The organism is Marinococcus sp. LNHM5E3-2.1 (assembly GCF_056034365.1).
This window is the reverse complement of record NZ_JBQLIB010000007.1, coordinates 57,672-114,703: the sequence shown is the minus strand read 5'-3', so window position 1 is coordinate 114,703 and position 57,032 is coordinate 57,672. Positions and strand designations below refer to the sequence as shown.

General features: G+C 48.0%; 59 protein-coding genes, 1 other RNA gene and 2 other annotated features (2 of these 62 cut by a window edge). Of the genes, 42 read left to right on the top strand and 18 right to left on the bottom strand.

What is annotated here, in order from left to right; translation table 11 throughout:
• Positions 1-22, bottom strand: partial view of a M20 family metallopeptidase gene (locus ACTRXH_RS09945; RefSeq protein ID WP_474261871.1) — the start only. 1,115 nt of this gene lie to the left of the window's left edge; 22 of the gene's 1,137 nt are visible here — the first part of the coding sequence; its start codon is at positions 20-22; the stop codon falls past the left edge of the window.
• Positions 23-274: 252 nt separating this feature from the next.
• Between ACTRXH_RS09945 and liaF the strand changes: the two genes are divergently transcribed.
• The 4 genes from liaF (at position 275) to hemH (ending at position 5,449) form a co-directional block, all read left to right on the top strand.
• Positions 275-1,066, top strand: coding sequence for a cell wall-active antibiotics response protein LiaF (gene liaF, locus ACTRXH_RS09940; RefSeq protein ID WP_474261709.1), 792 nt, complete (start codon positions 275-277; stop codon positions 1,064-1,066).
• A gap of 68 nt (positions 1,067-1,134) precedes the next feature.
• Positions 1,135-3,291 carry a transglycosylase domain-containing protein gene (locus tag ACTRXH_RS09935; RefSeq protein ID WP_474261710.1) on the top strand — a complete coding sequence of 719 codons (2,157 nt, stop codon included), beginning with the start codon at positions 1,135-1,137 and terminating at the stop codon, positions 3,289-3,291.
• 176 nt (positions 3,292-3,467) lie between these two features.
• Positions 3,468-4,520, top strand: coding sequence for a uroporphyrinogen decarboxylase (hemE, locus tag ACTRXH_RS09930; RefSeq protein WP_474261711.1), 1,053 nt, complete (start codon positions 3,468-3,470; stop codon positions 4,518-4,520).
• The gene (gene hemH / locus ACTRXH_RS09925) at positions 4,517-5,449 is read left to right on the top strand and encodes a ferrochelatase (protein ID WP_474261712.1); all 933 of its coding nucleotides are present in this window, start codon (positions 4,517-4,519) and stop codon (positions 5,447-5,449) included. Before hemE ends, hemH begins: the two co-directional genes overlap by 4 nt.
• A gap of 46 nt (positions 5,450-5,495) precedes the next feature.
• On the opposite strand, the gene ACTRXH_RS09920 is transcribed toward hemH, so the two are convergent.
• Complete coding sequence (locus ACTRXH_RS09920) at positions 5,496-6,449, bottom strand: agmatinase family protein (protein ID WP_474261713.1); 954 nt, start codon at positions 6,447-6,449, stop codon at positions 5,496-5,498.
• Positions 6,450-6,634: 185 nt separating this feature from the next.
• On the opposite strand from ACTRXH_RS09920, the gene ACTRXH_RS09915 reads away from it, so the two are divergent.
• From ACTRXH_RS09915 to pheA, 4 genes are all read left to right on the top strand, one after another.
• Positions 6,635-7,177, top strand: a complete 543-nt coding sequence (locus ACTRXH_RS09915) for a Spo0B C-terminal domain-containing protein (RefSeq protein ID WP_474261714.1) — start codon at positions 6,635-6,637, stop codon at positions 7,175-7,177.
• A 22-nt stretch (positions 7,178-7,199) separates the two neighbouring features.
• A complete protein-coding gene (gene obgE, locus ACTRXH_RS09910; RefSeq protein ID WP_474261715.1) occupies positions 7,200-8,489 on the top strand; it encodes a GTPase ObgE in 1,290 nt (429 codons plus the stop codon).
• A 100-nt stretch (positions 8,490-8,589) separates the two neighbouring features.
• Positions 8,590-8,985, top strand: a complete 396-nt coding sequence (locus ACTRXH_RS09905; protein ID WP_474261872.1) for an ACT domain-containing protein — start codon at positions 8,590-8,592, stop codon at positions 8,983-8,985.
• A 28-nt stretch (positions 8,986-9,013) separates the two neighbouring features.
• The gene (pheA, locus tag ACTRXH_RS09900; RefSeq protein ID WP_474261716.1) at positions 9,014-9,904 is read left to right on the top strand and encodes a prephenate dehydratase; all 891 of its coding nucleotides are present in this window, start codon (positions 9,014-9,016) and stop codon (positions 9,902-9,904) included.
• Here the strand turns inward: pheA and ACTRXH_RS09895 are convergent.
• Positions 9,901-10,458 carry a 3H domain-containing protein gene (locus tag ACTRXH_RS09895; RefSeq protein ID WP_474261717.1) on the bottom strand — a complete coding sequence of 186 codons (558 nt, stop codon included), beginning with the start codon at positions 10,456-10,458 and terminating at the stop codon, positions 9,901-9,903. The two genes, pheA and ACTRXH_RS09895, sit on opposite strands and share 4 nt — an antisense overlap.
• A gap of 122 nt (positions 10,459-10,580) precedes the next feature.
• Here ACTRXH_RS09895 and ACTRXH_RS09890 point away from each other — a divergent pair, with 122 nt between their 5' ends.
• The 16 genes from ACTRXH_RS09890 (at position 10,581) to aspS (ending at position 28,259) form a co-directional block, all read left to right on the top strand.
• Positions 10,581-11,339: a YebC/PmpR family DNA-binding transcriptional regulator gene (locus ACTRXH_RS09890; RefSeq protein ID WP_474261718.1), complete on the top strand. Its 759-nt coding sequence runs from the start codon at positions 10,581-10,583 to the stop codon at positions 11,337-11,339.
• 141 nt (positions 11,340-11,480) lie between these two features.
• Positions 11,481-12,089, top strand: a complete 609-nt coding sequence (gene ruvA / locus ACTRXH_RS09885) for a Holliday junction branch migration protein RuvA (RefSeq protein ID WP_474261719.1) — start codon at positions 11,481-11,483, stop codon at positions 12,087-12,089.
• 24 nt (positions 12,090-12,113) lie between these two features.
• Positions 12,114-13,121 carry a Holliday junction branch migration DNA helicase RuvB gene (gene ruvB / locus ACTRXH_RS09880; RefSeq protein ID WP_298788075.1) on the top strand — a complete coding sequence of 336 codons (1,008 nt, stop codon included), beginning with the start codon at positions 12,114-12,116 and terminating at the stop codon, positions 13,119-13,121.
• 115 nt (positions 13,122-13,236) lie between these two features.
• Positions 13,237-14,280 carry a tRNA preQ1(34) S-adenosylmethionine ribosyltransferase-isomerase QueA gene (queA, locus tag ACTRXH_RS09875; RefSeq protein WP_474261720.1) on the top strand — a complete coding sequence of 348 codons (1,044 nt, stop codon included), beginning with the start codon at positions 13,237-13,239 and terminating at the stop codon, positions 14,278-14,280.
• A complete protein-coding gene (gene tgt, locus ACTRXH_RS09870) occupies positions 14,277-15,416 on the top strand; it encodes a tRNA guanosine(34) transglycosylase Tgt (RefSeq protein WP_022793795.1) in 1,140 nt (379 codons plus the stop codon). The genes queA and tgt overlap by 4 nt, the downstream gene beginning before the upstream one ends.
• 33 nt (positions 15,417-15,449) lie before the next feature.
• Positions 15,450-15,701 carry a preprotein translocase subunit YajC gene (yajC, locus tag ACTRXH_RS09865; protein ID WP_022793796.1) on the top strand — a complete coding sequence of 84 codons (252 nt, stop codon included), beginning with the start codon at positions 15,450-15,452 and terminating at the stop codon, positions 15,699-15,701.
• A gap of 110 nt (positions 15,702-15,811) precedes the next feature.
• Positions 15,812-16,132, top strand: a complete 321-nt coding sequence (locus ACTRXH_RS09860; protein ID WP_474281954.1) for a post-transcriptional regulator — start codon at positions 15,812-15,814, stop codon at positions 16,130-16,132.
• Positions 16,133-16,292: 160 nt separating this feature from the next.
• Positions 16,293-17,594: a protein translocase subunit SecD gene (secD, locus tag ACTRXH_RS09855; RefSeq protein WP_474281952.1), complete on the top strand. Its 1,302-nt coding sequence runs from the start codon at positions 16,293-16,295 to the stop codon at positions 17,592-17,594.
• Complete coding sequence (secF, locus tag ACTRXH_RS09850; RefSeq protein WP_474279273.1) at positions 17,584-18,534, top strand: protein translocase subunit SecF; 951 nt, start codon at positions 17,584-17,586, stop codon at positions 18,532-18,534. Before secD ends, secF begins: the two co-directional genes overlap by 11 nt.
• 99 nt (positions 18,535-18,633) lie before the next feature.
• The gene (locus ACTRXH_RS09845) at positions 18,634-18,954 is read left to right on the top strand and encodes a LapA family protein (protein WP_474261725.1); all 321 of its coding nucleotides are present in this window, start codon (positions 18,634-18,636) and stop codon (positions 18,952-18,954) included.
• A 163-nt stretch (positions 18,955-19,117) separates the two neighbouring features.
• Positions 19,118-21,481: a single-stranded-DNA-specific exonuclease RecJ gene (gene recJ / locus ACTRXH_RS09840; RefSeq protein ID WP_474281950.1), complete on the top strand. Its 2,364-nt coding sequence runs from the start codon at positions 19,118-19,120 to the stop codon at positions 21,479-21,481.
• Positions 21,471-21,992 carry an adenine phosphoribosyltransferase gene (locus ACTRXH_RS09835; RefSeq protein WP_474261727.1) on the top strand — a complete coding sequence of 174 codons (522 nt, stop codon included), beginning with the start codon at positions 21,471-21,473 and terminating at the stop codon, positions 21,990-21,992. The genes recJ and ACTRXH_RS09835 overlap by 11 nt, the downstream gene beginning before the upstream one ends.
• 200 nt (positions 21,993-22,192) lie before the next feature.
• On the top strand, positions 22,193-24,373 hold the full coding sequence (locus ACTRXH_RS09830) for a RelA/SpoT family protein (RefSeq protein WP_322525709.1): 2,181 nt from the start codon (positions 22,193-22,195) through the stop codon (positions 24,371-24,373).
• 30 nt (positions 24,374-24,403) lie between these two features.
• Positions 24,404-24,862: a D-aminoacyl-tRNA deacylase gene (gene dtd, locus ACTRXH_RS09825; RefSeq protein ID WP_474279271.1), complete on the top strand. Its 459-nt coding sequence runs from the start codon at positions 24,404-24,406 to the stop codon at positions 24,860-24,862.
• Positions 24,863-24,905: 43 nt separating this feature from the next.
• Positions 24,906-25,131, top strand: a binding site (T-box leader).
• Positions 25,132-25,191: 60 nt separating this feature from the next.
• On the top strand, positions 25,192-26,475 hold the full coding sequence (hisS, locus tag ACTRXH_RS09820; protein WP_474261730.1) for a histidine--tRNA ligase: 1,284 nt from the start codon (positions 25,192-25,194) through the stop codon (positions 26,473-26,475).
• On the top strand, positions 26,472-28,259 hold the full coding sequence (gene aspS, locus ACTRXH_RS09815) for an aspartate--tRNA ligase (protein WP_474281947.1): 1,788 nt from the start codon (positions 26,472-26,474) through the stop codon (positions 28,257-28,259). The genes hisS and aspS overlap by 4 nt, the downstream gene beginning before the upstream one ends.
• A 4-nt stretch (positions 28,260-28,263) precedes the next feature.
• Here the strand turns inward: aspS and ACTRXH_RS09810 are convergent, their stop codons facing one another.
• Positions 28,264-28,560 (bottom strand): hypothetical protein, encoded by a 297-nt coding sequence (locus ACTRXH_RS09810; RefSeq protein WP_474261732.1) that lies wholly within the window; start codon positions 28,558-28,560, stop codon positions 28,264-28,266.
• Positions 28,561-28,657: 97 nt separating this feature from the next.
• Here ACTRXH_RS09810 and ssrS point away from each other — a divergent pair.
• Positions 28,658-28,840: non-coding RNA, 6S RNA (gene ssrS, locus ACTRXH_RS09805), on the top strand.
• 123 nt (positions 28,841-28,963) lie between these two features.
• Positions 28,964-31,147, top strand: a complete 2,184-nt coding sequence (locus ACTRXH_RS09800) for an ATP-binding protein (RefSeq protein WP_474281945.1) — start codon at positions 28,964-28,966, stop codon at positions 31,145-31,147.
• A gap of 66 nt (positions 31,148-31,213) precedes the next feature.
• Here the strand turns inward: ACTRXH_RS09800 and ACTRXH_RS09795 are convergent, their stop codons facing one another.
• A complete protein-coding gene (locus ACTRXH_RS09795; protein ID WP_474281943.1) occupies positions 31,214-32,497 on the bottom strand; it encodes a replication-associated recombination protein A in 1,284 nt (427 codons plus the stop codon).
• Between the two features lie 221 nt (positions 32,498-32,718).
• Here ACTRXH_RS09795 and cymR point away from each other — a divergent pair, with 221 nt between their 5' ends.
• Together cymR and ACTRXH_RS09785 are read left to right on the top strand one after the other, a co-directional pair.
• On the top strand, positions 32,719-33,138 hold the full coding sequence (gene cymR, locus ACTRXH_RS09790) for a cysteine metabolism transcriptional regulator CymR (protein ID WP_027847299.1): 420 nt from the start codon (positions 32,719-32,721) through the stop codon (positions 33,136-33,138).
• A 92-nt stretch (positions 33,139-33,230) separates the two neighbouring features.
• Positions 33,231-33,953, top strand: coding sequence for a hypothetical protein (locus ACTRXH_RS09785; protein WP_474261735.1), 723 nt, complete (start codon positions 33,231-33,233; stop codon positions 33,951-33,953).
• A gap of 34 nt (positions 33,954-33,987) precedes the next feature.
• Here ACTRXH_RS09785 and ACTRXH_RS09780 read toward each other — a convergent pair whose 3' ends face one another.
• On the bottom strand, positions 33,988-34,587 hold the full coding sequence (locus ACTRXH_RS09780; protein ID WP_474261736.1) for a hypothetical protein: 600 nt from the start codon (positions 34,585-34,587) through the stop codon (positions 33,988-33,990).
• Positions 34,588-34,749: 162 nt separating this feature from the next.
• On the opposite strand from ACTRXH_RS09780, the gene ACTRXH_RS09775 reads away from it, so the two are divergent.
• The 12 genes from ACTRXH_RS09775 (at position 34,750) to ACTRXH_RS09720 (ending at position 47,597) form a co-directional block, all read left to right on the top strand.
• Positions 34,750-35,904, top strand: a complete 1,155-nt coding sequence (locus ACTRXH_RS09775; RefSeq protein ID WP_474281941.1) for a cysteine desulfurase family protein — start codon at positions 34,750-34,752, stop codon at positions 35,902-35,904.
• The gene (mnmA, locus tag ACTRXH_RS09770; RefSeq protein WP_474281939.1) at positions 35,901-36,998 is read left to right on the top strand and encodes a tRNA 2-thiouridine(34) synthase MnmA; all 1,098 of its coding nucleotides are present in this window, start codon (positions 35,901-35,903) and stop codon (positions 36,996-36,998) included. Before ACTRXH_RS09775 ends, mnmA begins: the two co-directional genes overlap by 4 nt.
• A gap of 100 nt (positions 36,999-37,098) precedes the next feature.
• A complete protein-coding gene (locus ACTRXH_RS09765) occupies positions 37,099-37,761 on the top strand; it encodes a tetratricopeptide repeat protein (RefSeq protein WP_474281938.1) in 663 nt (220 codons plus the stop codon).
• 9 nt (positions 37,762-37,770) lie between these two features.
• A complete protein-coding gene (gene recD2, locus ACTRXH_RS09760) occupies positions 37,771-40,065 on the top strand; it encodes an SF1B family DNA helicase RecD2 (RefSeq protein WP_474281936.1) in 2,295 nt (764 codons plus the stop codon).
• Between the two features lie 37 nt (positions 40,066-40,102).
• Positions 40,103-40,307, top strand: a binding site (T-box leader).
• A 66-nt stretch (positions 40,308-40,373) separates the two neighbouring features.
• Complete coding sequence (gene alaS, locus ACTRXH_RS09755) at positions 40,374-43,016, top strand: alanine--tRNA ligase (RefSeq protein ID WP_474281934.1); 2,643 nt, start codon at positions 40,374-40,376, stop codon at positions 43,014-43,016.
• A gap of 138 nt (positions 43,017-43,154) precedes the next feature.
• Positions 43,155-43,424: an IreB family regulatory phosphoprotein gene (locus tag ACTRXH_RS09750; RefSeq protein ID WP_474281932.1), complete on the top strand. Its 270-nt coding sequence runs from the start codon at positions 43,155-43,157 to the stop codon at positions 43,422-43,424.
• Positions 43,421-43,846: a Holliday junction resolvase RuvX gene (gene ruvX / locus ACTRXH_RS09745; RefSeq protein WP_474281930.1), complete on the top strand. Its 426-nt coding sequence runs from the start codon at positions 43,421-43,423 to the stop codon at positions 43,844-43,846. Before ACTRXH_RS09750 ends, ruvX begins: the two co-directional genes overlap by 4 nt.
• 17 nt (positions 43,847-43,863) lie before the next feature.
• Positions 43,864-44,154 (top strand): DUF1292 domain-containing protein, encoded by a 291-nt coding sequence (locus tag ACTRXH_RS09740; RefSeq protein WP_091611995.1) that lies wholly within the window; start codon positions 43,864-43,866, stop codon positions 44,152-44,154.
• A 110-nt stretch (positions 44,155-44,264) separates the two neighbouring features.
• Positions 44,265-45,365 carry an endolytic transglycosylase MltG gene (mltG, locus tag ACTRXH_RS09735; RefSeq protein ID WP_474281928.1) on the top strand — a complete coding sequence of 367 codons (1,101 nt, stop codon included), beginning with the start codon at positions 44,265-44,267 and terminating at the stop codon, positions 45,363-45,365.
• 20 nt (positions 45,366-45,385) lie between these two features.
• Positions 45,386-46,057, top strand: coding sequence for an O-methyltransferase (locus ACTRXH_RS09730; protein WP_474281925.1), 672 nt, complete (start codon positions 45,386-45,388; stop codon positions 46,055-46,057).
• Positions 46,058-46,117: 60 nt separating this feature from the next.
• Complete coding sequence (gene greA, locus ACTRXH_RS09725; protein WP_474261746.1) at positions 46,118-46,594, top strand: transcription elongation factor GreA; 477 nt, start codon at positions 46,118-46,120, stop codon at positions 46,592-46,594.
• Between the two features lie 184 nt (positions 46,595-46,778).
• A complete protein-coding gene (locus ACTRXH_RS09720; RefSeq protein ID WP_474281923.1) occupies positions 46,779-47,597 on the top strand; it encodes a YrrS family protein in 819 nt (272 codons plus the stop codon).
• Positions 47,598-47,653: 56 nt separating this feature from the next.
• On the opposite strand, the gene ACTRXH_RS09715 is transcribed toward ACTRXH_RS09720, so the two are convergent.
• Entirely contained in the window at positions 47,654-47,869 is a 216-nt protein-coding gene (locus ACTRXH_RS09715) for a DUF2536 family protein (protein ID WP_322525725.1), read from the bottom strand.
• Positions 47,870-47,949: 80 nt separating this feature from the next.
• Here ACTRXH_RS09715 and mtnN point away from each other — a divergent pair, with 80 nt between their 5' ends.
• Positions 47,950-48,639 carry a 5'-methylthioadenosine/S-adenosylhomocysteine nucleosidase gene (gene mtnN / locus ACTRXH_RS09710; RefSeq protein ID WP_474261748.1) on the top strand — a complete coding sequence of 230 codons (690 nt, stop codon included), beginning with the start codon at positions 47,950-47,952 and terminating at the stop codon, positions 48,637-48,639.
• Between the two features lie 17 nt (positions 48,640-48,656).
• Here mtnN and ACTRXH_RS09705 read toward each other — a convergent pair whose 3' ends face one another.
• Entirely contained in the window at positions 48,657-49,274 is a 618-nt protein-coding gene (locus ACTRXH_RS09705) for an NUDIX hydrolase (protein ID WP_474281921.1), read from the bottom strand.
• An 88-nt stretch (positions 49,275-49,362) separates the two neighbouring features.
• On the opposite strand from ACTRXH_RS09705, the gene ACTRXH_RS09700 reads away from it, so the two are divergent.
• A complete protein-coding gene (locus ACTRXH_RS09700; protein ID WP_462869288.1) occupies positions 49,363-49,560 on the top strand; it encodes a hypothetical protein in 198 nt (65 codons plus the stop codon).
• An 80-nt stretch (positions 49,561-49,640) separates the two neighbouring features.
• Here the strand turns inward: ACTRXH_RS09700 and ACTRXH_RS09695 are convergent, their stop codons facing one another.
• The 10 genes from ACTRXH_RS09695 to ACTRXH_RS09650 form a co-directional block, all read right to left on the bottom strand.
• Positions 49,641-51,623: a S9 family peptidase gene (locus ACTRXH_RS09695; RefSeq protein WP_474261873.1), complete on the bottom strand. Its 1,983-nt coding sequence runs from the start codon at positions 51,621-51,623 to the stop codon at positions 49,641-49,643.
• Between the two features lie 448 nt (positions 51,624-52,071).
• Positions 52,072-52,377: a HesB/YadR/YfhF family protein gene (locus ACTRXH_RS09690; protein ID WP_474261750.1), complete on the bottom strand. Its 306-nt coding sequence runs from the start codon at positions 52,375-52,377 to the stop codon at positions 52,072-52,074.
• A gap of 121 nt (positions 52,378-52,498) precedes the next feature.
• The gene (locus ACTRXH_RS09685; RefSeq protein ID WP_022793829.1) at positions 52,499-52,771 is read right to left on the bottom strand and encodes an HU family DNA-binding protein; all 273 of its coding nucleotides are present in this window, start codon (positions 52,769-52,771) and stop codon (positions 52,499-52,501) included.
• 268 nt (positions 52,772-53,039) lie between these two features.
• Entirely contained in the window at positions 53,040-53,423 is a 384-nt protein-coding gene (gene mnhG, locus ACTRXH_RS09680) for a monovalent cation/H(+) antiporter subunit G (RefSeq protein WP_474261751.1), read from the bottom strand.
• Positions 53,407-53,631, bottom strand: coding sequence for a Na(+)/H(+) antiporter subunit F1 (locus tag ACTRXH_RS09675; protein WP_474261874.1), 225 nt, complete (start codon positions 53,629-53,631; stop codon positions 53,407-53,409). The genes mnhG and ACTRXH_RS09675 overlap by 17 nt, the downstream gene beginning before the upstream one ends.
• Before the next feature lie 62 nt (positions 53,632-53,693).
• A complete protein-coding gene (locus ACTRXH_RS09670; RefSeq protein ID WP_474261752.1) occupies positions 53,694-54,170 on the bottom strand; it encodes a Na+/H+ antiporter subunit E in 477 nt (158 codons plus the stop codon).
• Positions 54,170-55,657, bottom strand: coding sequence for a Na+/H+ antiporter subunit D (locus ACTRXH_RS09665; RefSeq protein WP_474261753.1), 1,488 nt, complete (start codon positions 55,655-55,657; stop codon positions 54,170-54,172). Before ACTRXH_RS09665 ends, ACTRXH_RS09670 begins: the two co-directional genes overlap by 1 nt.
• Positions 55,650-55,991: a Na(+)/H(+) antiporter subunit C gene (locus tag ACTRXH_RS09660; protein WP_022793834.1), complete on the bottom strand. Its 342-nt coding sequence runs from the start codon at positions 55,989-55,991 to the stop codon at positions 55,650-55,652. Before ACTRXH_RS09660 ends, ACTRXH_RS09665 begins: the two co-directional genes overlap by 8 nt.
• The gene (locus tag ACTRXH_RS09655; RefSeq protein WP_474261754.1) at positions 55,991-56,413 is read right to left on the bottom strand and encodes a Na(+)/H(+) antiporter subunit B; all 423 of its coding nucleotides are present in this window, start codon (positions 56,411-56,413) and stop codon (positions 55,991-55,993) included. The genes ACTRXH_RS09660 and ACTRXH_RS09655 overlap by 1 nt, the downstream gene beginning before the upstream one ends.
• On the bottom strand, positions 56,410-57,032 hold the final stretch of the coding sequence (locus ACTRXH_RS09650; RefSeq protein ID WP_474281919.1) for a Na+/H+ antiporter subunit A. Its footprint extends 1,783 nt past the window's final position; only the last 623 of its 2,406 coding nucleotides appear in the window; its start codon lies beyond the right edge, outside the window — the gene reads right to left on this strand; the stop codon is at positions 56,410-56,412. The genes ACTRXH_RS09655 and ACTRXH_RS09650 overlap by 4 nt, the downstream gene beginning before the upstream one ends.

The following is a 57,032-nucleotide window of genomic DNA, read 5'->3' as shown; positions in this document are numbered from 1 at the left end:
GATACCTGCGAATCTCGACCATTTCCGGGTAAAGCTCTTCTAATCTGCTGAATAAATTATCCACAAAGGTTCACATCCTTTATTGAAACGTAATGAACAGAATGAAAATAGGTGTGTCTCCATTCAGGAGTAGCGTATAATGGAAATATAAGCTGTATAGTATTTTCTTATCATACATGATCCTTTCCGGAAAATAAAATAAGGAAATCTGGAACGGGCAGACGGCCTGCTGCGTATATTTATAAAATAAACAGAAGAAGGGCGGAAAGAAAGCATGAGTCAAAGAACCGGTTTTATAGGACTGGGTATTATTATTGCCGGCGTAAGTATCGTATCCTCCCAGCTCGGTTTTGACGCGAGTTTATTCATATGGCCTATCATAGCATTAAGCCTTGCCTGCTTTTTTGTCTACCAGCGTAATTACTGGCTCAGTGCCATGTTTGTCGGTCTCGCCCTGCTGCACGTATCCAACCGGGTGGATGTGCCTTTTATATTTACAGCGGTCATCACTGTGCTCTTCCTTGCGGGTATTATTCTGTTTTATTTCTGGTGGAGCAGCTCCCGCAGAGAAATAGATATCGATAAAGACCTAAATACGTCTGAGGGAGAAAGCCGGAACAAAAGAAGCACCTCCTACGCACATGAGGTGCGCCGGGCCGGGCAGGAACGGGAGCTTCCGACACAGCACCGCTTTTTGGCAGGGCAGTGTGTATATATAAAGAAGCCTTTCAGACTCCGCGAAGCCGCCGTCCAGTACGGAGCAGGCGAAGTGATTATAGATTTTTCGAAAGCTAAAACTGAGGAAGAGACAGTACCTGTACGAATCAGAGGCATGGCCGGGAGCATTAAGCTTTTTGTCCCGGAGAACTGGGACGTTAACGTCGACGCAAAAACACTTGTTGGCGAAACGAAGGTGCTTGGCTATAAGGAAGAGGGCCTGAAGGCAGCGATGAAGGTCGAGCATAAGGCGAAAGAGCAGACACAGGTAACATTAAATATCGAGGCAGAGCTTGTCGTCGGCAGCATTCAGGTGAAGTATGCAAAACATCCCGCTGTTTCCGTGTAACTTAACGAAATGTCTGCCGACTAAAGCAGGATAGAATATTTGTGTAAAAAGCGAGGGTGGCAGAGCTCATGAATAAACGGAAATGGGGAAAACGGCTGCTGATAGCTGCGGCGGCTTTTCTTCTGATTTTTGGCATATATTTATCCTCCGTTGTTATCGGCGCTGCTGCGATCAGTGAAAAGCAGCTGACGATGAATGAAACAACGACAATAGTTGATGACAGCGGGGAACAGCTAGCGGAGCTGTATTCAGAGGATAGGGAAGTTATCGAGGAAGAACAGATACCGGATCATGTAAAAGAAGCATTTATTTCCATTGAGGATATTAGGTTTTATGACCACCGCGGCATTGATCCGAGAGCGATTGCGCGTGCGCTGTACCGTGATATTTTAGCCGGTGGAATTGTGGAGGGCGGAAGTACGATCACCCAGCAGCTGGCGAAAAATGCTTTTCTCTCGAGCGACCAGACCTTCTTACGTAAAACGAAGGAAGTGCTGATCGCTATGGGGCTTGAAAAGAAATTCTCTAAGGATGAAGTAATGGGATACTATTTAAACCAGATTTACTTCGGTCACGGAGCTTACGGAATCCAGTCTGCCTCTCAGCAGTATTTCGGGAAAGACGCTTCCGAATTGAACGTTGAAGAAGGCGCTATGCTTGCGGCTATGGTAAAGGGGCCGAGCAACTATTCACCGGTGGATGAGCCGGAGGAGGCCAAAGAACGAAGAGATACTGTCATTGCTATTATGGAACGTGAAGGGTACATATCAGAAGAAGAAAAAGCGGCAGCAACTTCTTCGTCTCTTCCTTCCGGTCTTCAGGAGCAGCAGACCCATCCGGAATACTACACGTATGTGGATATGCTCATGAAGGAAGCCCAGGAAAAATACAACATTGAACCTGAAGAAATTTACAAAGGCGGCTATACGATCCAGGTGCCGATGAATGAAGATATGCAAAAAGCTTCCTATAGCCTGATGCAGGAAGAGACGTATTATCCGGACGGATCGGAGGATGCGGAAAGTGCCTTCTTTATGATGGATCATAGCAGCGGCGGAGTTGTCGCGGTGCAGGGCGGCAGGGATTACGAACGTCAGGGGATGAACCGGGCGGAAGTGCAGCGGCAGCCGGGGTCTGCGTTTAAGCCGCTTGCTGTATATGCACCAGCACTCGAATCCGGAGATTATGAGCCTTATTCGACGCTCCAGGATGAACAATTGGACTACGACGGCTATTCTCCGAAAAATAACAGCGGGGAATATCAGGGGGAAGTGACGATGAGCGAAGCGCTGGAGCAGTCCATCAATACATCAGCAGTTTGGCTCTATGACAAGCTTGACCGCAGCGCCACGAATGATTTCTTAAAGAAAACAGGTATAGAGCCCCAGGGGAACGGGCTGGCGACGGCTCTTGGCGGTCTCGAAAACGGGGTTACCCCGGCACAGTTAACAGAAGCATATACGACGTTTTCAAATAATGGAACAAAAACAGAGCCGTACTTTATTACAAACATTAAAGATCGTAACGGAAATATTATTGTGGAAAATGAAAAAAAAGAGCAGGAGGTGATGGACCCGCAGAATGCATGGTACATGACCCGCATGCTTGAAAATGTAGTGGAAAACGGAACAGCATCAGCCGGGAGCACCTCCTACGATTTAGCCGGCAAAACAGGAACCACTTCATTTGAAGCGGTCGAAGACGGGGCGAGAGACGCGTGGTTCGCAGGCTATACACCGCAGTGGACGGGCACGCTTTGGATGGGGTATGACCAGACAACCGAAGACAATTATTTGACCGGCGGCAGCTCCCATGCGGTGGAGCTGTTTAAATCCATTTTGAACGAGACCCCTGCTGGAGGCAGTGCGGTAGAATTTGAAAAACCGGAAGGAGTACGTGATTTGGAAGAGCCTGTGGAGCTTCCGGAAATTGATTCGCTTGAAGGAGATCTTACATTTGCCGGTGATGGTTTCTTAAACGTGGAGCTTACGTGGGAAGCATCTGAAGACGACCGCGTTAATTACACAATTTACGAAGTGACAGACGGAGAACGCGAAGAAATCGATCAGGTCCGCGGCCAGGGGAGCTACACGATCCAAAATGCAAATCCATTTAATTTAAGAGAGTATATTGTTGTCCCTTCCTATGAACCGACAAACCAGGAGGGTGAGGAGTCGAACACAGCAGAGGTACAGGCCCGTTCTATTTTTGGAATAGGAGGGTGAGAGAGGATTGGAGGCAGCCTTGGCGGGCTGCCTTTTTTGTGCTGAACTTTCATGAATTTTTTATGAATGTTGTCGAAATGCACTATACATGACAGGATCGGGCAGGTTATGGTAAAAACAGAAAAGGTGATTGTGCGAACTTGAGTGGTGAGCAGGCAGAGAGGAAGTGCCCAAAAATGAAAGAAACCTTATACAATAATACTTTTTTAGAAGCAGCAGGAGGAAACTATACCGGACATGTGCCGGTGTGGTACATGCGTCAGGCAGGCAGGTCACAGCCTGAATACCGTAAATTGAAAGAGAAGTATTCGCTGGTGGAAATTACTCATGACCCTGAACTGTGTGCATATGTAACCCGGCTTCCAGTGGAGCAGTATCAAAACGACGCGGCTATTTTATATAAAGACATTATGACACCACTGCCGTCTATCGGCGTAGATGTAGAAATAAAACCAGGCATCGGGCCGGTGATTGACCGCCCGATTGAAACGCTGGCCGATGTAAAACAGCTTGGAACGCTTGAACCAGAAAAGGATATCGACTACGTGCTTGAAACAATCAAGCTTCTGCGTCAGCAGCTGAATGTACCTTTAATCAGCTTTAGCGGAGCCCCGTTTACCCTGGCGAGCTACATGATTGAAGGGGGCCCGTCGAAAAACTATCACCGGACGAAAAGCTTTATGTACTCGCAGCCGGACGCCTGGTTTGCATTGATGGAGACGCTTGGTGATATGGTGATTCGGTACGCCGGCGCCCAGATAGAGGCCGGTGCCCAGGCTATTCAAATCTTTGACTCCTGGGTTGGTGCTTTAAACGCCACCGATTACCGGCAGTACGTGAAGCCGGTCATGAGCAGAATTTTTGCAGCTTTAGAAGAAAAGAATGTGCCGGTGTCAATGTTTGGAGTCGGTGCCGGTCATCTGCTTGAAGACTGGAACGATCTGCCGCTTTCCATCATTGGACTGGACTGGCGGACCTCTATTCTTGAAGCAAGAAACCGTGGCGTCACTAAAACGCTTCAGGGCAACCTGGATCCGAGTTTACTTCTCGCTCCGTGGCCGGAAATAGAGAAAAGAGCTGCCGCTATTATTGATGAAGGCATTCAGCATCCCGGGTTTATTTTTAATTTGGGGCACGGGGTATTCCCGGATGTGGAGCCTGATACGTTGAAACGTTTAACAGCTTTCGTTCACGAATATTCGAAAGAACAGTTGGAGGGAAGACGATGAAAAAGAAAACCGGCCTTTTGGTGATGGCTTACGGGACTCCGAGAAGCCTCGACGAAGTAGAAAGCTACTACACCCATATCCGGCGAGGGAACAAACCGTCCGAAGAAGCTTTGGAGGATCTTGTCTCCCGCTATAAAGCAATCGGCGGGGTATCCCCGCTTGCAAAAATTACGGAGGATCAGGCCTGTGGCCTGGGCGAGGTGATGAATGAACGTCATCCGGAACGGGAATTTCATGTTTATATCGGTTTAAAGCATATCGACCCGTTTATCGAGGATGCTGTTGCTGAAATGAAAGAGGACGGCATCGAAGAGGCGTACAGTATCGTCCTCGCGCCGCATTTTTCGACATTCAGCGTAAAGTCTTATAATGGACGGGCCCAGGAAGAATCCTCCCGCATTAATGGCCCGGCGATTCACAGTGTAGAAAGCTGGTACGACCAGCCGAAGTTTCTGCACTACTGGGCTGAACGGGTGCGTACTATGCTTGACGGGCTTGATGAAGAGAAAACGTGTGTTATTTTTTCTGCTCACAGCCTGCCGGAAAAAATCATCGCCAAAGGAGACCCGTATCCGGAACAGCTGAAAGAAACCGCCCAATGGATCGCAGAGCGTGCCAATGTTCAGCACTATGATATTGGCTGGCAAAGTGAAGGGAACACCCCGGACCCATGGCTCGGACCGGATGTGCAGGACTTAACAAAAAATTTGCACCATCAGTACGGCTATGAGTCATTCGTCTACTGTCCGGTAGGATTTGTAGCCGATCATCTTGAAGTATTGTTTGATAATGATGTTGAATGTAAAGATGCCTGCGACAGTGTAGGAGCGGCATATTACCGGCCGGAAATGCCAAATAGCCAGCGTGAATTTTTAGAGGCGCTTGGTGATGCGATTGATTCTTTAGTGGAACAGAGGGTTTCCTCGTAATATAAAAAGGCGTCCTTTCAAAGGTGAAAGGACGTCTTTTGTATGGCTATGCTTTTCCTTCCTGCTTTAATCTGCCGGCAAGTACATAGAGTACAGCCAGTGTGACAAAGTGGGAGGAAAAATCATTATGGTCCTGCTGTGGATAGACTTCAACAAAATCCATACCGCAGACTCCATGTATACCGAATTCATGAATGAGAGTCAGCAGCTGCTCGGGGCGGAGACCGTTGGCATCCGCCGGGCCGCCCGGATTGTAGGCGTAATCTAAAATATCGCTGCAGATACTTAAATATACTTCGTCGGTACCCTCAGAAGCGGTATCGTAGACTTCTCTGGCAAATGCCTTTAAATCCGGGGCATTGCGGATTTTATCGATGGTAATCGTAACAGCGCCCGCTTCTTTGGCGGATCTGCCATTGACGGCTTTATTGCGCGGACCATGAATGCCGAGGTGTACGAGGCTTTCATTTCTCACCTGTTCATATTCATACAGGCGTGCAAACGGGGAACCGCGTCCGAACTCATCGCCCATCGATTCGTCGTTATTATCAAAGTGGGCATCAATATGAATGATTCCTACTTTTTTTCCGGTAGTTTCACCAAGCGCCCGAACAATCGGGTAGGTGATGCCGTGATCGCCCCCGAGACCGACAGGGAAAGTGCCGGAAGCCCATAAAGAAGAAGCGAAGGACTCGATTGTTTCCATTGTGGCCGGAACGTCGGCCGGGGTGGTGGAAATATCACCGGCGTCTGCGAGGCTGTAGTGACTGAGTACATCGATGTCGCCGAGCTCGGGCAGGTAGCCGCTGTAGCGCTCGGAGCACTGGCGGATCACCTTCGGTCCAAGCTCACAGCCTGTGTACGCTCCCCAGGTTACCGCTCCTTCCCATGGCACACCGTAAATAGTTGCCTGATAGTTTGCTGCTTTCGATAAATCCTTTGCCACTGAAGAAGCGTGAAGGAAGGTCGGTGTATTTCCGTAAATGAGTGGTCGATTCATATGTCAGCACCCTCTCTGTGTATGATTTTCAATGTATAGGGAGTGAAGAAGTGTCCATGCCCGGATACGTTTACCACGTGACATGTGATACAATAAAGTGTACCATATGTGAGTAGTTTTGCGTTCGAAGCAGTGGAACAAACTGTACGGCAGCGGCGCAGTGAAGTGGAAAGGCGGTAATTCCTATGAACGCTGAAGAGAAATTGGACGTATTGAAGCATTCCCGTCATGACTGGATGAATGTCCTGCAGCTTCTAAAAACACACGCTGCGCTTGGTAAAGTGGAAGAGCTTCAGAAAGTGATCGAAAAAACGACCTTTAAAGCTTCCCATGAAGCCAAGCTGTCAAATGTCCAGGCTCCGGCGTTCGCTGTCGAACTGATAACGTTCCACTGGAAGGAACACTGGTTTTCCATTGATTTTGAGGTGGAGGATACGTTCAGTGCCAAACCGGACGATCAAAAATGGACTGGTTTTTTTCAAGAACTGGCAGCGCGCATTGATGAACAGGCCAATCGAACGAGAGATAACCATCTCGAGATTTCCATCAACGAGAACGATGGCGGGCTTCCGTGTCTGGAACTCGATTTTGAAGGTGAATTAAAGAGTCCCGAGAGGCTTGAACAGTGGATACGAAAAGAGTCCGTAATGATAGATATGATTGAGTATATAGAAGTAAGCACAGAACACCTATATTGCGTCATTGTCGATCAAGCAGGCGGTCAGTAAGAATACTAATGAGGTGAAAGAGTTGTTTGTAGATCACGTAAATTTATATGTAAAAGGCGGCGATGGCGGAGATGGCATGGTCGCCTTTCGTCGGGAAAAGTATGTCCCGGACGGCGGACCGGCCGGAGGCGACGGAGGCAGAGGCGCAGATGTAGTTTTTGAAGTGGATGAAGGGCTTAGAACATTGATGGATTTCCGGTATCAGCGCCATTTTAAGGCAAAGCGCGGAGACAATGGAAGATCCAAAAACCAGCACGGCAGAGGCGGCGAAGATTTAATTGTCCGGGTACCGCCGGGTACTATTATTCGTGACCGCAGCTCCGAGGTTATGATTGCGGATTTAACAGAGCATAAACAACGCGTGGTAGTGGCAAAAGGCGGCCGTGGCGGCCGTGGTAACACACGGTTTGCTTCGCCTTCTAACCCGGCCCCGGAAATCAGCGAAAAAGGCGAGCCTGCGGAGGAAAAAGACATTCAGCTTGAACTGAAGGTGCTGGCAGATGTTGGTCTCGTCGGTTTCCCGAGCGTTGGTAAATCCACGCTGCTTTCTATTGTATCAGCGGCACGGCCGAAAATTGCCGATTATCCATTTACTACACTAAAGCCGAACCTCGGCGTTGTGGATGTAGGAGAAGGAAAAAGCTTTGTCATGGCGGATCTCCCGGGACTTATTGCCGGAGCCCATGAAGGCGTTGGGCTCGGAGCCCAATTCTTACGGCATATTGAACGGACACGGGTGCTTGTGCATATCGTGGATATGGCCGGCGAGCTTGAAGGCCGGGACCCGTTTGAGGATTTCCAGCAGATCAATGCGGAGCTGCGGGAGCACAACCTTCGTCTGCTCGAACGTCCAATGATAGTAATGGCTAACAAGATGGATATGCCGGGCACAGAGGAACAGCTTGAGGAGTTTAAAAAGAAGCTCCCGGAAGGTATTGAAGTGTTTCCTGTATCGACACTTAGAAAGCAGGGCATTCAGCCGCTTTTGCAACGAGTAGCGGACCTTGTGGAAACGACCCCTGCCTTTCATTTATATGATGAAGAGGACCAGGAAGAAAAAGTGGTGTACACGCTCGATGAAAAAGAAGCTCCGTTTTACATCGGCCGTGCCGACGACGGTGCTTATGTACTGTACGGGCCGGATATCGAAAAACACTATAGAATGGCGGATCTCTCCCACGAAGATTCGATGCAGCGCTTTTCAAAAAAATTACGCAACATGGGTGTGGATGAAGCACTGCGCGAGCGCGGAGCTAAGCACGGCGATACAGTAAGGCTGCTGGACTTTGAGTTCGAATTTGTTGATGGGTAATCAGTCAGTATAAATCAGAGTATAAAAGAGTGTGGTGAAAGCAGTGGCAGACAGAATTGATCATTTCTATCTTGTACGGGAAGATCTGTTGACAGATGCAATGCAGAAAACGTTAGAAGCAAAAGCACTGCTCGAAAGCGGGAAGGTGCACAAAGTGGCAGAGGCGGTACAGCATGTGGATCTGAGCCGCAGCGCTTTTTATAAATACCGGGATGCTATATTCCCGTTCCATACGATGATACAGGAGCAGATTATTACATTATCGATCCAGCTTGCCGATCGTTCAGGCTCCCTTTCGGAGCTGCTGCGTATTGTAGCGGAAGCGAATTCAAATGTGCTGACTATTAATCAGACGATCCCGCTGCAGGGACGGGCAAATATCACGTTAACTGTTGATACATCGGTGCTCAGTCTGGAAATCCGTGACTTTGTGCGCAAAATTCAGGGAATGGAATTTGTGGAAAAAGCTGAAATAGTTGGCTCCGGATCGCTGTAAAGAGTAGGAAGGTAAAGGAGTGGAGAGAGTGAAGCGAGTAGGATATCTTGGCCCGAGGGGGACTTTCACAGAAATGGCAGCCCGGGTGCTGTTTCATGAGCAGGTGCTCGAGCCCTTTGATACGATTGCAGAAGGGATGAAGCTGACGGAGCAGCAGGAGATAGATATTGCTGTCGTACCGCTTGAAAATGCGATTGAAGGCTCGGTGAACGTGACCCTGGACTATTTGATTCATAAGCATGAACTGCCGATTATTGGGGAAGTGACCGTGCCGATTGAGCAGCACCTGCTGGCTCTTCCCGAGGAAAAGGAACAATGGCAGCAGGCGGAATTTGTACATTCGCACCCGCATGCCATCGCCCAGTGCCATGAATTTTTAAGCAGGTGGATGCCGGAGACAAAAGCACAATTCACGAATTCCACGAGCGCCGCTGCAAAAAAACTGAGTGAAGGTACTGCTGAAGGCGTGGTTATTGCGACGAGGCTTGCTGCGGAGCAGTATGGTCTCGAGATCGTAAAGGAAAACATTCATGACTATACGAATAACCATACCCGATTTGTGGTTCTTGCAGGCAGTGAAGAGCGAGCGGAAAGCCTTTCGGAAGAAAAAAAAATAACCGAAAGGACGACGATGGTCATTACGCTGCCGTCCGATTACCCGGGCGCTCTGCATCAAGTGCTCGCAGCCTTTTCATGGCGGAAATTAAATTTAACAAAAATTGAATCCCGTCCAATGAAGACCGGGATTGGAAACTACTTTTTTGTCATGGACGTGGAGCAGCCGGAAGACGATATTTTGATTCCAGGCGTTATTGCGGAGCTTGAAGCGCTCGGGTTCGGCGTCCGGGTTCTCGGGCATTATCCGTGCTTTGAACTTTCTACAGCCGAGGCGAAAGTAGACAGCCGGACATCAGGCTAATTGTCTTCGTTAATCAGGTAGGCATGATTTTTCAAAGCTTCAAGCAGAACATCAAACTGGGTATGCGAAGGAATTTCAATGGTATGAAGATGCACGCCGGCAGTCAGCTCTGAGAGCATGGAAGCATTTGTGTTTTTCATATTCTCAATAAAGCGGTCCGCATCAATCCGGCTTTCAATCATTAAGGATGCGGTGATGTCGCCATAGACGGGATGCTCGACGGAAACATCAATAATTTTCCCCCCGTGATCTACGATCAGGTACAGCTCCTCGAGGGTACTGTCCGGATCGGAAGGGTGGGAGACGGCTACGCGCTTTCGTACTGTCTGTCCCGTATCCTTATTTTTGATAATGATGTAGCCCTGGGACGTAGCGAGAATAGGGTGCCCCTGGGCTTTCAGTAAAGACATGTCCTGGACGATGACCTGGCGGCTGACGCTCGCCCTTGAAGCAAGAGAGCTCCCGGTCAGCGGCCGGGTGGAGATTTCAAGCCATTCGAGCAGCTGCTTGCGCCGGTCGGCTCCAAGCATTTTTTTAGAAGGATGATTAGGCATAACAATACCTCACTTTGTTGGTTGCTACTCTATATCATAGCGGTAAAGTGTTTTTATTGTAAATTAAAAACTGCCGCCGTTTTATTCTATATCGGGCGGTGAAGACAGGAAGGGGAAACGTAATGGCAGGACATTCGAAATGGAATAATATTAAACGCCGCAAGGAAGCTCAGGATTCCAAGCGGGCAAAAATATTCACGAAATTGTCGAAGGAGATTTTCGCCGCTGTGCGGGAGGCAGGAGATGATCCCGACCAGAATCTTCGTTTGCGTATGGCGATTACAAAAGCACGGGCAGCGAATATTCCAAATGAAAATATTACGCGGACCATCAAAAAAGCAAAAGGACAGGGCGCGGAACTGCAGTATGAAGAAATGACGTACGAAGGCTACGGCCCTGGCGGAGCTGCTGTAATGGTAAAAACGTTAACGGACAATAAAAACCGGACTGTGGCGGATATCCGTGCCGCCTTTAACAAAAATGGAGGAAACCTCGGGGAGAATGGCTGCGTTTCTTTTCTTTTCAATAAAGAAGGCTTTCTGGCCGTGGACCGTGAAAATGTTGAAGCCGATGAAGACACGTTCATGCTTGAAGCGGTAGAAGCCGGAGCGAATGATGTGGAATACGATGACCACGGCTTTTACATTTACACGGAGCCCGATGATTTTGAAGCTGTAAAAGGGGCTATGGAGCATACGTATCATTTTTCTACAGCGGAGGTTACCATGATTCCGGAAACGAAAGCCCATTTAGAGGATGAGCATGCCCGGAAAATGCTCAAATTGATCGATACGCTTGAAGATAACGATGATGTGCAGAGCGTGTACCATAACTTTGAAGCAGAAGAAGAGCAGATGGAACGTCTGGAAGTTTCCTCGTAAACCTTTCACCCCGCCGGTGGAAGGTTTTTAATGCCCGGGCGTTTGGAAGACTGGGCGAATAGTCATTTTTCAACAGGGACGATCTTTGCTATGATATAGGAAAGCATGTTCGCATTTCAATAAGGCAAGGAGAGGACCACAGTGATCGAATTCGTAAAGGGACGCGTGGATCATATAAAGGGAGATACCGTCACGATTGAAAACAACGGCATCGGCTATTTAATCTATTGCTCCAATCCTTTTGTGTTTAACGGCCAGCAGCCGGATGAAGAAACAGTAGTATATACATATCAGTATGTAAAAGAGGACGTGAATCGTCTGTACGGCTTCCGCTCAAGAAAAGAGCGCGAGCTGTTTGAACAGCTGCTGCAGGTGTCGGGGATAGGGCCAAAAGGTGCCCAGGCGATTCTTGCCTCCGGAGATCCGGGGCAGGTGGTAGGAGCTATTGAAAACGAAGACGAAACGTTTTTAACGAAATTTCCGGGAGTCGGTAAAAAAACGGCAAAGCAGATGATTATCGATTTGAAAGGAAAATTGACCGGTGTTTACGATGCGGTAACAGTAGCAGGAGCGCCGGTGTCTCTGCTTGACGAGCAGCAGCCGGGGGGAGACCTTGAGGAAGCACTTGAAGCACTGACGGCTCTCGGTTACGGGGAAAAAGAAATCAAAAAAGTACGCCCTCATCTGGAAAAAGAACAGCTGAGTGCGGATGAGTATGTAAGAAAAGCCCTGCAGTGGATGCTCACATAGCAGAAAATGGAGGAGGAAAAATTCTTGGAGGATAGAATTGTTTCTCAGGAAGCAGAATCAGGAGAAGATTTGGTGGAACAAAGTATTCGCCCGGATCGCCTCCGGGAATATATCGGCCAGCGGAAAGTAAAGGAAAACCTCGAAGTGTTTATTGAAGCGGCGAAGCTTCGGGAAGAGCCGCTTGATCATACGCTGCTTTACGGGCCCCCTGGGCTTGGGAAAACGACGCTCGCCATGATTATCGCCCGTGAGATGGATGTGAACATCCGGACGACGAGCGGCCCTGCTATTGAAAGGCCCGGAGATCTGGCCGCGGTCATGACAGCTCTTGAGCCCGGTGACGTACTTTTTATCGATGAGATACACCGGCTCCCACGGGCGGTGGAGGAAGTCCTCTACCCGGCGATGGAGGATTTTTGTATCGATATCGTAATTGGCAAGGACAGCTCTGCTCGTTCTGTCCGCCTTGATCTTCCCCCGTTCACGCTGATTGGCGCCACTACGAGGGCGGGCCTGCTCTCCGCTCCGCTCAGAGACCGTTTCGGGGTGCACGCGCGCCTGGAGTACTACGTGGAGGAGGACCTGGCTGAAATCGTCCGGCGTTCGGGGGATTTGTTCCAGCTCAATATTGATAAAGGAGCAGCCTACGAGCTCGCCAGAAGATCCCGTGGAACTCCCCGGGTGGTGAACCGGCTGCTGCGCCGGGTACGTGATTTTGCGCAGGTGCAGGGAGACGGAAGCATCACGATGGAGCTGGCGAATCATGCACTCGAACGGCTGCAGGTGGATAAGCTCGGCCTTGACCACATTGACCATAAATACCTGCTCGGCTTGATTGAAACCTTCCGGGGCGGTCCGGCCGGCGTAGAGGCAATAGCGGCGAAGATCGGGGAGGAGGCCCATACGCTTGAAGACGTGTATGAGCCGTATTTAATGCAGATCGGATTTTTACAGCGGACCCCGCGAGGAAGAAAAGCAGCTCCGCTTGCGTACGAGCATTTCGGTTATCCGTATCAGGAAGAAAATACATGAGATTTTTTAAGGAGCCAGTACTCTGCGGTGCTGGATTTCTTTCGTGCATAAAACAGTAAACTCCTATATAATAGCTTTTGGTTTTACGTGATTGAACGAATAGGAAGGGTTAGTCATGAATATAAATGAATTTGATTTTGAACTGCCGGAAGAGCTGATTGCACAGCAGCCGCTGAAAGAACGGGATCAGTCGCGGCTGCTTGTGATGAATACGAAGGAAGAGACAATTGCGCATGAACGCTTTCATCAAATTGAAGATCACCTTGAGGCCGGGGACTGTTTAGTGCTCAATAATACAAAAGTATGGCCCGCAAGACTAATCGGGGAAAAGAAAGAGACCGGTGCCGGGATTGAAGTGCTGCTGCTGCAGCAGGAGGGTGACACGTGGGAGACGCTTGTGAAGCCGGCGAAACGAGTGAAGCCTGGAACCGTAGTCACCTTCGGGGACGGACGTTTGACTGCAGAATGCACGAAGGTGCTTGAGCACGGGGGCCGGGAGATGGTGTTTACCTATGAAGGTATTTTTCTTGAGATTCTTCAGGAGCTTGGTGAAATGCCGCTGCCTCCGTATATCAAAGAAAGGCTCGAAGACCAGGATCGGTACCAGACTGTGTATGCCGAGCATTACGGATCCGCTGCAGCCCCTACGGCAGGCCTTCACTTTACGTCGGAGCTGCTTGAACGGCTGAAAGCAAGAGGTATTCGTACGGCGCATCTAACACTGCATGTCGGACTAGGGACGTTTCGCCCGGTATCCGCCGAAACGGTGGAGGAGCATGATATGCATGCGGAATTTTATCATCTGCCGCAGGAAACAGCCGAAATTTTAAATGAAACGAAATCAGCGGGCAAACGTATAGTTGCAGTGGGGACGACGTCAGCGCGTACGCTCGAAACCGTGGCAGGCAAACAGGAAAATAAATTTATGGAAGCGAGAGGCTGGACGGATATTTTCATTTATCCAGGCTACACGTTCCGGGGAATTGACGCGCTTTTGACGAATTTCCATCTGCCAAAATCTACACTGGTGATGCTTGTGAGCGCTCTTGCCGGGAAGGAATTTCTTTTCCGGGCCTACGGGGAAGCCATACGCGAAAGGTACCGCTTTTTCAGTTTTGGGGATGCAATGCTTATACACTCGGGAGGAAATAACGAATGACCGCAGTAACATACGAACATATTAAGACGTGCCGGCAGTCAGGAGCGCGGCTCGGCAAAGTGCACACACCGCACGGGTCGTTTGACACTCCTGCCTTTATGCCGGTGGGGACGCTTGCCACCGTAAAAACATTAAGCCCGGAGGAACTGGAGTCGATGGGTGCAGGGATGATTTTAAGCAACACGTATCATTTATGGATACGGCCCGGCGAAGATATTGTGGAAGAAGCCGGCGGCCTGCATAAATTCATGAACTGGAATAAGCCAATTCTCACCGATTCCGGAGGGTTTCAGGTCTTCAGTCTAAGCAAGCTGCGGGATATTAAAGAAGAAGGCGTTCATTTCCGGAACCATATTTCCGGAGCCAAATTATTTCTCTCCCCGGAAAAAGCGATGCAGATCCAAAATTCTCTTGGTGCCGACGTGATGATGGCATTTGACGAGTGCCCGCCTTATCCGGCCGAGGAAGAATACATGAAAGCATCTGTTGAGCGGACGACCAGATGGGCTGAACGGTGTCTTGAGGCACATGCCCGTCCAGAGGATCAGGCGTTATTTGGAATCGTGCAGGGCGGGGATTACCGGCATTTGCGTGAAAAATCTGCAAAAGAGTTGATTTCAATGGACTTTCCGGGTTACGCTATAGGCGGATTATCTGTTGGAGAGCCTAAGGAAACGATGAACCGAGTGCTGGAATATACGGCCCCGCTTCTCCCTCAAAACAAACCACGTTATTTGATGGGAGTCGGGTCGGCAGATGCGTTAATTGACGGATCTATCCGTGGGATAGACATGTTTGATTGCGTTCTTCCAACAAGAATCGGCCGAAACGGAACGTGTATGACAAGCAAAGGCAGACTGGTCGTAAGAAACGCTTCAAATGCCAGAGACTTCCGCCCGATCGATGAAGCGTGCGGGTGCTATACCTGCCGCAATTACTCGAGGGCTTACATCCGGCATCTGATCAAAAGTGAAGAAACGTTCGGCGTCCGGCTTACTTCGTACCATAACCTGTATTTCCTACTGTCTTTAATGCAGCAAGTACGCGAGGCTATCCAGCAAGATCGTCTGCTCGATTTTCGGGAAACTTTTTTTGAACAATACGGCTTTAACCGTCCGGATGCTAAAAATTTCTAGATCGGGGAAGCTAAAGGGACAAGGGGTGAAACAGTGAGTACAATTATCGTATTGGTTTTGATGTTTCTCATATTCTATTTCCTTTTGATTCGTCCGCAGCAAAAGCAGCAGAAGCGGATTAAGGAAATGCATGCGAATCTGCAGAAGGGTGACCGTATCGTTACTATCGGCGGTATACACGGCACGATCGATGCTATTGATGAAAACAAACTTATCGTGGACGTAGACGGCAACATGAAATTGACGTTTGACCGTAACGCGGTCCGCGAAACAGTAAATGAATAGTTTGTACAGAATTCCCGTTTATGAATAAACGGGGATTTTTTCATCCTGTGAAAAAAGTATGTTTGCCACATCTTCATGGTTAAGTATAATGAAAAGCAGGAGGTGCTCTAATGGAAAAAGCCTGGGAAGAATGGAAGCTTGTTGTTTATCCGGTACTTGAGAGCAAAGTGAAGGAGTTTGAAACTCTGGGATACAAAAACATACATATAGACGAAATCTGGGAAATGAGCATAAACCAAATGAAAAAGCGTCAGGCAGAGCCGGCATTACATACAATTGTGCAAACAATACTGCATATAAAAATGCACGATTACATGCAGCAGAAAACGATCGAATCGTATAAAAAGATTGAACAAAAGAAAAACTATGATGAAGCACTGGAGGAAATACTGGCCCAGGTCAGCGGTAATATAGCAGAAAAGGTCGATTGACATTTAATTCTGCGCATACGTATAATTGCTTTTGTTTGAGAAACACTGAACGGCACGGATACAAAAGAGATGGACCAGGCGGCACGCTCCGCTCTGGTTTATTTATGGGAGCGGAAGTATCATATAACGGCGGATCGAAGCACGGAAGGATGAACCTGTAATGGTAAAGAAATCAAGGATTGTTTATTTCTTTTTAATTATTTTTGCGCTGGCGGCATTAATGATCCCAACGTCGGAGAAAATTTTGAACGGTATCGACCTCGGGCTTGATCTTCAGGGCGGATTTGAAGTGCTCTATGAAGTGGAGCCTCAGGAAGAAGGACAGGAAATTACAGATGAAACTTTGCAGAACACGGTAGCTGCGCTGACGCAGCGGGTGGACATTTTAGGTGTCTCCGAGCCGAATATTACCATTGAAGGTGACAACCGTATACGGGTGCAGCTCGCTGGTGTTGAAGATCAGCAGTCCGCACGGGAGCTGCTTTCTACAGAAGCGAACCTGAGCATCAGGGACGTGGACGATAATGAACGGCTCTCCGGAAGTGACATCCAGGAAGAAAGTGCTTCGGTAAACTTTGACGATTCAAACAACCCAATCGTCACAGTTTCCTTAAGAGACGGGGACCAGTTTGGACAAGTAACGGAAAATATTATTAATGAATACCAGCCTCCAAACAACCGGCTGGTCATCTGGCTGGATTACGAAGAAGGGGATTCCTACGAAGAGGAAGCCATGAAGGATGATCCAAAATTCATCTCTGCTCCGGCAGTGAGCGAGCCACTGTATACACAGGACATCCAGATTGAAGGCGACTTTAGTGTCGAAGAAGCGGAAAATCTTGCGGATATTTTGAATTCGGGGTCGCTTCCTGTAGATCTCGAGGAAGTATATTCGAACTCGGTTGGTGCTTCGCTGGGTGAACAGGCCATGGATAAAACCATTTTTGCCACGTTTATTGGCGTTGGGCTGATTTTCTTATTCATGCTCGTGTTCTATCGTTTTACTGGGTTTATCGCTGTTTTAACGCTCAGTACATACATTTATTTTGTACTTGCGATGTTTAACTTTATCCAGGGAGTGCTCACACTCCCTGGCATAGCGGCACTTGTCCTTGGGGTCGGCATGGCTGTTGATGCGAATATTATTACGTATGAACGGATTAAAGAAGAGATCAAATACGGCAGATCCATTTTATCGGCGTACCGTTCAGGAGCAAGAAGGTCTCTTGGTACAATTATCGACGCGAACGTCACAACTCTGATTGCTGCCGGGGTGCTTTTCTACTTCGGAACAAGCTCGGTTCAGGGCTTTGCCTTGATGCTGATCGTGAGCATACTGGTAAGCTTCATTACGGCAGTGCTTGGTACAAGGCTGCTTCTCGGTCTATGGGTGAACAGCCGGATCTTTAATAAAAAACCAAAGGTGTTTGGCGTAAAGGAGCGTGACATCCATGAACCTTAATAACAGCAGGAAGATCTTAAAACGGGTGATTCCTTTCGTCAAATTCCGGAATGTTTTTTTTCTGATTACTCTCGCCTATGTTCTTGCCGGAGCCATCCTTTTGTCAACGATCGGCTTGAACCTGGGCATCGACTTTCAAAGCGGATCAAGAGTAGAGGTCTCTGCAGATGAGCCATTAACTGAAGAACAGGTTCGCGCTGATTTTGAAGAGGTGGAAGGGAATTTGGAGCCGGACGATATTACACTTGGCGGAGATAATAATACAATTGCTTCCGCACGGTTTATCGGAGAGCTTTCCCAGGAGGAAATAGCTGCGGTGCAGACGTATTTTGAAGAAGAATACGGAAGCGTTCCAAATACGGGCACCGTTTCTCCTCAGGTCGGCCAGGAGCTGGCGCAGAATGCATTTATATCTGTGCTGATTGCTTCGCTCGGACTGATAATTTATATCACGATCCGCTTTCAGTTTTTATACGGAGTTGCTTCGATTATTGCCCTTCTTCACGATGCCTTCTTTATTATTGGCTTTTTCAGCCTGCTGCAGGTGGAAGTGAATGTGCCGTTTATTGCAGCGGTTCTCACGATTGTAGGTTATTCCATTAACGATACGATTGTGACGTTTGACCGGATCCGGGAAAACATGCCCCCGGCAGAGGAAATTGAATCATTTGAAGATCTTGCAGAAGTAGTGGATGTCAGCCTGAACCAGACGCTCACCCGCTCCATCAATACTGTGCTGACAGTAGTATTTGCGGCAGCGGCACTGTTTATGTTCGGAGGCGAAGGCATACGGTCCTTTTCTCTGGCCCTGCTTGTCGGCCTGGTAGCTGGAACGTATTCCTCCATTTTCCTGGCTGCCCAGGTGTGGGTGATCTGGAACTGGAAAAAAATTAAACGGGCCCGTGAAAAGGCGCCGGCAGAGGAAGAGCCGGAGTCCTGAACAGAAAGCTTCCCTTTTTGAAGGGAGGCTTTTTATGGTTATTTTTGCAATTATACGGGTATAATAAAGGAGAACACAGATTGTGAAGGGAGTGAAAAAATGAAAGCACAAACAGGTTTAATCATGGGACTTATTTTAGCACTTATTATCGCTGTTTTTGCCGTGATTAATGTAAATAGTGTAGAAGTGAATTTATTGTTTGGCACAGGAGAATGGCCGCTGATTATTGTCATTTTGGTTTCTGTATTGCTTGGAGCGATGGTGGCAGGGTTTCTCAGCATGTTCCGTATCTATAAGCTGAAAGCAGAAGTGCGCCGGCTCCGAAAAGCTACGAATGATCACAGCGCTGCTGTCGGATCAAGAACAGCCGGCACCACGCATGAAGATAATGATAAAGACAAATCGAGCCGTTCATCATAAATGCAGTAAATTTCGCTTCTTTTCCCTTTCCCGGGAAAAGAAGCTTTTTTTATGGAAGGTGGTGCAGATAAAATAGCTTTTATCCCATGAATATTTTCGATACAATAGTGAATGCAGATTAGGATCGTTTGAAACGCTAAAGCAAGAAAAGAGGAAGAGATATATGCTGCAGTCACGAACAAGATGGCATCAGCCCGATGTGGACGAACGTCTTGCAGAACAGCTTAAAAAAGAGCTGAATGTAAGTGTAATATCTGCGCGGCTTCTTGCTGCAAGAGGATTTGAATCAGCTGAGAAAGTCCGGCAGATGATTCATAATGACTGGTCTATTGTACATAACCCGTATTTGCTTGATGGAATGGAAGAAGCTGTCCGCCGTATTCAGCAGGCGGTTGAAAATAAAGAACGTATTCTCGTTTTCGGAGATTACGATGCGGACGGAGTGTCGAGTACCACTATTATGATCCGGCTCTTAAGCGAGCTTGGAGCTTCGTTTGGCTGGTATATTCCTAACCGGTTTACGGAAGGATATGGACCGAACGTTCCGGCTTTTCAATCGGCTCATGACGAAGGAGCCTCACTTATTATTACCGTGGATACGGGCATCGCGGCGGTTAATGAAATCCAGGCCGCCAATGATTTAGGCATGGATGTTATTATTACCGACCACCACGAACCACCTCCGGAGCTGCCGCCTGCGTACGCGATTATTAACCCGAAGAAACCGGGCTGTGCGTATCCGTTTAAAGAGCTTGCGGGGGTCGGGGTCGCCTATAAGCTAGCGCATGCTCTTCTTCCCGAGGAGCCTGTTCACTGGCTCGATATTGTCACGCTTGGCACGATCAGTGACCTTGTGCCGCTTGTGGAGGAAAACCGGCTGTTCGTGCAGCGGGGACTCGACCTGTTAACGAACAGCAAACTCCCCGGCATTCAGGCGTTAAAACGAATATGCAGCATTGAAGGGGAGCAGCTTGAAGAAGACCATGTCGGCTTTGCAATGGGTCCGCGCTTGAATGCAGCGGGCCGTATGGAAGAAGCAGATCCCGCTGTGCATCTTCTGACTGCAGCTACGCTTGACGAAGCAGAATCGTGGGCGGAAATGATCGATGACCTGAATAATGAACGCAAATCGCTTGTTGAAAGTATGGCCAAAGAAGCGGTGGAAGAGGTGGAAACGAACTTTCCCGTGGAAGACAATCCATTCATTATTGTGGCAGGAGAAGGATGGAACGCCGGTGTAATTGGCATTGTGGCAAGTCGTCTGGTGGAGAGGTATTACCGCCCGGTAATCGTTATGAGTATTGATGCTGCAAGTGGGGAGGCCAAAGGCTCGGCAAGAAGCATTGAAGGCTTTGATATGTTCCAGGAGCTTTCGAAAAACCGCGACGTGCTCCAAAAGTTCGGAGGGCACCCAATGGCGGCGGGCATGTCTTTGGACCCTGCCGATATCGACACCCTGAGAACCCGCATGGTCAGCCAGGCAAAAGAAACGCTGAGCAGCGAACTGCTTGTTCCGGCGACGCACATTGACGTGCATGTTTCGGTAAGTGACATTACCATTGACGCGGTCGAAGACCTGCGGAACCTTGCGCCGTTTGGCGTTGGTAATCCAAAGCCGGTTTTCCGGATTGAAAAAACGGTTCTCGAATCAGTGAAAACGATAGGCGCATCGAAAAATCACTTGAAGATGGCACTAGCTGCTGGCGGGAAAAAACTTGATTGTGTCGGATTTCATCTCGGGTATTTATCGGAAAGCCTGACAGAAAATGAAGAGGTCTCCGTGGTGGGGGAGCTGAGTATTAATGAATGGAACGGCTTCCGCAAGCCTCAGCTATTTTTAAAGGATGCGAAGGTGGAGCAGATACAAATATTTGACCGCAGAAAAGAAAAGCGGGTGACGTTTGCGGACAATACAGATACGGCAGTTCTGGCTTTCACAGAAGAACAGCGGAAAGAGCTGGCGGCATCTGCGGGACATGCTGCCGTTCTTAACGGTACCGATATGGAAGGAAGAACTCATCACGCTGCGAATGTAGTGATAGCGGATATGCCGGCCTCTCTTGAAACACTGAAGCAGGCACTTGCGGTGTTCCCGCAGGCGGCGAACATTTATGTCTACTTTCAGGGAAGAGAAAAAGCGTATTTTCATTCGATGCCTTCAAGAGAGCAGTTTAAATGGTATTATGCTTTCCTGAAAAAGCGCGGTTCGTTTGATCTGAACAGTCAGGGCAGGAAACTGGCCGAACATAAACAGTGGAAGACGGAAGATTTGTTTTTTATGAGCCAAGTGTTTTTTGAATTAGGTTTTGTTAAAATGAAGGATGCGGTTGTCTCGGCAGAGGAAAAGCCTGCGAAAAAAGATTTAACTGACTCCTCCTCCTACCAGGAAAAAATGGAGGCTAGAAATGTCGAGCAGGAATTGATGTTTACTCCGTTTCCGCAATTAAAAAAACGGCTCCTTTCCTGGCTGCCGGAAAAGGAAGAAACTATATTAGATATTAGGAAGAAGGTAAACCATGGACTTTAAAGATTACATAACAGTGATCGAAGATTTTCCTGAACAGGGAATCCGGTTTAAAGATATTACAACTCTTATGCAGAACGGCCCGGTGTACCGGCAGGCGATCGACAACATGATCGAATTTGCCGGAAAGCATGATGTTGATGTAATTGTTGGACCGGAGGCAAGAGGGTTTGTAGTCGGGTGCCCGGTTGCTTATGCAATGGAAAAAGCATTTGTACCGATCCGCAAAGAAGGCAAGCTGCCACGGGAAACCATTACGGAAGATTACGGCCTGGAATACGGGGAAGCGAGCCTCTCGATTCATACAGACGCCATTAAGCCCGGCCAGCGTGTGCTTATCACCGATGACCTGCTTGCTACTGGAGGCACCGTAAGAGCTACTGTGCAGCTGGTGGAAAAGCTGGGGGGAGTTGTGGCCGGCCTCGCATTCTTTATTGAGCTTTCCTATCTGGATGCAAGAAACAACAAAGAATTGAATGACTACAATATCTATTCTCTAGTCACGTTTGATTAATAAGGATATTTGTCTTAAGCCCCCTGCCAACCAGTGGTTCGGGGGTTATTATTATACCTGGAAGAGTCTGCGGCGGAAAAAAGGCTTGAGGCTTGAAATTAGAGTCAATTAGCGTTATATTTCTTCATATTCAGATATTTATATCCGGTAGGTGTACCGTGTATCTATTATAAGGTGGAAAGGCGAATAAGGGTGATTCCATGACGATTGATGAAGTAATGGAAAAAGCGGGCGTTTATTTATCCGAAGCGAATGTCGCTTTTTTGGATAAAGCTTATCATTATGCAGAAAAAGCCCATCAGGAACAATACCGGAAGTCAGGCGAGCCTTATATCCTGCACCCTATTCAGGTAGCCGGTATTCTAATAGAACTGCAGTTGGATCCTGATACGATCGCAGCTGCTTTTATGCATGATGTGGTTGAAGACACAGAAGTGACCGTTGAAGATCTCGAACGGGAATTCAACAGCGAAGTTGCCATGCTTGTGGACGGCGTCACGAAGCTGAAAAAAATTAAATACAAATCGAAGGAACAGCAGCAGGCGGAAAACCACCGCAAGATGGTGGTCGCAATGGCCAAGGATATCCGGGTGATCCTGATTAAGCTTGCGGACCGCCTGCACAACATGCGGACCCTGAAGCATCTTCCACCGGAAAAACAGCGCCGCATTTCTAATGAAACATTGGAAATTTTTGCCCCGCTTGCTCATCGATTAGGTATTTCCACAATCAAATGGGAGCTTGAGGACACTGCGCTCCGTTACCTCGAGCCCCAGCAGTATTATCGCATTGTGAATTTGATGAAACAAAAGCGTGCCGAACGGGAAGAATACATTGACCAGGTGATTGATAACATTCAGGAAAACGTGAATGATTTAAAAATCAATGCCGAAATGTACGGGCGGCCTAAGCATATTTACAGCATTTACCGAAAAATGGTGAAGGATAAAAAGCAGTTTAATGAAATTTATGACCTGCTGGCTGTACGTATTATTGTTGACAGCATTAAAGACTGTTACGCCGTGCTTGGAATCATTCACACCTGTTGGAAGCCGATGCCGGGCCGGTTCAAGGACTATATCGCCATGCCGAAGGCTAATATGTACCAGTCCCTTCATACGACCGTCATCGGGCCGAACGGTGAGCCCCTTGAAGTACAGATACGCTCCAGGGAAATGCACCGTATCGCCGAATTTGGTGTAGCAGCCCATTGGGCGTATAAGGAAGGCAAAGACGCGCAGAACAAACAGTCCCTTGAAGACAAGCTCACCTGGTTCCGTGAAATTCTGGAATGGCAGGATGATACGCCGGACGCCCAGGAGTTTATGGAATCACTCAAGATCGACTTGTTTTCCGACATGGTATTTGTGTTCACGCCAAAGGGCGATGTCATTGAGCTTCCGAGAGGCTCAGTCCCGATTGATTTCGCCTACCGGATTCATACGGAGATCGGCAACCGGTCGATTGGGGCAAAGGTGAATGGCAAAATGGTGCCGCTCGATCATGAGCTGACTACCGGCGATATTGTGGAAATGCTTACGTCCAAGCATTCCTACGGCCCCAGCCAGGATTGGCTGAAGCTGACGAAGAGCTCTCATGCCAAAAACAAAATTAAGCAGTTTTTCAAAAAAGAACGGCGTGAAGAAAATATTCAAAAAGGCCGTGAAATGGTGGAGCGCGAGCTGCGGGCGCAAAACTACGAGCCAAAAGAGATATTAAACGAAGAGAACCGGCAGGAAACAGCTGACAAATTCAGCTTTTCCAACGATGAAGATATGTTTGCGGCAGTAGGATATAACGGGGTCAGTCCGAAGCAGATCGTTACAAGGCTGACTGACCGGGCCCGCCAGGAGCAGGAGCAGGCCGCTGAACAAAAGTCTGTAGCTGAAGCCGTTAAAGACGTACAGCCTGCAACGCCGACGAGAAAGACTGGTGCCGGAGTTAGAGTGAAAGGCGTCGATAATCTGCTCGTGCGCCTATCGCGGTGCTGTAACCCGGTTCCCGGCGATGAAATTGTAGGCTTTATTACAAAAGGCCGGGGTGTTTCCGTGCACCGTAGCGACTGTCCAAATATTAAAAACGAAGATTCAGAACCACGTCTGTTGTCTGTGGAATGGGAAGGCGCAGCTGAGAAATCGAAAAACTATAATGTAGATATTGAAGTGACTGGCTATGACCGGCGCGGGCTTTTAAACGCTGTACTGCAGGCGGTGACTGAAACGAAAACCAACATGAGTGCTGTCAGCGGCAAAGCAGATAAAAACAAAATGGCTATTATTCACGTAACAGTAAATATCAGCAATACCGATCATCTGCGCCGGGTCGTGGATAAAATTAAGGGACTTCCTGACATTTATTCCGTACGGCGGGTGATGCATTAACGATTTGCAGGAAAGAAAGGGTCGTTCAGCGTGAAAGTGGTACTGCAGAGAAGCAAAGAGGCGGCGTGCCGCGTCGGGGATGAAATAACAGGAGAAATATCTTCAGGACTGGTGCTTTTTGTAGGCATTCACGGAGAAGATACGGAAAAGGACCTGGCGTGGATGGCCGAGAAGGTGAGTAATCTCCGCGTATTTGAAGACGAAGCGGGGAAAATGAACCGGTCTGTGCTCGACGCGGGAGGCCGCGTGTTATCTATTCCTCAGTTTACGCTCTATGGTAATACGCAGAAAGGACGCCGGCCGAACTTTATGGAGGCGGCCCCGCCGGAGCAGGCCAAAGCGTACTACCTCCAGTTTAACGACCTTCTCGCAGAACAAAGTGTTCATGTGGAAACAGGAGTGTTCGGCGCGGATATGGATATATCTCTTACGAATGACGGCCCGGTGACACTCATCCTGGATTCCCCGAAAAGCCAGGGAAATGGTTGACAATCCCCGGGAAGATTCGTAAGATTGTTTTACAGAAGAACAGCTAAAGCCGATGATAAAGAAAGTAAACAGCGCGGCAGACTGCCAGAGAGGAAGGACCTGAGGCTGGAAGTCCTTCTCTTTCTCCCCTGTTGAAAGACACTTTGTAGGTTTTATTTCGAACGCTGCCAAGCAGCCGGTAGGAATAAACGTACGCCTTCGTTACAGGCATAAAGTGGAAACGAGTGTCGTTTCAATTAGGGTGGCAACGCGGATCAACCGTCCCTCATGATTCATGAGGGACGGTTTTTTTATGTGGAAAGAGTGAACATATTAAGGGAGGAAAGAGCATGGCTTATCGAATTCCAAGAGGGACCCAGGATATACTGCCGGGCGAGTCGGAAAAATGGCAGTTTATTGAACAAAAAATAGACGATATCTGCAGCCGGTTCAACTACAGTGAAATAAGAACCCCTGTTTTTGAACAAACCGAGCTGTTTGCACGGGGAGTGGGGGACTCCACGGATATTGTACAAAAAGAAATGTACACGTTCGAAGACAAAGGCGGAAGACAGCTCACACTCCGCCCGGAAAATACGGCTTCTATCGTGCGTTCCTACGTAGAAAACAAAATGTACGGATGGGCCGGACAACCGGTGAAACTGTATTACACCGGGCCGATGTTTCGCTATGAGCGTCCACAGTCCGGACGCATGAGGCAGTTTGTGCAATTCGGCGTGGAAGCGATCGGAAGTGCGGATCCTGCGATTGATGCAGAAGTTATCGGACTTGCCATGCAGTTTTATGAAGAAATGAATCTCAAGGGCCTTAAGCTGGTTGTCAACAGCCTTGGGGACAAGGAGAGCCGCACGGCTCACCGTGAGGCGCTTGTTTCTCATTTTGAGCCCCGTATCGGAGAATTCTGCAGTGACTGCCAGGAGCGCCTGCATACCAATCCGCTCCGGATTCTGGACTGCAAAAAGGATAAAGACCACCCGCTGATGGCAGATGCGCCTTCTATTCTTGATCACTTAAATGAAGAGTCAAGCAGCTATTTCAACCAGGTGAAAACAATGCTTGATGAAATGGGCATTCCTTACGAGGTGGATGCGAACCTTGTACGCGGTCTTGATTATTACACCCACACGGCCTTCGAAATTATGATTGAAGGAGAAGGCTTTGGCGCGATTACAACGCTTATGGGCGGTGGCCGCTACAATGGGCTGATTGAGGATATTGGCGGACCGGACACGCCTGGCATCGGCTTTGCGCTTAGCATTGAGCGGCTGCTGATGGCACTCAATACCCAGAACGTTGAATTGCCGGCAGAAAAAAACCTGGACTGCTACATTGTAGCAATGGGAGAAGAAGCCAAAAAACGCTCCGTTTCCCTGGTGCATGAGCTCCGGAGAGCAGGCGTCAAAGCCGATAAGGATTACATGGACCGTAAAACAAAAGCCCAGTTTAAAGCCGCGGACCGTACAAACAGTACCTTTACCGTGGTCATTGGCGACGATGAGCTGGAAGCAGAAGCAGTTAACATTAAAAATATGGAAACAGGCACGCAGGAAGAAGTGGCGCTGTCGGCATTTATTACTACTATGCAGGAACGTACAGGGAGGAAAGCACAATGATAGGACGGACGCATCATTGCGGAGACATTCAGGAAGCGCTGATAGGCGAAAAGGTAAGATTGAAGGGCTGGGCCCAGACCCGCCGGGACCTGGGCCAGGTGGTATTTATTGATCTCAGGGACCGTTCGGGGATCGTGCAGATAGTAGCGACTCCGGAACAGTCCCAGGAGGCACTGAACGCAGCGGAAAGGGTCCGCAGTGAATATGTGCTCGACGTAGAAGGAATTGTCGTACAGCGCGATGAAGAAACGTACAATGAAAAAATCCCGACCGGAAAGGTGGAAGTCCGGGTTGATAAGCTTTCAATTATGAATGCCTCAAAACCACTTCCGTTTCAGATTGAAGCAGATACTAACGTTTCTGAAGATGTCCGGCTCCGCTATCGCTACCTTGATCTTCGGCGTCCGGACATGCAGGAGACGTTCAAACTCCGTCATCAGACAACCAGGTTTATCCGCCGTTTTCTCGATGACCGTGATTTTTTCGATATGGAAACACCGATGCTCACCAAAAGCACCCCTGAAGGCGCAAGAGACTATCTGGTGCCAAGCCGGGTCCACCCCGGGGAATTTTATGCTCTGCCACAGTCCCCGCAGCTGTTTAAACAGCTTTTAATGGTCTCGGGATTTGAGCGTTATTACCAGATTGTACGTTGTTTCCGGGATGAGGACCTGCGGGCTGACCGGCAGCCAGAATTTACCCAGGTGGACATTGAGACGGCCTTTCTGGACACAGAGGACCTGTTCTCCATGATGGAAACAATGATGGCCGGGCTGTTAAAGGAAACGCGCGGTGTCGACATTGAAACACCATTCCCCCGTATGACGTATTATGAAGCGATGAACCGCTACGGATCCGACAAGCCGGAAACAAGATTTGGCATGGAGCTTATAGAGCTGACCGATGTTTTGAAGAACAGTGATTTTAAAGTATTCAAAAATGCTGCGGCTTCGGGAGGCATCATTAAAGGACTGAACGTCAAAGGCGTGGCTAACCAGATGTCGCGCAAGGAAATTGACGATCTGGCAGAATTTGTGGCTGCCTACGGGGCGAAAGGGCTTGCCTGGCTGAAGGTAGAGGAAGAGGAACTGAAAGGCCCGGTTGCGAAGTTCTTAAGCGATGAGGAAACAGCATCGCTCCGGGAAGCGATGGGAGCAGAAGCAGAAGATCTACTGTTCTTTGGAGCAGACAGCCACCAGGTGGTTTGGGATTCTCTTGGTGCCCTGCGCCTGAAATTCGGAAAAGAGCTCGACATGATTGACCGCAGCACCTTTAATTTCCTATGGGTCACAGAATTTCCGTTGATGGAATATAACAAAGACGAAGACCGCTATGTAGCGATGCACCATCCATTTACACGGCCGGTGGAGGACGATGCCCACCTGCTTGAAACAAAGCCGGAAGATATCAGAGCCGAGGCTTACGACCTCGTGTTGAATGGTTATGAAATTGGCGGGGGATCGCAGCGTATTTATGAAAAAGATCTGCAGGAGAGAATGTTTACGGCTCTTGGATTTAATAAAGAAGAGGCGAAAGAACAGTTCGATTTTCTTATGGAAGCCTTTGATTACGGTGCACCGCCACACGGTGGCATAGCGTTTGGCCTTGACCGGATTGTCATGATCCTCGCAGGCAGAAATAATCTGAGAGATACGATCGCCTTCCCGAAAACGGCGAGCGCAACCGATCCATTAACTCAGGCGCCTGGGAAAGTCAGCAGCAGACAGCTTGATGAACTTCATCTTAAGCTCGATGTGTTTGAAAAAGACGAGGAAGACGAATAAAAAGCTATAAATGGTCAAGCTGATGAAACTTTTCAACAAAAACACCGGGGTCTGAATTGATCTGAAAAGTGCGGATGCCTTGAATCGTGTGAATGTAAAGAAAACCTATTTTTCCAGGTTCATAGCGGTATGATACGTCGAGCACTTCCTTGAGAGGGTAAGAAATCTCCTGATCGTGGCCGTAGGCGATATGATCTTCTTTCAAGCAAAGAGGGATTTCCACAGGGACCCGTTTTTTCTGAAAATCCTCAATTACGTGTTCTGTATACGTTGCATTAAGCCTGGCTAGTGTTTCTGTCATCATCTGCTCCTTTTAAGGCTCTGGCCACCTTGGAATGTTGTAGTAACGTTCTTGACCGAATTATACGAAAGTGCTAATATATAATCAAACAATGTGAAGAGTCCTGAGGTGTTCGTGAAGCACTGATCGTTTTGAGCCAACACATTCACATTGGGAGCCTGTCGTCTTGTTCTGGAGTACAAGCCTCAATGTTTGGGGAAGTATGAACGAACAAGCAAGGCACCCACCTGCCATGAGCAGGTTCAAAAACAAGTTCGTTTGACGGCACATTGGGACTCTTCCTGTTTTATTTAAATTGTTATGCATCCTCCGGCGCGTGAACAGTGCACCGGAGGTTTTTTACATAAATCCGGCGAAACTGGTGAATTGTTACGGCAGTAAGAGAAACGCAGGTGAACATACATTGAGAAAACTCCGCTCTAAGCTTCTGGTAATCACCTTAATTATAACAGCGCTTCCGCTGTTAATCTTTGGGGTGGTTTTGTTCGAATCCCAGCGTTCAGAAATGGAATCCCAGCTTGAGGGTTCTTTATTTTCGTTGTCCAATAATCTGTCGTTAACGATGGAAAGTGTTCTGTCGGAACGAATGAATGATCTGGATATGATGACGATGAATCCCGTTTTGCAGGATGAGAATGCAGAGCCTTCCGATATACGAAACGAGCTTGAACAAATGGTGGAAGCGGAAAATTTATATATGGGCATTGTTTACATAGATACGAATGGAGATATTGTTACGTCCACCCGGGATGAAGTGATAGGCAAAAACGTCTCCGACCGCGTATGGTACCAGAAGGCACGCGAGGGAAATCCAACACTTGAAGAAGCGTTTATAGATCCAATTTTAAAGCAGCCAATTATTCCTCTCGCAGGACCGGTGAAAAATGATGCAGGAAATGTGATGGCTGTCATCTCCCCCTCAATTAATGAAAATGCGCTGTGGGAAGTGCTCTGGCAGCGCCTGAATAAAATGGGCGAGCATGAACGTTTTTCCGGTCAGGCCTTTGTCGTTAATAATGAAGGGGAATACATTGCTTACCCGAACTCGGGCTACGTGCTTGAGGAAAGCTTTCTTGAAGAGCAGGGAATGGAAGAAAATTCTATCGAAGAGCTGATCGCGGGGCAGGAGGATCAGCTGATTGAGCACGGAAATGATGTTTCCGTAGTTACCCCGGTGGAAAACGTAGGAAGTCTGGCAAATGAATGGTACGTCGGCTATACGGTACCAAAAAGCGGGTTCTACGCGAATCTCCGGCAGCTTGTCTACAGCTACTTGTTTGTTTTCAGCATTGTTTTGATTATTACGGTATTTGCCGTTTTTAAGCTCTCCAAATACATTGTGCATCCTGTCGAGCGCCTTGCAGAAGCGACAAGCCGTTTTGCAATAGGTAAAAAGGTGTTTCCGCTGCAGACCAATGCCTACGAAGAAGTGGACGTGCTGACTAATACATTTAATCATATGTCAGAACAGCTTGAAGAAAGAGAGCGGGGGCACCGCCAGTCCACGATGATTCTGGAAACGACAGATAACGGGGTAATAGCTGTTTCCAGAGATTTTACGAATATCACTACGTTTAATGCTATGTGTGAAAAGCTGTTTGGACTCGACCGGAAAGAGGCACTCGGACACTCCGTGCAGCAGGTAATGCAAAAATCTGAAGACTTCCGCATGTTCGCACAGGAAATAGAAGCACACCGCCTGAATGACATGCAGCTGGAAATGAAAGAAATCGAAGCCCCTATCAATGGAAAAAACCGTACTTTCTTAGTGAATATGACAGTTCTCCCTCCCGTGGATTCCCGGGAGTCCTCTGAGGGCATTGTACTTATATTTAACGATATTACAGAAAAGAAGGACATGGAAAATGAGCTTGTCCGAAGCGAAAAGCTGAAAATGGTAGGGCAGCTGTCTGCAGGTTTTGCACATGAAATCAGGAACCCACTCACCACTATCAAAGGATTCGTTCAGCTGTTCCGCCAGGCGGCGAAAAAAGAAAAGGATATTCAGCATTACGATTTAGTATTGAACGAAATTGACCGGATGAACAGCATTGTGGAAGATCTGCTTGGTCTTGCCAGACCTACCAGCTCCGGCGATGAACACAGTATTCAGGTGAACAGCCTGCTTGAAGAACTGCTCGAGCTTTACAGCCAGCAGGCTGTAAAAAACAAAACGTTCATTTATACGAATTTTGATGATCTTCCGGAAATCATCGGGGACCGCAAGAAATTATCCCAGGTGTTTGTGAATCTGATCAAAAACGGTCTGGAAGCGATGCCGGACGGAGGCGTGCTGCGGGTGGAAACATCCATGCACTGGACCGGAGAGCCATATTATGAAGTGAAAATAAAGGATACTGGAAGCGGTATGAGTGAAGAGCAGCTGCAGAAAATCGGAAATCCTTTTTATACGACCAAATCAAACGGAACCGGTCTCGGGCTGATGACCGTGTTTCAAATTGTGGAGGATTTTAAAGGAACGCTGGAGGTCGATTCCGCTCCTGGAAGCGGAACCGAATTTAACGTGCGGCTCCCGGCGCAGCTGGCCGGGGAAACGACGAGCAGTGAGAGCCAAAATGTAAATTAAAGACGCCTGTACTTAAGGCGTCTTTTTGGTGTAAACCCCGATTCGACAGGCGGCACAGCAGGCCGCTTATATTTTCTTCTTTGCTGGTTTGATCTGGTAGTACACGTCCGCCAGGGCTTTTTCAAATTTGCTGTTGTTTTTCGGTTCGTAATACTGCTCGTTTTTAAGCTTGTCCGGCAGGTATTGCTGCGGCACCCATCCCCGCTCGTCATTATGCGGGTACTCGTACTCGCTGCCGCGGCCAAGAGCACCGGCCCCTTTGTAATGGGAGTCCCGGAGATGGGAGGGAATGCCTGGCGTGCCTGTTTTCAGCATCGCCTCCCGCGCTGCATCAAGCGCTTTATAAGCGCTGTTTGATTTAGGGGAAAGGCAGAGCTCTATGACGGCATCCGCAAGCGGTATTCTTCCTTCCGGGAAGCCCAGCCGCTCGGCAGCTTCAACAGCAGCAAGGGCCCTCGGACCCGCCTGGGGGTTTGCCAGCCCGATGTCCTCATAGGCAGTGACGATAAGCCGGCGGCCGATGCTGATTAAGTCCCCGGCTTCAATTAAACGGGCGAGGTAATGAAGCGCGGCGTCAGGGTCACTGCCTCGAATGGATTTTTGGAAGGCGGAAAGCACATCGTAATGGTGGTCGCCGTCTTTATCGTGAGTGAAACGCTTCTGTTGAATGCATTCCTCCGCCACCCTTTGAGTAATGCGGATGATTCCGTCATCGTCCGGCTTCGTGCTGAGCACGGCAAGCTCAAGCGCGTTAAGCGCAGCACGCACATCGCCGCCGCCCGCTTCGGCCAGATGCGTGTGTGCCTCCGTGGTTATTTCTGTCTGGTACGCGCCCATCCCATTCTTTGGATCACGGAGACTGCGTTCGATCAGCTGCTTCATTTCTGGTATGGAAAGCGGCAGCACCTCAAATATATGTGTGCGGCTGCGTATTGCCGGGTTAATAGCGTGGTAGGGATTGGCAGTAGTAGCTCCAATCATGATAATCAATCCGCTCTCAAGGTAGGGAAGCAGAAAGTCCTGTTTCGTTTTATCGAGCCGGTGCACTTCGTCCATAATAACAATCAACTGGTCTGACATTTTGGCTTCCTGCACGGCGAGTTCCATATCCTTTTTATTGTTCATAACGGCGTTCATTTTTTTATAGGCAATATCTGTACTTCCTGCGATGGCAGAGGCGATCGATGTTTTTCCTGTGCCCGGCGGGCCGTATAAAATCATGGAGGAAAGTTTCTTTGTTTCCACCATACGCGCAATCATTTTGCCTTCCCCGAGAATATGCTCCTGGCCGGAAACTTCTTCGATAGAGACAGGACGCATCCGGTAGGCAAGAGGCTGTTTGGATGACATGTAGTTTCTCCTTTCGTAAACAGTTCACGTTGAAATTGTATCATGTTTTCTCTTATAGGAGGATGAACAGCACACCGCAGTTATGATATACTAACATTAATTCCAACTGTTTTTATCAGCATTAGAAGCTGGGCAGCCAAATGACAAAGCAACTAACCAATCAGCAGAATCATTGAAGATGTAACAGGTACTCACAGGCCTGACAGGAAGGGATGACGGCATTGAAAATTTCAACTAAAGGCAGATACGGACTGACGATTATGATGGCGCTTGCGAGAAAGCATGGGAGCGGCCCTACATCCCTGAAATCCATCGCACGGGATCATAATCTTTCCGAGCATTATTTGGAGCAGCTGATTGCTCCGCTTCGAAACGCCAGCCTCGTGAAGAGTGTGAGGGGGGCCTACGGTGGCTATATGCTTTCTAAAGAACCGGCTGACATAACGGCGGGCGATATTATCCGTGTCCTTGAAGGCCCAATCAGCCCGGTCGAGGTCCTCGATGACGAAGAGCCGGCTAAACGGGACCTATGGCTGAAAATCCGGGATGCTGTGAAGGATGTCCTCGATAGTACTACGCTTGATTATCTGGCGGAGTATCAGGGCGACGAAGAACAGGAAAATTATATGTTTTATATCTAACTCTTGAAGGTATGAAAAGTATACATGCGAAATCTCCACGCCGCATCCGGCATGGAGATTTTTTTATGATAAATTTTTCAGGGGGAATGGCCGTGGCCGTAGAAAATATTATCGTTGTTGTAATCTTTTTACTTATCCAGCTATTCGCAGATAAATTAATATCATCCGAAAAGATCGGTCGTTTCAGCTGGCTGTCATTTTCCGGAGGGGTGGCCGTCGCGTTTATTTTTGTGTACATACTTCCGTATCTGCATGATGAACAAAGCAAATATGGTGAAAGTTCTTTTCGGGGTTTGACGTTTGAGTCGGAATTTTATCTGCTCAGCCTGGTGGGACTTATCATTTACTTTGTTATTCACAATATTGCGGTGCGGGCCTATCATTCTACGAGCAGAGGGGAGGGGCAGTTTTTCTGGATTCAAATTGCCTTTTTTGCCCTGTATAATAGTATGGTCGCCTACACAGTGTTCGGATCCGACGTTCAGGGACTGCAGACAGTTTTTTACGGGGTGGCAATTGGGCTTCATTTTATGGCTATCTCGCATGATCTGCACCGGGAGGATGCGGGCCGGTATAAGCGGGGAAGGTATTATCTGGCAGGAGGTATTTTATTTGGCTGGATATTTGCCATTGTGTTTACGCTGCCGGAAATTGTACTGGCTATTACGTTTGCGGTCATTGCAGGCGCGATGATATTTAATGTGCTGAAAAAAGAAATGCCGACAGAAGAATCCGCTCATCTGCCGACCTTTTTATGGGCAGCATTCATCTATACTGTCGTAACAGAAATATTGAAGCTGCTGTTTAATTGGTAAGCGCAGCTGCATATAAAAAAGCAAACATTTCTAATTAAAGATCGTATTTAAGCGCAAGCTCGGCCGCCCGTAGCCGGGTATCGACCGTTTGATGCTCTTCAAGCATCTCCCTGACCGTTTCAATCGCTTTGCCCTTCAGCACACCGCCGCTGATAAACGCTACATCAAAAATGATTTCATTCAGCACATCGAGGTGGTGGGTTAAGTCTGTGATGGTTTTTGGCGAGCGGAGGGAGGCCTGCAGCTCTTTACTGAAATCATTGCGGTTAAGCGGCTCTTTGTTGAAAAACCAGCTGACGGTCTTCTGATGGGGATAGCCGAGGCCCTTTTTCTGGTTATCAACGTTTGGGACATAAATGTACTGCGAGGTGACCGTGCAGAAATATACGTCACGGTTGTTGTCGTCCGGCACAATCACGAGGTCGTCCAGTTTCATCTGGGAAATAAAATTGTACACATTCGTGGCTCCCTCATCCATATCAAAGCGGGCCAGTTCCTTTTTGATTTTTTCATAGCTGAGGCCATTCAGGGATTTTCCGATGGAATATCCAATAGCGATAAAATCATACTCTAAAAAATTATGCAGCTGGTTGGTGCCGTTAGGTAAAGGCCGGAGCATCCAAACATTTTTCACTCACACATCCCGCACTTTCATAAAATAATAGGAAACAAAATACATATTACACGGGAAACGAAAGCGCAGGCAAGGAAATAGACAAAAAAACTCCTATTTGTTAATGTAAAAAATAATGTTATTCCGATTATATGAAATAACTCCATTAGGAGGAGAAGAAATATGCCCGCTATATATGCAGATCATGCGGCCACTACGCCGCTTCATCCAGAAGTGGCTGAAGCTATGATCGATTCTATGAAAAAGCCGGCAGGAAACCCTTCGAGTGTCCACGAGTACGGCCGCGGGGCCAGGAAAAGACTCGACGGGGCCCGCCGTACGGTAGCGTCATCTATAAATGCAAGTCCGAAAGAGATTGTATGGACGAGCGGAGGCACAGAAAGTAACAACCTGGCGCTCCGCGGTTTTATGCATGCCAACCAGGAAAAAGGAAACCACCTGGTGACAAGTGCCATTGAGCACCATGCTGTATTGCATACGGCTCAGGCGCTTGAGAAAGAAGGATTTCAGGTCACATACGTACGCCCCGACGAGCAGGGCATCGTTTCGGTGGAAAAAATTATGGCAGCAGTGACTGAGAAGACGGTACTGGTTTCATTAATGTATGTGAACAATGAAACAGGAGTGGTCCAGCCTGTCCATGAAGCTGCTGAAAAGCTTTCGGAAAAAGGTGTTGCCTTCCATACTGATATGGTGCAGGCCTATGGACAGCTGCCGTTTGACGTAAAAGAAACACCGGTAACGATGGCAACCATGACGGCTCATAAAATTAACGGTCCTGCAGGAGCAGGAGGTTTATTCGTTCGTCAGGGCACCAAAATTCGTCCGGAATTGACGGGCGGGGAACAGGAAAGAAAACGCCGGGCAGGCACGGAAAACGTAGCCGCCGTCGAAGGCTTTGCCAAAGCCGCTGAGCTGCAGATGAACAGTCTGGAGAAACGCCGGCAGGAGCTGGAATCGCTCAGTGCGGCATTTTTAGCTGAGCTTGACCGCAGCGGGGTCTTTTATCAAATTAACGGCGGGCATGCAGAAAAAAGTCCGCATATTTTAAATGTGTATTTCCCAGGAATTCAGCTCGAATCATTTCTTGTGCAGATGGATATGGAAGGCGTAGCCGTTTCAAGCGGTTCGGCATGCACTGCCGGGACTGTAGAACCGTCTCACGTCCTTGAAGCAATGTACGGCAAAGACGCACGTATCTATGAATCCGTCCGGTTCAGCTTTGGGTACGGAAACACCGTGGCAGATATGAAAACCACGGCGCAGGCAGCTGCGAAAATAAGCCGGAAAATGAAGGAAAAGGAGGCTTTGAAATGACCAATGAAGAGACACGGATTGTGGTAGGAATGTCCGGGGGAGTGGACTCCTCCGTTACGGCCGCTCTATTAAAAGAGCAGGGCTATGAAGTGATAGGTATTTTCATGAAAAACTGGGATGATACAGATGAGTCGGGAATGTGTACGGCAACGGAAGACTATGAAGACGTAATTGCGGTATGCAACCAATTAGACATCCCCTACTACGCTGTGAATTTTGAAAAAGAATACTGGGACCGGGTCTTTACGTACTTTCTGGAAGAATACAAAGCCGGCCGTACCCCGAATCCTGACGTGATGTGCAACAAAGAAATTAAGTTCCGTGCGTTTATCGACCACGCGTTTAATCTCGGGGCAGACTACGTCGCGACCGGGCACTATGCACGCGTGGACCATACCGGGAGCGGAACGTATCTTCTGCGCGGCGTGGACAGCAACAAGGACCAGACGTATTTTTTGAATCAGTTAAGCGAAGAACAGCTGAGCCGTGTGCTGTTTCCACTCGGAGAGTACGATAAATCCGAAGTCCGGAAAATGGCGGAAGAGCGGGACCTTGAAACGGCTGGAAAGAAAGACAGCACCGGGATCTGCTTCATAGGAGAGCGGAATTTCAAGGATTTCCTGCAGGAGTATCTTCCAGCCCAGCCGGGCGACATGGAGAGCCCTGAAGGAGAAGTGAAGGGCCGCCACGACGGGCTGATGTACTACACGCTCGGCCAGCGCCAGGGGCTTGGTATCGGCGGCTCCGGGGAACCATGGTTTGTCGTGGACAAAGACATGGAACGTAACGTTCTGATTGTCGGACAGGGCGGCAATCATAAGCGATTGTATTCCGAGCAGCTGACTGCCTCTGAACCTAACTGGATTCATGAGCCGGAAGCCTTTCCATTTTCCTGCACTGCGAAATTCCGGTACCGCCAGAAAGACCAGGGCGTTACCGTCCATCAAAAAACAAATGGAGAACTGCTCGTAGAGTTTGATGAACCGCAGCGCGCAGTGACTCCGGGACAGGCTGTAGTCTTTTATGACGGGGATGTGTGTCTTGGAGGTGCAACAATAGAAGAAGCGATGATGAAGGAAGGCGTTGCAACGTAACGTTTTCCTTTTTCTTGGTTCCTGCTGTTTGCCGGTAAGGCTTTTCAATCGCCCGGGATCGTGAAATAATACAGAAACAAGACATGAAAAGGATGATAGTATGGATGAAAATCAGCAGGCAATGGAGCATTTGCAAAACGGGGATTTTGAAGAAGCAGCAAGGCTTTTGAATGAGCAGATGGAATCGGAACCGAATGACCCTGTCGCGTACATAAACTTCGGTAATCTGCTTGCAGAAGCCGGTGAAGATGATAAAGCCATCCGTTTTTTCACGAAAGCACTGCAGATTGATGAAACAGCAGCCACAGCCTATTACGGGGCTGGGAATGTATTATATAACCGGGAAGAGTACGCTGAGGCCATTACGATGTACAAAGGAGCTCAGCAGCAGGGACTTGAAGACTCGAGTCTGTTTTTCATGCTCGGACTGAGCTACCTGCAGTCCGACCGTCTTCCGTATGCGATTGCTAATTTCAAGCGCTCGGTGGAGCTCGACGAATCGGATGCCGAAGCCAGATATTATTACGCCCTGTCGCTTGCTCAGCAGGAGGAAGTTGATCAGGCGGAAGCAGAATTTAAAAAAGTGGTGGAGCAGGATCCGGACCATGCCGATGCCCACTATAATCTGGGAGTGGCTGCTCTGTTTAATGAACGGGCGGAGGAAGCTCTCAGCTTCTTCGAGAAAGCACTTGAAGCAGAGCCTGAACACGCATTGGCAGAGAACGGCAGACAGCAGGTTCAACAGCTGCTAAGCGAAAAGTGAGGTTGTGCTATGGAGAACGGACACGATGAACAGGAACTGCTCGAGCCCTACGTCCTCGGAACGGTGCAGCACGTTATATTTCGGAATGAAGAAAATGGCTACACAGTAGCGAAAGTGAAAATTAAAGAATCGATACCTGCCTTTGAAGAAAGTACAACGACCATCGTCGGCATTCTTCCAACGGTGGAGGCAAATGAACGGTATCGTTTTAACGGCGAGATTAAACAGCATCCGCGGTTTGGCACCCAGTATCAGGTCATCTCTTATCAAAAGGAAATACCGACCGAACGCTCAGCGTTAATCGACTATTTATCGAGTGACCGCTTCCCGTACATCGGGCCAAAGACAGCGGAAAAATTGGTCGACCGCTTTGGGGCCAAAGTAATTGATGAGGTTCTCGAGCGCCCGGAAGCCCTCGAAAAAATTCCCGGACTGAATGAAGAGAAACGCAGACAAATCCGCACCGCCATGCTCGAAAATCAGGGCATGGAGCATGCGATGACGCTTCTTGTACGATACGGATTCGGTACGGATCTTGGCGTGAAAATATACAATCAGTACCGCGAACGGACCCTTGATATTATTCAGCATGATCCCTACCAGCTCGTCTGGGATGTGGACGGGGTCGGCTTTACAAAAGCGGACCGGCTCGGAGAAAACACCGGCATCCAAAAAAATGACCCAAGTCGTCTGAAGGCGGGAGTGCTGTTTGAACTGTATGAACGGACGATGCAGGACGGCCATGTGTATATCCCGAAGCAGCAGCTTCTTGACAGCGCAGAGCAGCTGCTTGCCGACCCTGCCGTTACTATTGATCAGCAGGAGCTGAAGCTCGTCCTGCAGGAGCTTGTAAATGAAGAACGGGTGCGTATTGACGATGATCGTGTTTATATCGCCTCTTTATATTTTGCAGAAAAAGGGTTTGCTGGCAGGGTGCATAAACTGCAGGAAGAAGCGGAAGAAAAAGAATATTCCCAGGCGGACCTGCTGCAGGCTCTCGGAGAAGTAGAAGAAAAGTTTGATATTGAGTATGCCGAACAGCAGAAGGAAGCAATCCAGACGGCTATGGAAGAGCCGGTAATGCTGCTTACAGGCGGACCGGGGACCGGAAAGACCACGATCATCCGGGCTATTGTGGAAGTGTACGCCTCGCTCTATGATGTTTCTCTGGACCCTTCCGAATATTCAGGCAAGAAGCCCTTCCCTGTACTGCTTGCTGCCCCGACCGGCCGGGCGGCGAAGCGGATGAAGGAGTCCACCGGCCTGCGTGCAGTGACAATTCATAAACTGCTCGGGTTTAGCGGGGAAGGAGAAAACGAGCTGTTTGAAAAGGATGAATATGAGCCTCTCGAAGGGGAGCTGCTGATTGTCGATGAAGTATCGATGGTGGACATGTGGCTGGCCAATCAGCTGATCCGTGCGGTCCCGAAAGGAATGAAGGTCGTGTTCGTTGGGGATGAGGATCAGCTTCCTTCGGTAGGACCGGGCCAGGTGCTTGGAGATTTGCTTGAAGCCGGTACTATACCGACTGTAAGCTTGTCGGTTGTGTACAGGCAGACGAATCAGTCCTCGATTGTAGAGCTGGCCCATGCAATGAAGGAGGGCGGGCTGCCGGACGATTTTGAACAGCCGTTTGAAGACCGGCGGTTTTTCCCATGCACGAAAACTCAGGTTGCCGATGTGGTGGAGAAAACGTGTGCCGGTGCCATTCGCAAAGGCTACGATCCGATGGATATTCAGGTGCTTGCCCCGATGTACCGGGGAGAGGCAGGAATTCACGCCTTGAATGAACGGCTGCAGGAAATGTTTAACCCCCGGACGCCTCAAAAACGAAGTGTAACCTTCGGAGACGCTGTTTACCAGAAGGATGATATCGTTCTTCAGCTTGTAAACAACGGCGAGGAAGGTATATATAACGGGGACAAAGGTGTACTCGAAACGGTCTTTGAAGCAAAAGAAACTGTTGATAAAGAAATGCAGATTGTGTTTTCCTTTGACGAAAAGGAAGTCAGCTACACACGCCAGGATCTTAAACAAATCACTCTTGCCTACTGCACTTCTATTCACAAGGCGCAGGGAAGTGAATTTCCCATCGTAGTCGTACCGATGCTGATGTCCTACCGGCGGATGCTGCGCCGTAATTTATTGTACACAGCGATCACACGGGCAAAGGACTATTTAATTCTCTGCGGGGAAAAAGAAGCATTTATGTATGCCGTAAAGCAGGAGTCAAAAAATGAACGCTATTCGCATCTTCGGGAACGCCTGAAGAACCGGGAGGAAGATCCGGAGGAGCAGGCTTGACAGAAAATACGGTTTCCTATATAACTGAAACAGAATAACAAAAACAGTGATGGAACGAGTACGGTGGATATATTCTCACAGAGACCGGCAGCAGCGGCTGAAACTGCCGGAGAACAACCCGCCCGAACGCTGCTCCGGAGTGCAGGCAAACCCTGCCGGATCATCCACGTTACGGATGCTGAGTTGGCCGTGTTTTTTTATGCGGCAACCAGGGTGGTAACGCGAGTACACTCGTCCCTGTTTTCAGGGGCGGGTTTTTTTATTGATATTTAAACGAAATGAAAAAACTCACGGGAGGCTGATCAATAATGCCAGCATTAACATCTACTGAAGTCCGGCGGCGCTTTTTGGACTTTTTTGAGGAAAAAGGACATACAATTGAGCCGAGCGCCTCGCTCGTTCCGCATGAGGATCCGACGCTTTTATGGATCAACAGCGGGGTAGCTACGATGAAAAAATACTTTGATGGACGGGTGATTCCTGAAAATCCGAGACTTGCGAATGCGCAAAAGTCCATCCGGACCAACGATATTGAAAACGTTGGAAGAACGACGCGCCATCACACATTTTTTGAAATGCTCGGCAATTTCTCGATTGGCGACTATTTTAAAAAAGAAGCTATCGAATGGGCATGGGAATTTTTAACGTCAGAGCGCTGGATAGGCTTTGATGAAAATAGGCTGTCGGTTACCGTTCATCCGGAGGATGACGAAGCATACCAGTACTGGAGAGAAATTATCGGCCTTCCAGAAGAACGGGTTATCCGTCTCGAAGAAAACTTTTGGGATATCGGCCAGGGACCGAGCGGGCCAAATACGGAAATCTTTTATGACCGTGGAGACAGCTGGGGAGATGATCCCCGGGATCCTGAGATGTATCCGGGAGGAGAAAATGAGCGTTATTTAGAGGTATGGAATCTCGTATTTTCCCAGTTTAATCATAACGCTGATGATACGTACACCCCTCTTCCAAAGAAAAACATTGATACCGGCATGGGGCTTGAACGGCTCGTCACCCTCGTTCAGGACGTGCCAACCAATTTTGACACCGATCTTTTCCGGCCGATAATCCGAAAGGTAGAAGAAGTATCCGGAAGAACGTACGGGGAAAATGAAGAGCAGGACATTGCTTTTCGTCTGATTGCCGATCACGTCCGGACTGTCAGTTTCTCCATCGGGGATGGGGCCCTCCCGTCCAATGAAGGACGCGGATACATTCTGCGCCGTCTGCTCCGCCGTGCGGTACGCTATGCCGGCTGGCTCGGTCAGGAGGAGCCGTTCATGCACAGACTGATAGGTGTCGTGGGCGAAATTATGGAAGACTATTATCCAGAAGTCCGCGAAAAGCAGTCCTTTATTGAACGTGTGGTAAAAACCGAAGAAGAACGTTTTCATGAAACGCTGACCGACGGGCTGAAAATGCTGAGGCAGGTAACAGAAAAAGCTCGTAATAAAGGTGAAACAGTGATTTCCGGTAAAGATGTATTCCGCCTGTATGATACGTACGGCTTCCCGCCTGATTTAACGGCAGAATACGTAGTAGACGAAGGATTCGCGGTAGACAATGAAGAATTCGAAGTGGAAATGGAGGCCCAGCGGAGCCGGGCCCGTGCGGCGAGAAAAGACAGCGGTTCGATGCAGACTCAGGAGTCACTTCTGACAGATATCGACACAGAGAGCACGTTTGTCGGCTACGAGCATTTTGACGTGGAAACAAGCGTTCAGACGCTGATTCACAATAAAGAACTCGTGGATACGGTCGGCGCCGGAGAACAGGTGCAGTTTATCCTGGAAAAAACCCCGTTTTATGCGGAAAGCGGCGGCCAGGTGGCAGACCGCGGCACGATCGTAAATGAAGCCGCAGGAATGGAAGCGGTAGTGGAAGATGTCCAGAAAGCTCCGAACGGCCAGCATCTTCATACGGCACGAATTGAAAAAGGCTCGCTTCGCAAGGGAATGCATGTAAGAGCGTCCATCGAAGAAAATACGAGAAGAAGTATTATTAAAAACCATACGGCGACCCACCTGCTGCATCAGGCTCTTAAAGATGTGCTGGGTGAGCATGTCAATCAGGCAGGGTCGATTGTGACAGATAACCGCCTCCGTTTTGACTTTTCCCATTTCGGACAGGTCACCGAGGAGGAAATAAAGCGGATCGAGCACCTTGTAAACGAAAAAGTGTGGTCCAACGTGTCGGTGCTGATTGAAGAAAAAGGAATCAATGAAGCGAAGCAGATGGGGGCCACTGCATTATTTGGTGAAAAATACGGGGAAAGAGTTCGCGTAGTACAGATCGGCGACTACAGCGTTGAACTGTGCGGCGGCTGCCATGTCAGCAGCACCTCTGAAGTCGGGGTGTTCAAGATTACAGGAGAATCCGGAATTGGCGCCGGTACCCGCCGCATCGAAGCTGTTACCGGCCAGTATGCGTATGAATACTTTGAAAGCAGAATGCAGCTGCTTGAAGAAACAGGCAGCATCGTCCGGGCCCGTGCCATCGAAGATATTCCGCAGCGTGCAGAAGCTCTGCAGGAGCAGATTAGAAGCCTTCAAAAGGAAAATGAATCGCTGTCGCAGAAGCTGAGTAATCTTGAGGCCGGGGATCTTGCAGACGCGGCAGAAGAAATAAACGGTATTCCGGTGATTGCCAAAGAACTTCCAGGAGCAGATAAAGATACACTGCGGCAGACGGTGGATGAACTCAAACAGAAGCTTGGAAGCGGTATTGTCGTGCTTGGAACGTCGGAAGGGGAAAAAGTACAGCTTATTGCCGGAGTAACGAAAGATCTTACGGAACGGTACAAAGCAGGAGATATTGTGAAAAAAGCAGCGGAAGTATGCGGAGGCGGCGGAGGCGGCCGCCCGGATATGGCTCAGGCAGGAGGGAAACAGCCTGAGAAGCTTGGGGAAGCGTTAGAAGAAGCGAAGAACTTTATCTTAACCCTTTCCTAAACACCCCTATCTCATGTACAATATAATCGTCTATACAGTAATCGTATTAATTACCACAGTATAGGAAGGGAGCTTCTCCTCCCTTCTGCTTTTTATGAAATGACCTTTCGTGAAAAGTCATCCGAGGAGGTGGAGGAATTGGATACGAATGACCGGACCGTACGTTTTAACCGAGAAGAAGATTCTTCCGACCCGAAGGCCGAAGAAGTTCTGCTCAGCGTGTATGAAGCGCTTGAGGAAAAAGGGTATAATCCAATCAACCAAATCGTGGGATATTTGCTTTCAGGCGATCCGGCCTATATCCCCCGTCATAAAGAAGCAAGAACGATCATCCGCCAGCTCGAGCGGGATGAATTAATTGAAGAATTAATTCGACACTATTTGAAGGATCACCAATCATCCTTGTGAAAAGAGCGCTTGGTATCGATGTCGGAAAAAAAAGAATCGGGATTGCCATCTCCGACGCGCTGGGCTGGACAGCCCAGGGTGTAGAAACGATTCATTTAAAAACGACAGAGCCGGACGAAGCTTTTCCGCGTATTCTTGAACTGGTTAAAGAAAATGAAATCGAGCAGCTTGTAGTCGGCCTTCCTAAAAATATGGACGGAACGATTGGGGGCAGGGGGAAGGAATGTCAGGCATTCGCAGAGAATCTTGAAGAATTTTCCTCGCTGCCTGTAGCCATGTATGATGAGCGATTGACAACGAAGGCGGCAGAACGCACACTGTTACAAGCAGATGTCAGCAGAAAAAAGCGCAAAAAAGTCGTAGATAAAATGGCAGCTGTGATGATTTTGCAGAGTTATTTGGACCATCAATCAAACTCATAGCAAAGAGGTGAAATAAAATGGCTGAAGAAGAAGAAAAAGAAAGAATTGTCATACCCGATGAGGATGGCAATGAACATTTATTTGACATCCTGTTTACATTCGACGCAGATGAGAGTGAGCAGTCCTACATTGTAGTGGTTCCATCAAGTGAAGCTGACAATGACGAAGTAGAGGTTTTTGCTTTCCGCTATGAGGAAGAAGGCGAAGGGGACGAGTCGGATATAAACCTTTTCCCAATCGAATCTGACGAAGAATGGGAAATGGTCGAAGAAATGGTGAACACTTACAGTGCTAACGAGATGGAGTAGAACCTGTTCTAACCGTAAAGGAAGCACACCGGATCTTCTTCCGGTGTTTTTCTTTATCATTATATCTGCCCTGCAGCTAAGTGAGGCAGTTAAGAGGAGAACATCCATTCATGAAAACGCTCATATATTCATATGCCGGGCGCCGCACTTCTAAAAAGAAAAAAGGAAAGGCGGCACTTTATTTCCTGGGGGCAATATTTTTGATGAGTGCCGCTTCGGCTCTCATATATGTGCTGTACATGCTTTTTCCGGCAGCGGAAAATGACGGGGAAAAACAAACCGTTGTTATTGAACAGGGCGCCTCCACGGAAGCTGCGGCTGAGTATTTGGAAAAGCAGCAGCTGATCAGAAACTCTGTTGTGTTTCAATACTACAGTTACTTACGACCGGACAGCCTGAAAGCCGGTACATACCGGCTATCTGCTTCGATGAGTGCCGTAAAAATTGCCCGTACACTTGAAGCCGGGCAGCAGGCACAGGAACCGGTAGTTTCCATCACTATTCCGGAAGGCCGGTCTCTGGAGCAGATAGCACGAATCAGTGCGAAGAATGCTGATTTTTCAGAAGAAAAGTTTATGGAAACCGTCACCGATGACGCGTTCATTCGTTCCCTAAGTGAATCTTATTCATTTATCAGGGAGTCAAATAATGAAAATGACGTGCGCTACACACTGGAAGGTTATTTATCCCCACAGACGTATGAATATTATGGTGACTCCCCGGGTACCGAAGCAGTAGTGAAGGATATGATTGAACGAACAAACGAAACTATGGTAGAATTTTCGAATCAAATCACTAACAGTCCATGGACTGCCCGTGAAATATGGACCATTGCTTCTATTGTAGAACGGGAGGCGGGACGGGCAGAGGACCGGGCTCCGATTGCCGGAGTGATCGAAAACCGGCTTGGGAAAAATATGCGTCTTGAGATGGATCCTACGGTGGCATATGCGCTCGGTGAACACAGGCTTCGTACTTCCTTCAATGATTTGCAGGTGACTTCGCCGTACAACACCTACCGAAACCGGGGCCTGCCGCCTGGGCCAATTGCAAGCCCGGGTATACAGTCGATCGAGGCAGCTTTGAATCCTGAAAATACGGAGGCGTTATATTTTTATGCCCGCCCGAACGGAGAAGTTATTTACAATGAAACGTACGAGCAGCATACACGCACCCAGAGAAAGTATGAAAGCGAATGGGAGAATCAATAGCTAAGAAAGCGGGCGAAAAAATGCCGGACATAAACAACCACTTTTATGAGTACCGGAAAGAGTTGGGTATCGGGCCGCCGACGTGGTTTGAAGAAATGATTGAAGAAGCGGAACGCGACCGTGTGCCGGTTATGGATGAAGAGGCCCTGCAGTTTATGATCGAACTTCTTCAGTTAAAAAGACCGGCATCGGTTCTCGAGATTGGCACGGCGATTGGTTATTCTGCTTTGCGAATGGCAGCTGCCCTTCCCGAAACGTCCATAGTATCAGTGGAAAAAGACGAAGAACGCTACAGGCGTGCAGCTTATTACCGGGCTAAAAGCCCTTGGCAGGAGCAGACTACGTTTGTTCTTGGTGATGCTTTAAACCTGCAGGAAGAATTTTCAGAAAAAACGACGTTTGATGCGGTATTTATAGACGCTTCCAAAGGCCAGTACCAGCGGTATTTTCAATTGTGCGAGCAGCTGCTGGCTCCAGGAGGGCTTATTATTAGTGATAACGTTTTATTCCGCGGTTTGGTCGCTGACCCGAAAGCAGATATACCTGAACGATTACAGCCGATGGTGCAAAAAATTCGGGCGTACAACCGCTGGCTGGTGGAAAGAAAAGACTTTCGCACCAATATTTTCCCGGTCGGTGACGGCGTGGCAGTAAGTGTTCTGCTTCCGGAAGCAACCGGTAGTATAACGTAAAATACTATAAAAATAAGCCGAAATATGATACATTTTTATACTGAATAGAGGAGTGAAAATATGCCAGAAGAAAAACAGCATTTTATGACAGAAGAAGGCAGAAAGAAGCTTGAAGAGGAACTGGAATATTTAAAAACGGAGCGGCGCCAGGAAGTCGTAGAGCGCATAAAAATTGCAAGAAGCTTTGGCGATTTGTCCGAAAACTCGGAGTATGATGCTGCCAAAGATGAGCAGGCCTTTGTAGAAGGACGCGTAAGCCAGATTGAGCAGATGCTCAAAAATGCTGCTATCATTGAAGAAGACACAGGTAATAACTCCGTAGTGTCGCTCGGAAAATCAGTACGGTTTAAAGAACTGCCAAACGGCGATGAAGAAAGCTATACGATTGTTGGAAGTGCAGAATCTGATCCGCTGGAAGGAAAAATTTCCAACGATTCCCCAATGGCCCAAAGTCTGCTCGGACGCCAGATTGGTGAACAGGTGACGGTTTCGACACCGGGCGGGGACATTGAAGTCGAGATTATTGAAATCGCCTAAAAGCCGTTCGGCAGCAATGAAAACTTAAACACAGCGCCCTGCTTTGAGGATGTAAATCATAGGTCTATATTCCCTCGTTTTCCGAAAATATTTCCTTTATGATAAGACATGTTACGTTCTCTCTGCAGGGCGTGTTTTTGTACTACAAAAGCAATACATATGATAGGGGCAGGTGAATCATAAGATGTCGAACAACAATTATAACGACGACTCCGGCTCGCGCTTTCAAAAGAAAAGAAAAAAGCGGATGAATAATGTTTTAAATGCTGCTATTGGTATTGTAGCAGTCCTCATTCTGTTCTTCGGGATTCTGTTATTGTTTTTTAACAATAATAATGAACAGGCTGAAGATAACGGGGAAGAAATGGCAGATTCAACTAATACCGAAGAAGAGCAGAATGAAAGCGGACCGGAGGACAACCCGGACACTTCTTCTACAGAAGAAACCCCGGAAAACAATGCAGATGAAGAAGGTACAGAAGAAGAAACTTCAGAAGAAGCAGAAGAAACCTCTGAATCTGATTCTTCCTCTGAGTCCGATTCTTCTACAGAAGAAGATCCGGCTGCTTCTTCAAACGATGGAGCCGAAAATGACTCCTCTGAGGAAAGCACGACCAGTGAAGACTCGTCAGAAGAAGAGAACAGCAGTACTTCCGACTCGGAAGGCAGTGACAGTGCTGATACGGAAACGACTCAGGAAGACGGAGAATACGAACCGGTGGGCACTGAACAGGAAAGCTTTCAGGCTGACTTTACGCAAGGCGGTCAGAACTGGGAAGAAATGGAGAACGCTGTAGAAGCAGCCACTGGGCTTAGATCGACAGAAGGTAACAGCACAGTGCTCTGGAGACTCGAAAACGGAGGATCGCAGGATACGGCAAGAGCAGTTATCAGTGAGGACGCCAGCAGTGAAAATCCATACGAAGTACGCATGGAGTGGGTGGACGGTGAAGGCTGGAAACCAACAAGCGTTGAACGTCTCGACAGTAACCCGTACAACTAAAGAAAAACCGGCTTTCCTTGGGGAGGTCGGTTTTTCTTTATATTATTCTGATGAAATTAAGGGGTGGGGACAGCGCGGAAATGAACGACAGCGGTGTAAATTGAACGCCCGTTCTCTGAACGGGTATGCACATGGTGCTGCACGTGATGAACCCCGAGCATCAGAGCTTCGTTTTGTTCGATCTTTTTTTGAATATCTGCTTCCAGTTGTTCAAGGGACGACGATTCAAAAAATTCGACCTTGTCCCGGATTGTTTGCAGGTTTAAAGACATATGTATTCTCCTTTGCGTTATAATGTACAGGGTAGTTTTACCAGTAATTATAATTGTAAATGATAAAGGTGGGTCCGCCAATGCGTTTAGGCATTATTGGAGCAATGGAAGAAGAAGTTGAATATTTAAAAAGCTTAATGGAAGATATAGAAGAAAAAGAAACCGGCGGCTGCTTTTTTTCTTTTGGGCGCTTAAACGGCCATGAGGTAATTCTTTTGCAGTCGGGTATTGGAAAAGTGAATGCAGCTATCGCCACCTCGCTTTTAATCGGGCTGTACAAGCCCGAAGCTGTAATTAACACAGGCTCAGCCGGAGGATTCAACCCGGACCTTTCTGTTGGCGATGTGGTGATATCCACAGAGGTGCGTTATAACGACGTGGATGCGACAGTGTTCGGATATGAATTCGGGCAGGTGCCAAATATGCCGGCAGCTTATCCTGCAAGCCGTGAATGGATAGAGAAAGCAGAAGCCGCCGCTTTGCAGGTGGACTTGAATACGCGGACGGGGCTGATTTTGTCCGGAGATTCGTTTATGAGTAAGACGGAGCAGGTGGACGCCTTAAAAGCTCACTTTGACGAACCTCAGTGTGCGGAAATGGAAGCAGGGGCAATTGCCCAGGTATGCTATCGGTTTTCCTGCCCATTTGTAGTTATCCGTTCGCTCAGCGATATTGCAGGCAAAGAAGCAAAGCAGTCCTACGATGAATTTTTAAAGCATGCTTCGAAGCAGTCAGCTGATATGGTTATTGCTCTTTTGGCCCAGGCATAAATCCATCGGAAAAGTGGTTAACGAAGAAGAGATACGGTGTGGCGGATAATTTGAGCCGTCAGCCCCCAAATAACAATATCCTGATAATGATACACAAACTGGGGCAGCGTTGTAGTGTTTGTCCGGTACGTTTCTTCATTTGGTATTAATGAAGTAGGAAACGTGTCTGAAAAACGCATGCCCATGTATACATTATGCTTTTCGGGTTCGTTCTTTAAAAAGAAATCAAGCGGCACGGTGAACAGTTCATCCACCTCCGACGTATTAGGGGAAAAATCACCAGCATAGTCAACTTCTCCAATATAAGGATAGACTATGCGCTGAAACGGCTGGACAACAACGTCCAAAGCTCCCCATACATCCATCGCTTGAGAGGGGATGCCGGTTTCTTCTTCGAATTCCCGAAGTCCTGCAGCAAGAGGAGTAGGATCAGAGGCATCGATTTTTCCGCCCGGAAAACATATTTCTCCCGGCTGGGACTGCAGCGACCATGCTCTGCGCTCAAACATTAAATGATATTCATCGTGCAATGAAAGCAGGGGTACTACTACCGCTGCTTTTCGCATATGCTCTTCGCCCATTATAGCGGCAGAACGGGTGCGAATTCTATTTTTCCAATAGCGGGCATTGTCCATAGTATCCTCCTTCTGGGGTATCATTGTTTTTTCTTCTTTCGAATGTGGTATATATATTTACAGGTACTATATTACAGGAGGGATCAAGATGTCAGAATCAGAACGTCTTAAAAATAAAGTAAAAAAAGAAAAAAAGCAGGAACCGGATAAAAAGCCGGGAAATGAAGAGCCGCCAACGAGCAGTGAAGATCCAATTCCGTTGGCAGATATGAAATACGAAGAAGAAGAAAACAGAAAAAAACACCATACTAAGAAGCGCTCCGGCAGTGAAGACAAAGATGGATGACGCTGGCCGGCGCGTAAATGAAATCCCGCTTCTACTGAAGCGGGATCATTTTATGCTGCACGGCGCCAAAAACTGGAATATTATTTTTCGATATAATGGTTAAACCAGTCGATCATATGAACCAGCCGTTCAATCCTCAGAGCGGGAGGGCCGGAGCGGCTCAGTTCATGATTGGCTCCTGGAAAACGGAGAAAGGAGACCGTTTTGTTTAAATATTTCATGTTAATAAACAATTGTTCCGCCTGTTCAATCGGACAGCGGTAATCGTTTTCGCTGTGCATGATCAGCAAAGGCGTATGGATATCTTTGACGTAGCGGAGAGGAGAATGGTGCCAAAGCTTTTCCGGATCCTGGTGGAGCGGTACGCCGATCTCCCAGTCTGTAAAGAAAAAGCCGATATCACTCACCCCGTAAAAGCTGAGCCAGTTTGAAATGGAACGCTGGGTAACGGCTGCTTTAAAGCGGTCGGTATGGCTGATCATCCAGTTTGTCATAAAGCCGCCATAGCTTCCACCGGTCACACCCAGCCGATTACGGTCGACGAACTCATAGCTGTCGACTGCATAGTCCAGAATCGCGAGCAGATCCCCGAAATCCTTCCCGCCATAGTCCCGGCGGCAGGCGTCGGCGAAAGCCTGGCCATAGCCGTGGCTTCCCCGTGGATTGCTGAACAGGACACCGTAGCCCTCCGCGGCAAGCAGCTGAAATTCGTGAAAGAACGTGTGACCGTACATAGCGTGAGGTCCTCCGTGGATTTCCAGAATCAGCGGGAAGGTCTGTCCTTCTTCGTAATCAACAGGATACATAATCCACCCGTGTACATCCCAATGATCGCCTGTACGGACGGAAAGAGTTTCGGGGAGGGAAAGATCTATCTCCTTCAAAAAGCTGGCGTTTACGTCTGTGAGGCGGACACGGCGTTTATCCTCAAGTCGCCGGCTGTAAAAATCACCAGGGTTGGAGGGATCACTGATGCCGAGCACAAACTGCTCGTTTTTAGGATGAAAGGAGAACGAAAAGACGTGGTTGTCCTCATCATGAACAGCGGTGATTTCATTATGCATATCCATTTGATACAAACCAACTTTTCCGTTCTCACTTGCCAAAAAGTAAATATGCTCCTGATCGCTCGACCATACTGGCTTATCAGAGGTATGGCCGGTTCTGATATCGCCGATCATGTAGTCACCTATTTGGACGTCCCACTTTAACGTCATTCCTTTTCGTTCTTTTGTTAATGGATTGACCAGCCAGATTTGATTAATCGTAGCGCTTTTATATTCCAATTCGTGACCAGTGCATGCTATCCAGGAGCCGTCCGGTGACCAGCTGGCATTAGTAAACGTACCGGAAGAATCCGTCAGCCTGGAAATTTCTTTTGTCTCAATATTGAGTGTATACAGGTCCTGTACTGGAGAAATGTCTTCATCGCTGTTTCTGTTTGCTGTAAACACGATAAACTGACTGTCAGGAGACCAGTCAGGAGAGTGGTGATCGTAGCTGCCGTTTGTAAGCAGGGTAGTGTCTTCCCGGTCGAATCGGAACAAACCAATGTGGGCGCGTCTGCCATGGTGAAAGCCCCGGCTGTCTGATTTATAGCGGAGACGGTCGATTTTTACAGCAGAAGAAGGCTTGGCCGAAGAGTCCACCTCCGTGGTGAAGATGTCTTCTTCGGCGGCCTGTTCCGTTTCAAACAGCAGTTTTTGGCTGTCCGGCGACCATACTGGATTGGAGGCGCCGTGTTTAACAAAAGTAATCTGCTTTGGTTCTCCTCCTGAAGTACTCATCATCCAAATTTGGTTAAGGCCGGAGCGGTCAGACACAAAAGCAAGGCTGGAGCCGTCCGGGGACCACCGCGGCGAAAAATTTGTATAAGATCCAAACGTCCACTGAACAGGAACGTCGTCTGTTAAGTACTGCGTGTATATATTTGAATAGTAGCTGCCCGCATCACTCTGAATAGACTTTTGTACAAACGCATACCGCTCGCCGTCTGAAGAAAGGCGGGCGTCATCAACAACGTGAATACGTTCTAAATCTGCTGCAGTTAAAGGTCTTTTCATAGACAAGGTAATGTCCTCCTCGTAGTATACCTGTGAGCCTGTTCGTTATGGAAAGGTTTCACGTATGTAGGGTGCTTTTTTAGTATAGTAAAACGTTTCGCAAAAAACAATCAAACCGCGGAAGGAAAGCTTCGGGAAAAAAGAGTGGAAGAACATCTGACATACATAATGAAAACCCTGCAGTAACTATGTACACTAATAAATAACAGGAGGCAGATGCTTCGTTCCAACATTTACATTGTTACCTTTCGCAGGAACAATCGAAATGGATCAGCCGTTATGGCTTTTCATTTTGGAGCAAATCATTTCCTGTAAGCCGTGAATAACAGGCTCTCCTTTAGGCATCACTCTCTCTCCCTTTGAAGCTGCGGGCATTTATGCCTGCAGCCCTTTTTTTATGACCAGGGCCTTTGGTGGCAGGTAAGGATAAAAAAACGCAGAGTAGAAATTACTCTGCGTCACCGCTTTCGTTGTATTCAAATACAATCGTATCGTGTTTTCGGCTGAAACTGACATGCAGGTTATGCGCGCGCAAATACCAGCTGTCTGCATCCTCTACAAAAAAAGTGAGGCCTTCTTCCTCTGTCGATACTGCCGGTTTCTCCGGTTCATCAAGAGCGATACCCATAGAAAAGCCGGGATAGAGCTGGGGAGAACCGCCATAACGAACGTAAAATCTTACAGTATCGCCGCTCTCAATATTGAGTTCTTCCTTCATCCATTTAACCGCGGGACGGGTAATCGTTATATCCATACACAAGCTCCTTCAAAGAATGATATATAATTGTTCCCTTATTCGCATTGGAAGAAACACTAAAGAACTCCAAGAAAAAACAGCCCTTCTAAACCAGAAAGGCTGTTTTTAAATATTTATGTTAGTTTACGGCGTCTTTCAACTGCTTGCCTGGACGAAATGCAGGGTTTTTCGTGGAAGGAATCTTAATTTCTGCACCCGTTTGTGGATTACGTCCTTTACGAGCGGCACGCTCGCGTACTTCAAAGCTTCCAAATCCAACTAACTGGATTTTGTCGCCTTTTTTCAAAGTTTCTGTGATGCTGTCGAATACAGCGTCTACAGCTTTGGAAGCGTCTTTTTTCGAAAGCTCAGCCTGGTCTGAAACTGCGTTGATTAAATCCGTCTTGTTCATGAAAATACTCCCTTTCATTCCATAAATTTAGAGTCTTTCATACCAAATTAACTCATGAAAAGCCTGGTATGTCAACCCTTCCATTTATTTTTGTAGGTTTCTAAGAAGAAAAGCCAGAAAAAATGCAAATATATTTTAAAAATACTTCCATTATTCTGGTTTTTTTCTTAAACCCTATCATAACAAGGGTTTGATAAGAATTCCAGTATTTATGAGAAAAAGATTGAATATCAAAAAAACTGGACCAGATAAAAGGTCCAGTTTTTTCTTAATGGTCATTATCGGTTTTTTCTTCGTGGTAGGATCGGTTCTTTTCCCTGGAGCGGCTGAGAGCATCCTGCGAGCTCCCCTCCGCCAGCGGAACGCCGGAATTATACGCTGCTCTTGCGATCAAGTGGCCACCCACAGGTGCCGTCACAAATACAAATACAAGGGTCAGCACGAAGCGGAGACTGAAGGTTTGTGTGTGTACCATGAAAAACAAAAAGGCACCAAGAACAACGCAAAGCACTCCTAAAGTAGCCGCCTTTGTAGCAGCGTGAGAGCGTGTGAAGATATCCGGCAGGCGAGTCAGACCGACAGCGCTTATGATGCTGAAGGCCGCTCCAAAAAGGGCGAGCAGTGCTACAATCCAGTCAACGATCTCGGTCATGCTCAATGACAACACCCTTTTCGATATATTTGGCGAAGGCTACCGTGCCGATGAAGGCCAGGATTGCAAGCAGCAGCATAACTTCGATGAACGCTGTCGTATTCAAAATAATGCAGAAGAGAGCTGTTAGACTAATCAACTGAATGCCGATAACGTCGAGAGCAATAACGCGATCCGGCATCGACGGCCCTTTAAACACCCGGTACATTGTGACCAGAATGGATATAGTGACGAGCGTTGCTGCTGTGATATAAATCGCATTTAATATCATTATCTGCTTACCTCCCTAATCGCTTTTTCGAATGAATTGCGGATTTCTTCTTGAGCCGCTTCCACACTCTGCAGATCCATCGCATGGATAAACAATGAACGGTTATCCGGAGCAACTTCGACTACCAGCGTTCCCGGCGTAAGCGTAATTAAAAGCGACAGCAGTGTTATTTCCCATTCGTGCTCCAGAGTGGTTTCCATTTCAAAGATCCCGGGACTGATGTTTAGTTTAGGACTCAGGATCTGCCGGGCGACAGAGAAGCTGGACAGAATTAATTCTTTAAAAAAGATAAGCATCAGCACGAGGGCCGCATAGACCCGGTGGAAATACAGTCTCTCCCGGAAAAAGCCCCGCATGAAATACAGGACAAGAAGACCAAGAAAAAAGCCGCTGATAAAGGATGCAAACGACCATGCATCATTAATAATCATCCAAAGCAGAGCCATAACAATATTGATCATAATCTGAAACGACATTATGAATTCCCCCCTAACACAGCTTCAACATAAGCACGGGGATTGATCAGCGTTTCTGCGGCACTTTCCACAAAAGGATACATAATTTCGGCACCAAAGCCCATGAATGCAGACAGCGCTACGAGAAAGACGATTGGAGGCATCTGTGCTTTAATACTGCCGTACTGTTCTGCGTGGGTAAGCATTGGTTCTCCCAAAAAGCCCTGAAGGAAAATGCGTATTACAGAATAAAGTACAAGCAGACTTGCAATCATCATAACTGCTACGACAATATAATGACCGGCTTCAGCACCACCGACAACAAGCATCAGCTTGCCGGGAAAGCCCCCAAGAGGAGGAACGCCGGCAAGAGCGAGAGCAGAGATGAAAAACATCCAGGTGAGAAGCGGGTGGTGCTTAATAATTCCCCCCATACCTGAAAGCTTACTGGTGCCGGCTGCAGTAATCAGTGCCCCAATAATCAGAAAGAGTGCTGCTTTAATAACGATATCGTGCAGCAGGTAGTATATGGCCCCTACAAACGCATCGCTGTTTAATGAAGCGACACCGAAGAGGATAAACCCGACAGCTACAATAACATTGTATACTAAAATCAATTTAACATCTCTGTAAGCAATTGCACCGATAACACCAATAATCATCGTTACTGCTGAAAGGACGAGAAGGATGGTATGTGTAATGGCCGTATCTTCAGTAAAGATAACAGAGTAGGTTCTAAAAATGCTGTAGATGCCGACCTTGGTCAAAAGAGCAGCAAATATCGCCCCAATGGCTGTTGGAGGTACTGAATATGATCCTGGCAGCCAGAAGTACAGAGGGAATAACGCTCCTTTTAATCCAAACACGATTAAAAACAAAATGGCAATAACCGTGATAATCGGTTCAGAGCCTGCTTCACTGACCCGCTCGCTGAGCTGGGCCATGTTCAGCGTGCCTGTGACGGCGTAAAGGTACGCCACACCAATAACGAAAAAAGCGGAGGAAACGACGTTTACAATAACGTAGTTAAACGATTCCTTCAGCTGTGTTTTTGTACCGCCGTGGCCGATTAAAGCGTAGGAGGCTAAAAGAAGAACCTCGAAACAGACAAACAGGTTGAAAATATCACCAGTCAGAAAAGCTCCGGACACTCCGGCGATTAAAAACTGGAAAAAGGCGTAGTAATAATATTTTTCCCGCTCCACTCCGATGGTGCTGAAGGAGAAATAAATAATGGGCAGCGCCACAAGTGCCGTAGTCGTCGTTAAAAGCACGGCTAACGAATCTCCTACCAGAACAATGCCAAACGGAGCTTCCCAGCCGCCGAGCTCAAGAGTCATGATTCCGTTGGCCAATATGTACGTAAGCAAAAAGATATTGACGCCAATCAGGATCAGGCTCGTAATAAATGCCCAGGTACGCTGGGCGGTGACATGCTTTGGAAAAAACAATGCCACAATCCCTGCGATGAGAGGGATAAGGACCGGAAGGATCAGCCAATTACTCATCAGTATCAGTTCCTCTCAGTTGGTCAGTCTCAGCCGCCCCGGTCACTTTGTACGTACGGTATCCTAAAACGAGAATAAAAGACGTTACTCCAAAGCTGATAACGATAGCTGTCAGTATAAGAGCCTGGGGAAGCGGATCTACATAAGTATCAGCTTCAAGACCAAGCAGTGGGGGGGCGCCAGTCTTCAGCCCCGCCATGGTCAAAAGCAGCAAATGGGCTCCGTGGCTTAAAACTGAGCTGCCAATAATAATGCGGATTAAGTTTTTCGTCAGTATTAAATACAAACCGACAGTAAATAAGAAGCCGGCAAGGATAGACATAATTATTTCCACTATTTATCCTCTCCGATCGTTTGAATAATAGTCATAGCCGTTCCAATAACGACCAGATAAACACCCAGGTCGAAGGCGAGGGTCGTCGTCAGTTCCAGTTCACCCAGTACGGGAAAATGAAAATAACCGAAGGTTTGTGAAAGAAACGGTACCGAGAAGAAAAACGAGCCTACGCCGGTACCAACAGCAAATACAAGGCCGATGGCGGTCATAAGTTTGTAATCAATCGGAAGGGCCCGGCGGATTGTTTCCATATCGAAGGCGAGAAGCAGAAGAACTAGTGCAGCGCTTGTCATCAGTCCTCCGATAAAGCCGCCTCCGGGCTCCTGGTGGCCGTTGAAAAAGATATAGACTGCAAACAGAAAGATGAGAAATGAAATGAATTTCGTTACTGTCTGCAAAATGATGTCGTTGTACTTCATTTATTCTCACCTCCTGCCAGCCGTAATTTAATTAAGGAGTAAACTCCGAGGGAGGCGATAGCTAATACGAGAATCTCAAGCAGGGTATCAAATCCCCGGAAATCCACTAGGATAACGTTTACGACGTTATTGCCGCCTGCTTCTTTGTAGCTGTTTTCCAAAAAGTAATCAGATATTGCCGGAAACAGTCTGGTGCCGCTGGCGGAAAGGCCGATTAATGTAACAGTGAGTCCGACTGCAGCTGAGATAACAAAGTTGACTGCATGAAATTTCGTTTCCTTCAGAGCATCGAAAATCTGCGGGAAATGATAGAAACAAAGTAAAAATAACGTCACCGAAACGGTCTCAATCGTCAGCTGCGTTAATGCCAGATCCGGTGCCCGGAATAATACGAAGAACAATGCCACCGTGTAGCCGAGCACGCCCAGGGAAATGACCGCCTTCAACCGGGACCGGGTAAACATAAGAATAAGGGAAGACCCTACCAGTACCAGAGAGAGAACGGCTTCATAAGGACTAACTGAAACCATATTTTCGAAATCGATGGTAAATGCTCCAGTACCGAAAAGTGAGAAAAGGAGCAGTACTACGGTGAAAGAGAAAATATATATAAAGTAAT

What these genes read in the sequence shown, in the direction of transcription:
- liaF (WP_474261709.1), top strand. Translation starts at nt 275, where the DNA reads ATGAGTCAAAGAACCGGTTTTATAGGACTGGGTATTATTATTGCCGGC.
- ACTRXH_RS09935 (WP_474261710.1), top strand. Translation starts at nt 1,135, where the DNA reads ATGAATAAACGGAAATGGGGAAAACGGCTGCTGATAGCTGCGGCGGCT.
- hemE (WP_474261711.1), top strand. Translation starts at nt 3,468, where the DNA reads ATGAAAGAAACCTTATACAATAATACTTTTTTAGAAGCAGCAGGAGGA.
- hemH (WP_474261712.1), top strand. Translation starts at nt 4,517, where the DNA reads ATGAAAAAGAAAACCGGCCTTTTGGTGATGGCTTACGGGACTCCGAGA.
- ACTRXH_RS09920 (WP_474261713.1), bottom strand. Translation starts at nt 6,449, where the DNA reads ATGAATCGACCACTCATTTACGGAAATACACCGACCTTCCTTCACGCT.
- ACTRXH_RS09915 (WP_474261714.1), top strand. Translation starts at nt 6,635, where the DNA reads ATGAACGCTGAAGAGAAATTGGACGTATTGAAGCATTCCCGTCATGAC.
- ACTRXH_RS09905 (WP_474261872.1), top strand. Translation starts at nt 8,590, where the DNA reads ATGCAGAAAACGTTAGAAGCAAAAGCACTGCTCGAAAGCGGGAAGGTG.
- ACTRXH_RS09895 (WP_474261717.1), bottom strand. Translation starts at nt 10,458, where the DNA reads ATGCCTAATCATCCTTCTAAAAAAATGCTTGGAGCCGACCGGCGCAAG.
- ACTRXH_RS09890 (WP_474261718.1), top strand. Translation starts at nt 10,581, where the DNA reads ATGGCAGGACATTCGAAATGGAATAATATTAAACGCCGCAAGGAAGCT.
- queA (WP_474261720.1), top strand. Translation starts at nt 13,237, where the DNA reads ATGAATATAAATGAATTTGATTTTGAACTGCCGGAAGAGCTGATTGCA.
- tgt (WP_022793795.1), top strand. Translation starts at nt 14,277, where the DNA reads ATGACCGCAGTAACATACGAACATATTAAGACGTGCCGGCAGTCAGGA.
- ACTRXH_RS09860 (WP_474281954.1), top strand. Translation starts at nt 15,812, where the DNA reads ATGGAAAAAGCCTGGGAAGAATGGAAGCTTGTTGTTTATCCGGTACTT.
- secD (WP_474281952.1), top strand. Translation starts at nt 16,293, where the DNA reads ATGGTAAAGAAATCAAGGATTGTTTATTTCTTTTTAATTATTTTTGCG.
- secF (WP_474279273.1), top strand. Translation starts at nt 17,584, where the DNA reads ATGAACCTTAATAACAGCAGGAAGATCTTAAAACGGGTGATTCCTTTC.
- ACTRXH_RS09845 (WP_474261725.1), top strand. Translation starts at nt 18,634, where the DNA reads ATGAAAGCACAAACAGGTTTAATCATGGGACTTATTTTAGCACTTATT.
- recJ (WP_474281950.1), top strand. Translation starts at nt 19,118, where the DNA reads ATGCTGCAGTCACGAACAAGATGGCATCAGCCCGATGTGGACGAACGT.
- ACTRXH_RS09835 (WP_474261727.1), top strand. Translation starts at nt 21,471, where the DNA reads ATGGACTTTAAAGATTACATAACAGTGATCGAAGATTTTCCTGAACAG.
- ACTRXH_RS09830 (WP_322525709.1), top strand. Translation starts at nt 22,193, where the DNA reads ATGACGATTGATGAAGTAATGGAAAAAGCGGGCGTTTATTTATCCGAA.
- hisS (WP_474261730.1), top strand. Translation starts at nt 25,192, where the DNA reads ATGGCTTATCGAATTCCAAGAGGGACCCAGGATATACTGCCGGGCGAG.
- aspS (WP_474281947.1), top strand. Translation starts at nt 26,472, where the DNA reads ATGATAGGACGGACGCATCATTGCGGAGACATTCAGGAAGCGCTGATA.
- ACTRXH_RS09810 (WP_474261732.1), bottom strand. Translation starts at nt 28,560, where the DNA reads ATGACAGAAACACTAGCCAGGCTTAATGCAACGTATACAGAACACGTA.
- ACTRXH_RS09795 (WP_474281943.1), bottom strand. Translation starts at nt 32,497, where the DNA reads ATGTCATCCAAACAGCCTCTTGCCTACCGGATGCGTCCTGTCTCTATC.
- ACTRXH_RS09775 (WP_474281941.1), top strand. Translation starts at nt 34,750, where the DNA reads ATGCCCGCTATATATGCAGATCATGCGGCCACTACGCCGCTTCATCCA.
- mnmA (WP_474281939.1), top strand. Translation starts at nt 35,901, where the DNA reads ATGACCAATGAAGAGACACGGATTGTGGTAGGAATGTCCGGGGGAGTG.
- ACTRXH_RS09765 (WP_474281938.1), top strand. Translation starts at nt 37,099, where the DNA reads ATGGATGAAAATCAGCAGGCAATGGAGCATTTGCAAAACGGGGATTTT.
- recD2 (WP_474281936.1), top strand. Translation starts at nt 37,771, where the DNA reads ATGGAGAACGGACACGATGAACAGGAACTGCTCGAGCCCTACGTCCTC.
- alaS (WP_474281934.1), top strand. Translation starts at nt 40,374, where the DNA reads ATGCCAGCATTAACATCTACTGAAGTCCGGCGGCGCTTTTTGGACTTT.
- ACTRXH_RS09740 (WP_091611995.1), top strand. Translation starts at nt 43,864, where the DNA reads ATGGCTGAAGAAGAAGAAAAAGAAAGAATTGTCATACCCGATGAGGAT.
- mltG (WP_474281928.1), top strand. Translation starts at nt 44,265, where the DNA reads ATGAAAACGCTCATATATTCATATGCCGGGCGCCGCACTTCTAAAAAG.
- ACTRXH_RS09730 (WP_474281925.1), top strand. Translation starts at nt 45,386, where the DNA reads ATGCCGGACATAAACAACCACTTTTATGAGTACCGGAAAGAGTTGGGT.
- greA (WP_474261746.1), top strand. Translation starts at nt 46,118, where the DNA reads ATGCCAGAAGAAAAACAGCATTTTATGACAGAAGAAGGCAGAAAGAAG.
- ACTRXH_RS09720 (WP_474281923.1), top strand. Translation starts at nt 46,779, where the DNA reads ATGTCGAACAACAATTATAACGACGACTCCGGCTCGCGCTTTCAAAAG.
- ACTRXH_RS09715 (WP_322525725.1), bottom strand. Translation starts at nt 47,869, where the DNA reads ATGTCTTTAAACCTGCAAACAATCCGGGACAAGGTCGAATTTTTTGAA.
- mtnN (WP_474261748.1), top strand. Translation starts at nt 47,950, where the DNA reads ATGCGTTTAGGCATTATTGGAGCAATGGAAGAAGAAGTTGAATATTTA.
- ACTRXH_RS09705 (WP_474281921.1), bottom strand. Translation starts at nt 49,274, where the DNA reads ATGGACAATGCCCGCTATTGGAAAAATAGAATTCGCACCCGTTCTGCC.
- ACTRXH_RS09700 (WP_462869288.1), top strand. Translation starts at nt 49,363, where the DNA reads ATGTCAGAATCAGAACGTCTTAAAAATAAAGTAAAAAAAGAAAAAAAG.
- ACTRXH_RS09695 (WP_474261873.1), bottom strand. Translation starts at nt 51,623, where the DNA reads ATGAAAAGACCTTTAACTGCAGCAGATTTAGAACGTATTCACGTTGTT.
- ACTRXH_RS09690 (WP_474261750.1), bottom strand. Translation starts at nt 52,377, where the DNA reads ATGGATATAACGATTACCCGTCCCGCGGTTAAATGGATGAAGGAAGAA.
- ACTRXH_RS09685 (WP_022793829.1), bottom strand. Translation starts at nt 52,771, where the DNA reads ATGAACAAGACGGATTTAATCAACGCAGTTTCAGACCAGGCTGAGCTT.
- mnhG (WP_474261751.1), bottom strand. Translation starts at nt 53,423, where the DNA reads ATGACCGAGATCGTTGACTGGATTGTAGCACTGCTCGCCCTTTTTGGA.
- ACTRXH_RS09675 (WP_474261874.1), bottom strand. Translation starts at nt 53,631, where the DNA reads ATGTACCGGGTGTTTAAAGGGCCGTCGATGCCGGATCGCGTTATTGCT.
- ACTRXH_RS09670 (WP_474261752.1), bottom strand. Translation starts at nt 54,170, where the DNA reads ATGTCGTTTCAGATTATGATCAATATTGTTATGGCTCTGCTTTGGATG.
- ACTRXH_RS09665 (WP_474261753.1), bottom strand. Translation starts at nt 55,657, where the DNA reads ATGAGTAATTGGCTGATCCTTCCGGTCCTTATCCCTCTCATCGCAGGG.
- ACTRXH_RS09655 (WP_474261754.1), bottom strand. Translation starts at nt 56,413, where the DNA reads ATGAAGTACAACGACATCATTTTGCAGACAGTAACGAAATTCATTTCA.